A 54,674-nucleotide genomic window follows, 5' to 3' on the forward strand; every position below is an offset into this window, starting at 1 on the left:
TTACATGTTGGGATAATTCGGCCCGTCACCGCCCTGCGGCGTGGTCCAGGTGATGTTCTGGCTGGGATCCTTGATATCGCAGGTCTTACAGTGAACACAGTTCTGGAAGTTGATGACGAATCGCGGGCCGTTCTCGTCTTCGACCATTTCGTAGACACCCGCCGGGCAGTAGCGCTGTGCCGGTTCATCGAACTTGGGCAGGTTGACGCTGACTGGGATCGCCGGGTCTGCCAGCTTCAGGTGGCAGGGTTGGCTTTCTTCGTGGTTGGTGGCCGCGAAGGAGACGTTAGTCAGACGGTCGAAAGACAGCACACCATCGGGTTTGGGATAGTCGATGGGCTTGTGTTTGCTGGCGTCCTCAGTCGCCTCGGCGTCGTTCTTGCCATGGCCCACGGTACCGAACAGCGAAAAGCCCAGCGTATTGGTCCACATGTCCAGACCACCCAGCATCAGCGATGCGGTCAGGCCCCATTTCGACCAGATCGGTTTGACGTTGCGCACCTTCTTCAGGTCTGCACCGATAGCGCCGTCGCGTACGTCGGTCTCATAAGCGGTCAGTTCGTCACCCGAGCGGTCGGCTTTGATGGCGTCAAAGGCGGCCTCGGCTGCGGCCTTGCCCGACAGCATCGCGTTGTGGTTGCCCTTGATGCGCGGCACGTTGACCATGCCCGCCGAACAGCCCAGCAGCGCCACGCCCGGTGCCACCAGCATAGGCATCGACTGATAGCCGCCCTCGGTGATCGCACGGGCACCGTAGGCCACGCGCTTGCCGCCTTTCAGCAGTTCGGCCACCATCGGGTGATGCTTGAAGCGCTGGAACTCCATGTAGGGATACAGGTGCGGGTTTTTGTAGTTCAAGTGCACCACGAAACCGACATAGACCTGATTGTTTTCCAGGTGATAAATGAACGATCCGCCACCCGCATTGCTGCCCAAGGGCCAGCCCATGGTGTGGGTCACGGTGCCTTCCTTGTGCTTGGCCGGGTCGATCTCCCAGATCTCTTTCATGCCGACGCCGTATTTCTGCGGCTCTTTCCCAGCTTGCAGGTCGTATTTGGCGATCACTTCCTTGGACAGCGAGCCACGGACGCCTTCCGACAGGAAGACGTATTTGCCGTGCAGTTCCATCCCCGGTTCGGTGTTGGGGCCATAGGAACCATCCGCTTCCAGACCGAAGACACCGGCGACCACGCCTTTGACTTCGCCATTCTCACCATAGACCAGCTCCGAGCAGGCCATGCCAGGGAAGATTTCCACGCCTAGCTCTTCGGCCTGTTCGGCCATCCAGCGACAGACATTGCCCATCGAGACGATGTAGTTACCGTGGTTGTTCATCAGCGGCGGCATGGGGAAGTTTGGGATACGTATCTGACCGGCTTCACCCAGCATATAGAAATTGTCTTCATGCACCGGCACGTTCAGCGGCGCGCCCTTTTCTTTCCAGTCCGGGATCAAGGCATCCAGGCCGCACGGGTCCAGCACCGCGCCCGACAGGATGTGCGCGCCCACTTCCGAGCCTTTCTCAAGCACCACGACGTTCAGATCGGCATCCAGTTGTTTCAGACGGATGGCCGCCGACAGGCCCGCAGGACCTGCGCCCACGATCACCACATCATATTCCATCGCTTCGCGTTCAATATCGGCCATCGTGGGCTCCTTAGCTAACTTTCCGAATTGGCGCTGTTTCAGCTTGGCTGGCGCAATTTTGTTTCACGGCTGATTACATGCTGAGAAAGACATAGGTCAATCGAAACACGGCGTAACAATGCCGCTATTCGACACTTCAGCCCTCAGGAGTGTCCCCCATGAGGTATCTGGGGCCGCTTCCTTTGGATTTTGCCCGGTCATCGGGATTGTAGAGCGCGCATTTGGGCAAGCTCAGACAGCCACAGCCGATGCAGCCATCCAGATTGTCCCGCAGCCGGGTCAACGTGTCGATTCGCTGATCCAGATGCGCGCGCAGCCCGACGCTGATCTCTTTCCAATCCTGCGGCGTGGGAGTGCGGTTTCCGGGCAGGCCCGACAGCACCTGACGAATTTCCGGCAGGGACAGACCGAATTGCTGGGCGATCATAACAAAACTTAACCGCCGGATATCGGCACGCTGATAGCGCCTTTGCCCGCCCGCATTGCGCCACGGTGTGATCAGACCCTGCGCCTCATAGTAGCGAATGGCCGACACCGCTAATCCTGTGCGCCGGGCCAAAGCTCCAATTGCCAGTCCTTCGGATACCGCCATTTCAACCTCTATAAATATCTTGACCTAAAGTTAGGTTTAGAAATTACGGTGAGTCGGGACAAGCCTCAATTCGCAAAGGAGATCCCATGATGGCGACGCTTGAACACACCAACTTTACCGTCCGCGACCCGCAGGCTTCGGCCAAGTGGATGCACGACGTCTTTGGCTGGAAAACCCGGTGGGAGGGACCGGCCATTGCCGGAGGATACACCGTCCATGTTGGCAGCGCGCACACCTATCTGGCGCTTTATGCGCCCAGCGATCCGAAACCGTCGTCCGAAAGCAGCTATGACATCGTGGGCGGGCTGAACCATGTGGGTGTTCTGGTCGAAGATATCGACGAAACCGAGGCCAAAGTCGTCAAGGCCGGATTCACGCCAAAATCCCACGCGGATTACGAACCGGGCAAACGATTCTATTTCGACGATGACAATGGCATCGAATTCGAGGTGATCAGCTACGCCTAGGCTGTAATCCGCATCGGGGCGATTTAGCCCCCTTGCATTTTCCACGCCATTTGGGTCAGTTAATTGACGACCCATTCATTCGCCCCGGCGCCTATTTCGTGCGGCGGGGCTAATCACTTTACGCGTGGACGACAAGAATATGGAAAAAATTCCAATGACGCCTGCGGGCAATGCCGCGCTCGCAGCCGAGCTCAAAAACCTCAAATCTGTCGAGCGCCCTGCGATCATCGAGGCCATCGCCTCGGCCCGAGAGTTGGGCGATCTGAAGGAAAACGCCGAATACCACTCGGCCCGCGAAAAACAGGGCTTTATCGAAGGCCGGATCAAAGAGCTGGAGGGCATCCTGTCGCTGGCCGACGTGATCGACCCGGCAAAGCTGTCCGGTGCTGTGAAATTCGGCGCCAAGGTCACGTTGGTTGATGAAGATACCGACGAAGAAAAGACCTGGCAGATCGTGGGCGAGTATGAGGCCAATATCGAAGCGGGTCTGCTGAACATCAAATCCCCTATCGCCCGCGCGCTGATCGGCAAGGATGAAGGCGACAGCGTCGAAGTGCGCACCCCCGGCGGTGTGCGTTCGTATGAGATCCTGACCATCGAATACGCCTGACCCCGGAGCGCGCGCATGTCCGACCCCACGACAGAGCAGGAAGCCGAACAGCCAACCTCGCTGGGTATCTATGACAAGCCCGCCTTGCCCGCCCTGACCGAGATTGAGATCGCGGCCATCGCGCTCAGCGTGGTTTGGTTGATTGTTTCGGTCGTGTTTCTGGTGCTGCCCGACAAGGTCGAAGGCGGCGGTTTTGTGGTGACATTGCTGGCGGTGTTCATGCCCGTTGCGATGATCTGGGTTGCGGCGACCGCGATGCGGGCCAGCCGTATCATGCGCGAGGAAAGCACGCGGCTGCAAACCTCGATCAATGCGTTGCGCAATACGTTCATCGCCCAGCAACAGCGCAGCTCCAGCGGGTATGAGCCTGCGGTCACGCAAAAGCTGGACCAGATCGCCGAGACCGCGAAGAAGACCGAAACCGCGCTGGCCACATTCTCGACCCAACGTACTGAGCCGGTGCGAGGGAAATCGCCCAACGCAAACGGGGATCAGACCACGCTGGAACTGGGTACGCAGGCCGAAGATATCGCGCCCCCGCTCAGCAATGATGTGTTTATTCGCGCACTGAATTTCCCGGAAACCCAGGAAGATACCGAAGGGTTCAACGCCCTGCGGCTGGCGCTGAAGGATCGCAAGGCGGCGCAACTGGTACAAGCGTCTCAGGATGTTCTGACCTTGCTTAGCCAGGAAGGCATCTACATGGATGACCTGCGCCCCGACATGGCGCGCCCCGAGATTTGGCGGCAATTTGCGCAAGGCGCGCGGGGCCGATCCGTGGCGGCCTTGGGCGGCATCCGGGACCGCTCCTCTCTGGCGCTGACCTCGGCCCGGATGAAGCAAGACCCGATTTTCCGGGACGCAGCCCACCATTTCCTGCGCCGGTTCGACCATATGATTATCGAGTTTGAACCCGAAGCCAGCGATGCTGATCTGACCGCCTTGGGCGATACACGCACCGCGCGGGCGTTCATGCTGCTGGGACGGGTTGCCGGGACCTTCGATTAAAGACCGAAACTGCCATACGGGATGAACCGGACGAGGTCGCCCGGCTGAATATGGCGCGCGCCATCCTCAATCTCGACCAGACCCTCTGCCCAACTCAGCCCGCTGATCCGGCCTGATCCTTCGGATGCAAAGACCTCGACCCGTCCATCGCGCATACGGGCGCGCAGGTATTCGCGGCGGCCCGGTTTCTTACGTTTCTCGAAGGCGGCGGGCAGGTCGAATCCTTGCGGCTCCAGCCAACCCTCGCCCGCCATCAAGCCCAAGGCCGGGCGCGCAAAGATCAGCGTGCAAACCAACGCGGCCACCGGGTTTCCCGGCAGGCCGAACACAGGCGTTCCGTCCCACATCCCAAGCGCCAGAGGCCGACCCGGTTTCAGTGCAATCCGCCATTCCTGCATCGCCCCTGCCTGCCGCAACAGGGCCGAGACATGGTCCTCATCCCCGGCAGACGCGCCGCCACTGGTCAGGATCACATCCGTTCGTTCAGCGGCTTGGTTCAGACAAGTCCGCAACGCCTCGCGGTCGTCGGGCACCCGGTCCATATCGACCGCCTCAAACCCCATGCGTTCCAACAAGGACAACAGCATCGGACGGTTGGCATCGTAAATCTGGCCCGGACCGGCCGATTCACCGGGTTCGACCAGTTCATCCCCCGTGGACAGAACCGCCACGCGCAGCACTTTGCGCACCGGAACCTCGGCCAGACCGGTGGCCGACAACAGCGCCAGATCGGCCGGGGTCAGGCGACGTCCGGCGGGCAGAACCGCGTCGCCCTCAGCCACATCCTCGCCTGCCTTGCGGGTATTTGCGCCGCGTTTCAGGGGTCCGTGAAATGCAATGTGCCCGTCCTGAACGGTCACGTCCTCTTCCAAAATGACGGTATCAACGCCCGCAGGCAGCGCTGCCCCGGTCAGCACACGCAGCGCATGGCCTGCGGGCACCAAGCCGTCAAACGGTATCCCAGCCGCCGCGCGCCCCGGATGCAGCGGCATCACTTGCGGCCCGTCAGGCGCGGCCCCGGCAAAGCCATAGCCATCCACCGCCGTATTGGGCTGCGGCGGATTCGAACGTTGGGCGATAACCTCCTGCGCGAGAATACGCCCTGTGGCCTGCGCCAAGGGCACGGTTTCCACGCCCGCAACCACAGTCAGCCGGTCGCGCAGCAAGGACAGCGCGTCCTCGACCGGGGTCCAGTTCACCCCGGCGGGCAAAGCAAAACAATCGTTGCGCAAGGGCGGAGGTGCGATGTCGGGTTTGGTCATAGCCCCACCTCTTGCAGGATGAAATCGGCAATCGCCGCCGTGTCGTTCAGGTCAAAAACCGGTTGGTCGGCCTTTAGCGGCGTGTCGCTGGCCACGGCGCGGATCGTCGGGTTTCCAGGGGCCATCAGAGCGTTCCCGGCTTCGGCCCGGAAAGCCTCAATCTTGGGGTGATCCTCGCGTTTGAACCCTTCGATCAGCACCAGATCGATCGGAGACAGCCGGGCCAGCAGATCCGCCATCGAAGGCTCGGGCGCACCGCGCAGTTCTTGCATGATCGCGAGACGCTGACCCGAGGCCAGCAGCACCTCGGACGCGCCCGCCGTTCGGTGGCGATAGCTGTCGGTGCCGGGTTGATCCACATCGACGCTGTGGTGCGCGTGTTTGAGCGTCGACACCGAGAACCCCCGCCCGGTGATCTCGGCAACCAAACGCTCCATCAACCCGGTTTTGCCAGCATTTTTCCAGCCGGTGACGCCGTAAACCCTCATGCCTGCTCCAGCAGTTGTTCGGCCCGCGCCAGATCGTCGGGCGTGTTGACGTTAAAGAACGGATCAAACGGCTCAGCCGGGAACAGCGCCTCGCGCCCGTCATGCTGGTCGGTCCAGATCACCACCTTGCGCAAACCGTCCTGCAACGCCGCCCGCAGATCATCGCGCAGCGCCACCGGCCAGAGGCCAAAGGTCGGGTGCCGGTTGACCCGCTTACCGCCGCCGGATTTCAACGCCTCATCCCCGGTGCGCGGCGTGGTGGCCAGCACAAGCGGATGGGACTGCCCTTCGGCGGCGTCTACCAGTCTGGCCACCAGATCGCGCGGAAAAAATGGCGTGTCGGCAGCGGCGGTGACGATGCAATCGGCCCCTTCTTCGGCGGCCCAGTCCAGCCCAGCCAGAACACCGGCCAGAGGACCCGCGAACCCTTCGACCGTGTCCGCGACCACCGGCAGGTTCAGGTCGGAAAACCGCGCGGGATCGCCATTGGCGTTCAGCGCCAGACTGTCCACCTGCGGGGCTAAGCGGTCGATCACATGACCAAGCAGGCTTTGTCCGCCGATTTGCAACAGGCCCTTGTCACCGCCGCCCATCCGGGTGGCCAGACCGCCTGCGAGGATGATGCCGAGGGGGCGGGTCAAGCTGCCCTCTCCGCAGAACGCCAGTTTTCAACCGTTTCAAGGAAGTTCTGAGCGTCCCCTGTGCTCAGAAGTTTCTTGGGCGGCACATAGACGAAAGCACCAGCGTAAAAGAAGAACCCAGCCTTATCTTCGATAACTTTCCCAACAGCACGCCAAGAAACATTCCAAGTTACATAGGGCGACCGCATATCCAAACCGTCTGGTGTGAATGTAAAGTCAGTTCCGCCGTTGTAAATCGGCGATGCCATCATCTGCCTGACTTTCAGCCTTCTGGAAAAACGTTCCGCAAAAAAAAGCACGCCAGCTCCAATTATCCCTCCGGATACAGGTGCAAAAAGACCTTGTGTCAGAGGGAGAGCGCCAAGCGCACGAAACGCTATGAAAGCGACAACAATTCCGCCAACAACAGCCAAAATTCCTCTTATTGAATCCAATGCCACGTAGCCCCAGTAAGCGCCTTTTCCGGTGTTACTTTGCCTGTACTTACACATGGCTCTAACGAGGATCTTGTCGTCAATTTGTTCTGACAAGTGATATTTGTAAGTCAATGTCTACTCCGCACTCTTCCGCCTGTTTTTCTTATCCTCAACCGCCACGCTGGCCGGGTCGATGTCGCGCAGCAGGCGGTCCTCGCCGGAAAGGCACACGAACCGCTGGCCGCGCATTCGACCGATCAGGGTCAGGCCGACCTCGCGTGCGATCTCGACGCCCCACGCCGTAAACCCGGACCGGGACGCCAGCACCGGAATGCCCATCATCGCCGTTTTAATCACCATCTCGGACGTCAGGCGCCCGGTGGTATAGAGGATCTTGTCCCCAGCCTCTGCGCCTTCGGACAGCATCCAGCCCGCGATTTTGTCGACGGCGTTGTGGCGGCCGACGTCCTCCATATAGACCAGAGGGCGATTTTCGCAGCACAGCACCGTGCCGTGGATCGCCCCGGCCTCAAGATACAACGACGGTGTGCGGTTGATCTTGGCGGCCAGATCATACAGCCACGAGGTCCGCACCTGAACCTGCGGCAGGCGCACGTCCTCAAGCCCTTCCATCATGTCGCCAAAGACGGTGCCTACGGCGCAGCCACTGGTGCGGGTCTTTTTCTTGAGCTTGTCCTCATACGAGGTTTCACGCGCGGTCCGCACGACCACGGTTTCCAGATCGTCGTCATAGTCAACGCGGGTGATGTCATCATCGGCCAGCAGCATCCCCTGATTGCGCAGGAAGCCCAGTGCCAGATATTCGGGATAATCACCAATTGTCATCGCCGTCACGATTTCCTGCGAGTTGAGGAAAATGGTCAGCGGGCGCTCCTCGACCACCGAGATGTGGCTGACCTCACCATTCTGATCCACGCCCTCGACCGCGCGGGTCAGGCGGGCGGCGCCCGGATCAGGGGCAATGAGATAGTCTGACAGGTTCTGTTCGGTGGCCAATTGCAACCCTTTCCCAAGACCGCTACTGCTGCGGATAACACCATAGGATTTAGCCATGGCAGACACCACATCCAAGTCATACTTCTGGAAGGGTTTTCGCGACGGGACGCCGTTCATCTTTGTTGCGATCCCCTTTGGTACCCTGTTCGGCGTCTTTTCGACCGAAGCCGGGCTGAACGTCGTACAAACGCTGGCTTTTTCCGCCACCGTCTTTGCCGGGGCCGCCCAGTTCACCGCCTTGCAGCTTTTGCAGGACAATACACCCACTGCGATCGTGCTGGCCTCGGCTTTGGCGGTGAACTTGCGGGTTGCGATGTATTCCGCCTCGCTGACGCCGTATCTGGGGGCGGCACCGCTGTGGCAGCGGGCCTGTGCGGCTTATCTGACAGTGGACCAGACCTATGCCTGCTCGATCATGCGGTTCGAAAAAGAGCCGGACATGACCATCCCGCAACGCATGGTCTATTTCTTTGGCACCGCAACGCCGCTGACCCCGTTGTGGTTGTTGGCGACCTATCTGGGGGCGGTTCTGGGCACGCAAATTCCCGAAAGCTGGGCGCTGGACTTTGCGCTACCGATCACCTTTCTGGCCATGATCGGCCCGATGATGCGCACGCTAGCGCATGTAATCGCCGCTCTGGTTGCCATCGTGGTCGCGCTGTTGACCGTGGCTGTGCCCTTTAATCTGGGTCTGTTGATTGCTGGTACGGCGGGCATGATCGCAGGTGCGCAGGCCGAGCTGTTTCTGGAGCGTAGGAAATCATGACTCACATCGACACGACCACCATCTGGATCATCATCCTCGGGTTGGCCGTGGGCAGCTTTGCCCTGCGCTTTACTTTTATCGGCATCGTTGGCGACCGCCCGATGCCCGCATGGCTGCTGCGGCACCTGCGTTACACGGCGGTGGCTATAGTACCGGCCCTGATCGCGCCCTTGGTGGTCTGGCCCACCGCGACCGAAGGGCAGCCAGATGTCCCAAGAATGACCGCCGCTGCGGTCACGCTGGCCGTCGGGATTGTCACCAAGAACGTGATCGCAGCCATCTTCAGCGGGGCCGCAACGCTTTACGGACTGCTCTACCTATTGGGCTGAGCTAGCCTCCAACTGGTTCAAACGCGCATTGTTGAAGGCGAGACCGGTTTGCAGATCGGCGTCGTCGTTTTCCCGGTACTCGGCGGTTTGAACACCCGGTAGCTGGGCAAATTGGTCCGACAGCTTGACGGGATAAAAGGTGGTTTCGATCTGCTCGAACCCCGGCACCTGCTGCAGCAACTGAGCCGTCGAATTGGCGCAAAACGCACCTGCAACCGGCCCTGACTGCTTGGCAAGCTGCAGGGCAATCTCGGCCTGCTGGGGGGTCACTTCGACGGTTTGGATGCGCGCATAATGCGTTTCGCGCGCATGGCTGCTGCGATAAGCGCGTTCCACGTTGGGGGTGATTCCGTACAGGACGTCGTCCTTGATCGGCACCACATCCGCCCGGAATGATCCCGCAGGGTCAAAGATCACCCTTTCACTGCCACTGATCATTAGCGACGTGTGGGCACCCGAACCCGTCCGGGTGCTGATCATCGTGTAAAGGGTCAAGGTCGACGGTCCGGGATCACGATAAGATCGCGACACGATCTCGGCCTGCTCGGCTTGCGGGCGTTGCGATCCTGTGCAGCCGGCCACTGTCACTGCCAGCAGGCAGGCCATTAAAATCCTGATCACAACCGACCCCGATTCTTGAATTTAAGAGGCGAAAACCGCCAAGAAGAGGCACAGGAAGGCAATCGCAACCACGCACCAGGTGGTGGCCTTGATAAAGCCGTCAAAGGTTTTTTCCTGAACTTTGATGTCCATTTCGCCGTGCTTGTGTTCAGCCATCTGAAAGATTCCCAATTCGCGTATTTGAAATGTTGGATAATCGAAAATCCAAGGGCTGTCACCACGTCATTCGCGCGCAGGTGCAAGAGACGGAAACACCGAACATCCCGGATACCCAAACCCCCAACGCCAGGGCAGCCCCGAGCATGGCGCACCCCCAAACCGGACCGCTGCATACATCGCCTCGGCCGTGACCGAATGGGCGGTGCGAATCTGGTCGGGTGTCATATCGTAGAGAACAGCATATTCTTCCGCGTGATCCGCGCCATGCTGCTTGACGCAGGCGCGCAGCGTATCATCGGCGGACAAGCGCGCGGTATAGCTGTCCTCGGCAAAAAGCCCGGCCCCTGCATTGTGATATGCGCGGTCATGTGTCACGCAGCAATACTCCCACGGCGGGTGGGCTTGATAAAGCGCAGCAAACTTGGGAAAGGTATCAGCCACGAAACGCCAGCTTGCTGATAGACCGCCAGAACAACCGTCGGTTTCAAATGGCGTCAGCGGGGCATCAGTCGCGACTGAAATCAACGCGCGGTGGGCGGGCATTTCAAGATTGCGCAGGATGTCCTGTGCTGCCGCAGGTCCCGCCATCAATATCACAAGGATGGCTAACTTAAGGGCTTTCATCGCGCATCGTCTCGGTATCGACAGACATTCCGAAGGTGGTGGCGAACCACAACAGCAGGCGTTCAGCCGGGCCCATCTCGGCGCGAACGCGCAGGACCTCATTTGCCATCGCGGGGCGGTCGGTGATTAACCCGTCCACACCCATCGAGGCCATAGCCGACATTTGCAGTGGATCGTTTACAGTCCAGACATAGATATCCTTGCCTGCCGCCTGAACGCTGCGCACCAATCCCGGCGTTGCCATCGCTGCGTTGACGGCGACAAACTCACCCTCCAACCCGGACAGATCGCCGACAGCAGTCGCCGCCAGAACACCAGCGCGCCAATCTGGGCGCAGCTTTTTCATCTTTTGCACGGCGGGGTATTTCAGCGACATGGTGGCGATGTCGTCCTGCATCTCGAACTCTTCCACCAGCGCGGCGACGCGGTTTTCCAGATCAACGTCGTGGCCGTAATATTTCAACTCAATAATAACCTTGGATCTGCCTTTGGCTGCCTCCAGAACCTGTCGCAGGGTCGGGGTGCGTTCATCGGCGTATTCAGAATCGAACCAACTGCCGATGTCGATCTCGGCCACGTCTTCCATCGTGGCATCCCAAACCTTGGTGGGCACACCGGCCAGTTTCATGAAATCACTGTCATGGGCCACGATTACAACACCATCCGCCGATTCTTGCACGTCGATCTCGACCCAATCCGCGCCATCCTCGATCGCTTTTTCAACAGCAGCCATGGTGTTTTCGGGCCGCAACGCCGCCGCGCCCCGGTGTCCAATAACCTCGGCCCGGTCTGGGGCCTGAATGTTCTCAAGCAGGCCTTGCCCCAGCCATAGCCCGATCAGCACCGCTACAGCGGCCGCACCGACGGCGCCCAAAAGCGGCACACGCAGGTTGCCCGGCTCTGGGTGCGGCGGTTCCGAGGTCTTGATCTCGAAAAACCCATCCAGCAACACGGCCAGAGCGCCCAGTGCAGTTGCCGCCAGGATCAGCCCGGCCAGCGACCACAGACCCGCAACGATCAGGCTATAGATCAGTGCCAGCCGCAGATGCGCCGCTCCTTGCAACGGAACCAGATCGAACAGAAGCCCTGCAACAGTTGCGATCAAACCGGCAATGACAAGGCGCAGGACAAGCCAAATCGCCAGCTCAATTTTCAACCGCCCGCGTTTACCCTCCATCCGGTTGGCGCTGATGTTAAAGGCGCTAGCCGGAGCAACCCCTTCGAACAGGACCAGATGCAGACCCAGCGCCCAGGCCGACAGCCGGCGGATCAACACCCATGCCATCGCCAACATAACCGCCCCGATCAGCCCTACCGCAATCCAGAAGGACGGAGGCTGAAAGGTCAGGTAGTAGTTGATGTCATATTCCGTCAGCGTCCACCACGCGATCAGGGCCGAGACGGCCGCGAAAGGCAGAATCAACAGCAAAACCCGCAAAATAAACCGCGCGGCAAAACTAAAGAGCGCAGGCAAGCGCGACAGGATCAAACGGATCGCGGAACTGCCCGCCCGCCACGCGTCGCTTTCCCCCATCCGCAGCGATCCGGCCATGACGGAAAACACCAACACTTCAGCCAGCAGAAAGATGCTGAGCACTGCGATCGCGACCACGAAGCCGACGGGAGACAGGATGAAAGCCGCGATATCCTGATCGGTCAGGGCGGTCTGATCGGACAGCGAGACCGCCAAGTTCACCGCAATTGCCACGCCGGGCGCAATCAGGGCCACCAGCAGCAGTCGTACGGCGATGTATACCGGCACAAAAACGTGCCATCGCGCCCATGCCCCCCTGTAGGCATTTGTAACGTCAACGAAAGTCGTCATGCCGCGCCCCTCCTGAATGGTGCACTCATTCAAGGCTGCGCAAACGTGAATTGCAAGTCAGGTAATCAGCTATCTTCCAGATCAGCCGCCAGCCTGAACCCGATCCGGTTGGCCGGTTTATCCTCGACCGATTTGGGTAGGGCGCGCAGTATCACGTTCAACTGACTGACGTGTTGCACCAGTTGCGTCCGCGCGCCCGTCGCATCCGATCCATAAAACGTGATCATATCCGGGTCGAAATAGCCCATCCCTTCGATCCGCATCACGCCAGCGTCGCCACCGGTAAAGCCCATGGCAACTTCGTGATCGGCATCCAGCGTCTTTTCGAAATTCTGGATATAGAGGATCAACCGCTCGTAAGCCCATTGCGCGGGGCTTTTGGTCTCGACCGGTTTCTGCAGCGTGTTGGGCAACTCCTGTGCCCCGGATTGAGCGTCAGGATTGGCATGGACCTCGTAGCATCGGGGAAGGGCTGCGGATTCTGCCGCCTCGGCCGAGGTATCGATCTTGTCCATGGTTTTACCCTTTGCGCTGAAACTCCCACGCCCCGTCTGCGCGCCGCGTCCGGGTCACCGCTCCAATGTGATAGAGATGGTTCAGATGTGCAACTGACTCGACCAGCGCTAGCCCATATTCGCCGTCGCCGATCTCGCGTTTGAACAGGGGCGGAAAACACTCGGCGGCGGTTTTAGGCGTGTTCAGAAAATCGGTCAGACGTTCCAGCGCGCTGTGATGGTTGTTGATCAGTTGCTTCATCCGCAACGGCAGCCCGGTAAAGGGCAGTTTGTGCCCGCCCAGCGCCAGATGATCGGGCTGCGCGAGGCCCTGCAAACGCTCGCACGCGTCCAGCCATTCGGCCACCGGGTCGGCCAGCGGCTCGGTGACGTAGACCCCCAGATTGGGGCTGATCGAGCTGAGGATCTGATCGCCGGTGATCACCAGATTGTCGTCGCGGCTCCAGAAGGTGGCATGTTCGGGCGCGTGGCCATTGCCGATATGCACGTCCCAGTCGCGCCCACCCATGCGGATCACGCTGCCCTGCTTGATCCGGGTAAAGCCCAGTGGCATCGGATAGACCGTGTCGCAGAAGTTAAAGGGTCGTTCGGTCATTCGTTTGGCCAGGAAATCCGAATCCATGCCGGCGCTGCGGTAATAATCCAGCGTCTCGTTCGGCCAAGTTTCCTGGACGTCCAGTTGCAGCATTCGGGAAAACAGCCAGGCGGTGCGGGTCGTGACCAGTTCGGCCCCGTGTTCGGACTGAAACCACCCGGCGTTGCCTACGTGATCAGGATGGTGATGTGTGACGACCACCCGTTTGACTGGCTTGCCAGCCAACGGACCGGCCATCAGGCCGGTCCAGATGCGCCGGGTCTTGTTCGAGGACAGCCCCGTGTCAATCAGCGTCCACCCATCGCCGTCATCCAGCGCATAGACATTGACGTGATCCAGCGCCATAGGCAGCGGCAGGCGCATCCACAACACGCCTTCGGCAATCTCGATCGCTTCACCTGGTGCCGGAGGCTCGGGCCAAGGATAGCGGATCGTCAGCGCGGTATCTCCGTCCATCAGGCCACCAGTTCATCTACGTCCATTGCGTAGATGTCGTCAGCGCCATTCTGCGCCTGCGCCAACAAACCGGCACATTCAGGCAGCAGCGCGTTGATATAATAACGCGCCAGCTTGAACCGAGGTCCATCGGCCGCAGCCAGCGCCGCCTTGAGGTGAAAATGTCCGCCCAACACGCGCGCAAACGCATGAAGATAGGGCACCGCACCGGCAAAACGGGTGTTCATATCGCTCTGCGAAACCAGCCATTCGGTGGTTTCACGCAAGCTTTCGGTCGCTTCCCAAACCGGGCCCGCAAGTTCGGGCATGGTAGAGCGGGCCTTTTCGGCGTGATCTTCGATCTCGTCCAGCAGGCGACCCGCCGACTCGCCGCCATCCATCATCTTGCGCGCGACAAGGTCCATCGCTTGAATGCCGTTCGTGCCTTCGTAAATCGCGGTCACGCGCACATCGCGATAGAACTGCGCCGCGCCGGTTTCCTCGATAAAGCCCATGCCGCCATGCACCTGAACCCCTGTTTCCGAAACCCGCATTCCGGTTTCAGTGCCAAAGACCTTGCTGATTGGCGTCAGCAGCGCTGCGCGCGCCACCCAATCAGCATCCCCGGTGGCTGTGGCCATGTCGATGGCCGCAGCGTTGGCCAGCATGATTGCACGCGCCGCAAAAACATCGGCACGCATACCCATCAGCATCCGGCGCACATCCGCATGGTCGATGATGGTGCCCGAGGGGGTCTTGCCCTGCTTACGTTCCTGCGCATAGGCCAGTGCGTGCTGATAGGCCCCTTCGGCCGCACCCACGCCCTGCCCACCGACACCCAGACGAGCGTTGTTCATCATGGTGAACATCGCGGCCATACCGCCATGTTCCTTGCCCACCAGCCAACCGGTGGCCCCGTCATACTGCATTACACAGGTCGGCGAGCCGTGCAGACCCATTTTATGCTCCAAAGAAACCACTTTCAGGTCATTGGCCACGCCGGGGTTCCCATTCTCATCCGGCAGGTACTTGGGCACCAGGAACAGCGAAATCCCTTTGGTTCCGGGCACACCGTCGGGCAGACGCGCCAGCACCAGATGGCAAATGTTTTCGGCAAAATCGTTATCGCCCCACGAGATATAAATCTTTTGGCCCGAAACCGCATAGGTGCCATCACCGTTGGGCTCGGCTTTGGAGGTCAGAGCACCCACATCTGAACCGGCCTGCGGTTCGGTCAGGTTCATTGTGCCCGACCATTCACCTGCGATCATCTTGGGCAGATACAGTTCTTTCAAGCTGTCGCTGGCGTGATGTTCCAACGCCTCGATTTGGCCCTGGGTCATCAAAGGGGCAAGTTGCAGCGACAGACAGGCGGCCGACATCATCTCGTTAACAGCCGTGGTCAGGGTCATCGGCAGGCCCATACCACCATATTCCGGGTCAGCGCTCATCCCGATCCAGCCGCCTTCGGCAATTGCTTTCCAACCGTCGCCATAGCCCGGCGAGGTGCGCAGAACGCCGTTTTCCAGGCGCGCGGGCTCCAGATCGCCGGGGCGTTGTAGCGGGGCCATAACCTCTTCGCACATCTTGCCCGCTTCGGTCAGAATTGCGCTCACCACATCTTCGCTGGCTTCCGAAAACCGGTCCGTCGCCGCGATCTGATCGAACGCGACGCCGTGGCGGAACAGGAACTCATAGTCGGAAACGGGAGCGCGATAGGGCATGGCTTCACCTCGGGGCTTTCAATGGGTCTCAAACGGCAGGGTTGGAAAACCCGGCACCCGCCGTTATTCATCTGGATTTAGACGATTAGGTACCTGTCCCCATGATACAAGCAATCGAAACGCGGCGTCACCCCTCATGATCCCCAACGGAACCCTCGAACTGTCCGCCGACCCGACCGGAATTGCGCAGGCGGCGGACCTGCTGCGGCAGGGTCTGCTGGTCGCCTTCCCGACCGAGACTGTCTATGGGTTGGGTGGCGATGCTTGCAACGGTGAGGCGGTCGCAAACATCTACGCGGCCAAGGGACGGCCCAGTTTCAATCCTCTGATCGCGCATGTCGCCTCGGTTGAGGCGGCACAGCGCTTCGTGCGGTGGTCGGATCAGGCCGAAGCACTTGCGCATGCCTTCTGGCCCGGCCCGCTTACGCTGGTGCTGCACCTGCGCGCAGATCATGGCGTGTCGTCGCTGGTCACGGCCGGGTTGGATACGTTGGCGGTGCGGGTTCCGGCCCATCCTACAGCGCGCGCCATTTTGACGGCGTTTGACGGCCCCGTGGCCGCCCCATCTGCCAACCCTTCGGGCCAGATCAGCCCAACCACCGCCGACCACGTACGCGCCGGTCTCGACGGGCGCATCGCGGCCATTTTGAATGATGGTCCCTGTGGCGTAGGCCTGGAGTCCACAATTGTCGGGCTTGCAGGTGAGCCAACCCTGCTGCGCCCTGGCGGCGTGGCCCTGGACCAGATAGAACATGTCTTGGGCACTGAGCTTCACCACCATCAACCCGTTGGCATCTTGACGGCGCCGGGTCAGCTGCAATCGCATTACGCGCCGGATTCCCCGGTTCGCCTTGAGGCTGATCAGGCGCAGGGGGATGAGGTTTTGCTGGGTTTCGGCGCGGTGGATAGCGATCTGAATCTGTCGCCCACTGGCAATCTGACCGAGGCCGCCGCCAACCTGTTTGCCGCCCTGCACAAGCTGAACGATACCGGACGCCCGATTGCGGTGTCGCCGATCCCCTCTGTCGGGCTGGGTGTAGCCATCAATGACCGCCTGCGCCGCGCCGCCGCGCCGCGAGATAGCTGATCAGGCGCGCCCGGCGCTGGCCGACAGAGTCAGCGGATCAACACCAAGGGTCGCCAGCGCGGCCTCCCATTTGTCATCATCGGGCACGTCGAACACCAGTTTCGAGGTCGCATCCGTGGTCAGCCAGCCATTCATAGCGATCTCATCCTCAAGCTGACCCGGACCCCAGCCGGAATAACCCAACGCCAGGGTCGAATTCAGCGGCCCACGCCCCGAGGCCAGATCTTCGAGCACATCCAGCGTCGCCGTCATACTGAAATCATCCGAGATCTTCATCGAATGCAGATTGGCGTCATAATCCGCGCTGTGCAGGACAAAGCCACGCGACATCTCAACCGGACCCCCGAAATGCACCAGACGTTCGCCGACAATCGGAATACGGCAGGGGATATTTAGCTGGCTCAGCAGGGTCTTGATCCGCAGGTCTGCCGGTTTGTTGATAATCAGGCCCATCGCCCCGTCATCGCCATGGCTGCACATAAACACCACCGAATGATCGAAACGCGGATCGCCCATGCCAGGCATCGCAATCAACAGTTTTCCGGTTAGGTCCATAAAACGACATCTCTTGCTGAGTCACCTTCAACAATGGCCCCTGCGGACGGGCATTGGCAAGGGATCACAGCAGTTTTCCGCAGATTTCATTCAGGTGACCGGAACGTGACTTGGAATCTGCGCTGCAACCGCGCATTTATATATTATGAACGCGCATATGACATTTTCAGCGGTCGCTTTGACCCTCATCCTCGGCGCGGCCGGTGCGGCCACGGCCGAGGTCAATGGCCCTGTGGCTGAACTGGACATTCTGGATGGTGGACGCACCGCCAAGGGCACCTATCTGGGCGCCGTGCGGGTGACGTTGCAGGACGGATGGAAAACCTATTGGCGCGCGCCAGGTGATGCGGGTATCCCGCCTCAGTTCGACTGGACCAGTTCGGAAAATGTTGGGGATGTGTCGATCACGTGGCCCGCACCGGATATCTTTGACCAGAACGGCCTGCAATCTATCGGCTACGAAGACCAACTTGTCCTGCCTGTCGAGATCACGCCTGCAAATCCGGCAAAGCCCGTGCAGCTGAAAGGCACAATGGACTTGGGCATATGCAAGGATGTCTGCATTCCCGAACGGCTGGGCTTTGACCATACGCTGAACGCTGATGCCGGGCGCAACCCCACTATCGCCGCAGCGCTGGCTCAGCGCCCTTATTCGGCGAAAGAGGCACGGGTGTCCGGTGCGCATTGCAGCCTGACCCCCACCTCGGACGGGATCAAGATAGAAGCACGCGTGACCATGCCCTCGGCCGGAGGGCAGGAGATCGCGGTTATCGAGCCCGGCGACCCAACGCTCTGGGCTTCGCAGCCCGACACTTCGCGTCAGGGCGATACGCTGGTTGCGACCTCTGAAGTCGTCAGCGCCTATGGGGCCGCTTTTGCTCTGAACCGGTCTGCAATTCGGATCACCGTTCTGGGCGAAAACCATGCCGTCGACATTCAGGGGTGCAGCGCAGGCTGACCCCGCATGACCCAAACCCCCAAAATCGGTGCGCTGGCTGTTGTCGTGCATGCCGGGCAGGTTCTGTTGGTCCAGCGTGGCAAACAGCCTGATGCCGGGCTGTGGGGGTTTCCCGGGGGTCATGTCGAATGGGGAGAAACCGTTCTGGAAGCCGCCCAGCGGGAATTGCGAGAAGAAACCTCAGTCAACGCCCGCCCATTGCACTATCTGGACAATCTGGACTTGTTGCGCAGGGATGCCCGAGGCTTTGTTCTGAACCATTATCTGCTGGTCGGTGTGGCCTGTGAGTATATCTCCGGTCAGCCTGCCGCAGGTGATGATGCGCGGGATGCGCGGTGGTTTCCGCTGGATCAAATCCAACGCGGCGACCTGCCGATGAGCAACCGGGTCCCAGACCTTCTGGCAACCGCCCTGCGCCGAGGCTAGGCCATGCGCCCCTTGAGCCGCGCATAGAGCAGGCCGGACAGCGCGATACTTATCACTAAAATCATAGCAGCCCCTGCGACAAAGGCCCCTAGCCCCATATTCAACGCCGCGATTCCATCTTCGGCCCCGTAAAGACCAGTCAACATCGATATCGGTGCCCCAGTGGCGACGGGCCAGACCATGGTCAGCCCGAACCAGACCAGCAACACAAACCCCGTTGCCGTCAGCATCGCCTGTACGACCCGATCCGGGGCACGCAGGGCGCGGCGCATGGCGGTCATCGGGCGCGACAGGTCGTTCAGAATCGCCAGCAGCGCCGGAACCAACAGCAGCACCAACAGCATCCCGAAGGCCAGCCCATAGACCAGCGTGATGACAGTCGGCTTCAGGAACTGCGCCTGTTGCGAGCCCTCATACAGCAAGGGTGTCAAACCCAGAACCGTGGTCAGCGTCGTCAGCATGACCGGTCGCAACCGGTCGGCGGTGCCTTCGATGATCGAGGGCACAAGCCCCCTGTCCTGCTGATAGGCATCAATGGTCGTAACCAGAACAATCGAGTCGTTGATGATGATCCCGGTCATTCCCAACAGACCGACAACCGTAAACATGCTCAGCGGGACATCCCAGATGTAATGCCCCCAAATGGTGCCAACCAGGCCGAACGGAATGATCGCCATGACCACCAGTGGGCGCGTCCAACTGGCAAAGACCCAGGCCAGAACCAGATAGATGCCGGTCAGGCACAGGATCAGACCGGTGCGCGCCTCGGTCAGGAATTCATTTTCTTGTTCGCTGAGGCCAGCCATGGTCCATTCCACCTGCCGTTCAGCGGCGATATTGGGCAGGATCTCTTCTTGCATGGCGCGCGCGATCTCGGCTGCTTGGGCCGGATCGTCTTCCGATATATCTCCGTTGACCGAGATCACCCGCAATCCATTCTCACGCCGCAGGGTGGAAAAGCCAGACTTGCGCTGGACCGAGACGATATCGGCCAGCGGCACGTAAACCCCATCCGGGGTACGCATCAGCGTGCGCTCCAGAAAATCGGCGGTTAGCTCGCCTTCAGGCAGTTCAACTCTGATCTCAGCGCTGCGAGGGCCATCGGGGAAGGTCGCGGCCTCGATCCCGTTTAGCCGGTCGCGCAGAACACGGCCAAGCGTTTCGATGCGGAAACCCAACGCCTGCCCCTGTGCCGTCAGATCGAGGATGTATTCTTCCTTGTCATAGGCCAGATTGTCTTCCAGCGCGGACACTTCGGGGTATTTCGACAATTCAAGCTGAAGGTCCTCGGACGCGGCCTTGAGCGTGTTCACATCCGCACCAGAAAACTGCACGTCGATTGCATCGCCGCCCGGTCCTGACCGCCACCCCCTAAAGCTGAGCAATTCGACCTTCGGATGGCGCGGGACGTAGTCCTGAAGTTCTCCGATGAACTCAAAGCCGGAATAGGGGCGCAGGTCGGCATCGATCAGTTCGATCGAAATCCCGCCCAACAGATCTGAATCCTTGCCGTCCGCCGCAGCCAGTCCGAACCCGGCGGTGCCGCCGACCTCGGCCAAAACGTATTCGATGGGGTTGCGGCCGTGGCGCTCTTTGTAGATCTGCCCCATCTCTTCGACCGCGATCTGCAACTGCCGCATCATCGCCAGCGTGTCCGTGCGGGTCGCACCCTCGACCATGATGAAATTACCGGTGACCGAGCCACGTTCGGGCGCGTTAAAGAACCGCCAGTTCACGTCGCCCTTGATGAACAGAGCCACCTGGCTGGCCAACACCATCACCATGGCAGCCACCACCACATACCGTCCGGCGACGGCCCAGGCGATCACCTTGCGGAAGACATGATCCCGCACCCAGCGGAACCCGCGATTGACCACGCGGTTGGGCAGATCGTACCAATGCTCCTTGGCCGAATGCGCGATAGCATGGGCCATGTGGTTCGGCAGGATTAAGAAGCATTCGATCAACGAGGCGATCAGCACCGCAATCACCGTGAAGGGGATATCGCGGATCAACTCGCCAAACCGACCTCCAATCGCGGTCAGGCCGAAAAAGGCAATCACCGTCGTCAACGTCGCGGCAAAGACCGGCATGGCCATCCGGCGTGCGGCGCGTTCGGCGGCGACCATGGGCGGCTCGCCTAGTCGTCGGGCGCGGAAATCGGCGTGTTCGCCCACCACGATGGCGTCATCCACGACAATACCGAGCGTGATGATCAGACCAAACAGCGAGACCATGTTGATCGACAACCCGCCGATATACATGAAGGCAATCGCCGCAGACATCGCCACCGGAATCCCCGCCGCCACCCAAAAGGCGATCCGCGCGTTGAGGAACAGAAACAGAAGACACACGACCAGTCCCAACCCGACCAGTCCGTTGTCGATCAAAATATCCAGACGGTCGGTGATGGCCTGCGCGCGGGTTCGGATCAGCTCGACCGTGACACCTTCGGGCAGACTGGCCTGCATTTCGGCGACCACGTCCTCGACCGTGTGTTGAATTTCAATCGCATCCCCCAGGTTCGAGCGGTCAACCCGCACCGACATGGCCGGGTTTTCGCCGACGAAATAGCTACGATCGCGGTTCACGCCCTCGACCCGGATCTGCGCCACATCGCCGATCAACAGCTTCGAGCCATCGTCGAAATTACGCAGAGGGATGCCCTCAATCTGCTCGGGGCTCCGTTTTTCGGTACCTGTGCGGATGCGCGCATTGGCCCCGGTCACATCGCCTGCGGGGTTTGCTGTGACCTCGGCAGCGACAGCTTGTGCAATCTCGGACAGGGTGATGTCATTGGCGATCAGTTGCGCGGTGGGCACCTCGACCACGATACGCGGCGCGGCAAGGCCCCGGATCGTGGTCCGTGTGACGCCCACGGCAAACAGGCGGTTGATCAATTCATCGGTGAACTTTGCCAACTGATCCGGCGCGACCGGCCCTGTCACCACCAGATCCGTCACCCGATCTCGCCAAGCCCCGCGCCGGATTGTCGGCTCATCCGCATCTTCGGGCAGGTTGGTCACGCCATCAACGGCAGTTCTGACTTCTTCGACCGCGCGCGACATATCCCAGTTAGGCTCGAACTCCAGCCGAATGCGGGCATTGCCCTCGCGCGACGTCGCATCTGTGCTGGCCACGCCCTCAACCGCCAACAGTGCCGGCTCCAGCACCTGAACAATCCCGTTATCCACGTCTTCGGGGCCCGCGCCTTCCCACGCGACATTCACGTCGACCCGTTCCAGGATCACATCTGGAAAGAACTGCGCCCGCATGTTTGGGGCAGCCGCAATGCCCAGAACCACCATGACCAGCAACAGTAGGTTGGCGACGGTCCTATGGCGGGTGAAATAGCTAAGTATTCCGCTGGCCGCACCGGGGATTTCGCGCATCATCGCGCCTATCCTCCGGCCCGGTTTTCAATTCGCTGCACCAGCGAGGCGGGGACTTTAGGCTCACCCAGTTGAGTCAGCATGCGCTCTTTCATGTCCTTGGGCATCCGGTCGCTGGCTTCGACCTGCGCCACAAGCTGCGCCCGCTGTTCGTCAGACAGTTCGACCAAGCCCGCATCCGCCCCGGCACTGGCCTCAACCCGCAACGGGCGCACACGTACCCCCGCGCCCAGCAACGGCGTGCGGCCAATGACAACCTCTCGCCCTTCCAAACCTTCGCCGCGCAGCAGAACCTCGTCCCCCTGACGGCGAACTAGTTGCACAGGCAGCGCCTCAAGCCGGTCATCGGGGCCCAGAACCAGAACCGTCCCCACCGCATCCAAAGCAGACGAAGGCAGGCGCACCACATTTTCCAGCGGCTGTTCCTGCACACTGACGGTCACAAAATCCCCCGGCTTGAAGCCCGAGGCCCCGTCAAGCCGCGCATAGATCAGACGCCCGGTCTGACCTTCCCCGGCAGAACCACTGTCGCGGTCGATCTGTCCCTGTGCGGTCAGATCAGTCCCCGTGACCTCAAGCGAGACCGTGACCGGGGCCGAGATCAGATCGCCATTTGCATCCAACAGACGCACGAACTGCGCAGTCGAGACGCGAAAGGCGACCTCTAGCGCGTTGGGGTCCACCAGTTCGGCCAGCTTTTCGTTGGCCGCAACCAACCGCCCTTCGACCAGCGTGACATCCGTCAGCGTTCCACCAAACCGGGCGTGGATGGTCATGTCGCCCAGATCACGTTCGGCGGCTTCAAGCGCGATACGGGCACGTGACAGCAGTGTCGTCGCCTGATCCACCCGCGATTCCGCCTGCGCCAATGCAATACGGCTGGCCAGAACCGCTTGCTCAGCCGCGGCTGCTGCAAGTTCGGCATCGTCCGCCGCCGCGACTGAGCCAACACCCCGAGCCAGAAGGTCCTGCTGCCGTTTCATCGCGCGGTTTCGCAGTTCAACCTGCGTTTCCGACGATTTCACTTCATCCTGCGCCAGCAGAAGTGAGCGCTCGGCGTCACGTTCTTCGAACTGGGCATCCAGCAAATCCGATTTGGCGCGATCAAGGGCCGATTGCGCATTTGCCGGGTCCAACTCGACCAGCACTTCGCCTGCGGTTACCGCACCGCCATCCTCGAAATCCTCAGACAGGGCAACGACCCGCCCACCCAGCGCCGCGCGCAGTTCCAACCGGCGACGGCTTTGAACCTCACCGAACGCTTCCAGATTAGGGGTGACGGTTACAAACTCGGCCGGGCGTACGGATACGGCAAAGATGCGTTCACGAGCCTGCGGCGGGCGATCTTCGCGGGTCAGCACTTCTTGCACGGCCCCCGCGATCATCTGGGCCGCAACAAACAGCAGCGCCAGCGTCACGGACGCCAGAAACACACCGACAAGGCTCTGCCTCAGAAATCGCATGTTGCACTTACCCCGGTTGCATCAAGCCGCCACCTACAAAAGGTAGCCGGGCGGTCAAAAATGCCAAGCCACAAAGCGGTTATAAAGTGTTGAACGTGCGAGCAGTCTACTTCCGTCGCAGATGTTCGTCCAATCTGGGCATTATTTCTACAAAATTGCAGGGACGGTGGCGATAATCGAACTGCTTTTCCAGAATCGCATCCCAGGCGTCCTTGCAAGCACCGGGGCTGCCGGGCAGCGCGAACAGATAGGTGCCACCTGCCACGCCGCCCGTTGCGCGGGACTGAACGGCCGAGGTGCCGATCTTCTCCATCGAGACAATCGTGAAGACGGTGCCAAAGGCCTCAATCTCTTTTTCGTAGACGTCCCGATGCGCCTCGACCGTCACGTCACGCCCCGTCAGCCCGGTGCCGCCGGTCGAAATCACAACGTCGATCTCGGGGTCGGCAATCCAAGTGCGCAGCTGATCTGCGATCTGGGCGCGCTCATCGCGGATGATTTTGCGATCCGCCACCGAATGGCCCGCCTTTTCGATCCGGTCCACCAAGGTTTGGCCCGAACGGTCCTCATCCAGTGAACGGGTGTCCGAGACGGTCAGGACCGCAATCCGAACGGGAATGAAATCCATGGTTTCATCAATGCGTGACATCTTGCGTCAGGCCCTTTCCAGAATAGCAAGGCGGATCGCCAGAGCAGTGAAAATCCCGCCCGTCACCCAACCAATGATACGTGAGGCGCGCGGGTTCGAAATCAGCACTCGCCCAGCGCCTCCAGCAAAAATCCCCACCAGTCCGTTCACCACGAACCCACCCAGCGCGATGATCACGCCCAGGATGAGGAATTGCGGCAGGATCGGTCCGATGGCCGGGTTCACAAATTGCGGGATAAAGGCCAGCACGAACAGGATCACTTTGGGATTGGTCAGGTTCACCACCATACCGTCCCGAAACGCATAGCGCGCCGGTTTAGCAGGCGCATCCGCAGACACAGCCCCATGTCGGATCGCACCCCAGGCCAGATACAGCAGATAGGCCACACCCATCCAGCGGATCACGTCGAACAACCATGGCAGAGCAGAAACCGCAGCCCCAAGCCCCAGCCCGGCCAACAACACATGCACCATCAGCCCCGTCGAAACTCCGGCACTAGCGACCAGCGCGGGTTTTGCGCCGGATTTCAAACCCTGCCCGAAACAAAACATCATGTCCGCGCCGGGCGTAAAGTTCAGCGCCATTGCCGCCGGGATGAACGCCAATAGAGTTACCGTTTCAATCATACCTCAACCTCGAACCAATTCACGCGCGGCCCAAGATTGGCAACCTGAGTGCGCCCCAGCGCGCCGCGATAGCCCCAGCTGTCGTGGATGTGCCCATGTAGCGACATCTGCGGTTGCAACCGTTCGATCGCATCTCGCACCGCGGTCGACCCAACCGCATCACCGGTCGAGGTCACATCGCCATAGCCTTTGGGAGGCGAATGCGTGATCAGAACTTCCGCCCCTTCGCACCGGTCCAGCAACTCAGCGGCCTCGCCCTCGGACAGGTCACAGGACCAGTCTCCGAACGGCGTCGGCGGCACGCCATAGCCCAGACCGAACAGGCGCAACCCGTCCACAGTCATACTTGTCCCGTGCAGGACATGAACGCCATGCGGCGCGGCAGCGGTCAGTTCCTCGGCGCTTTCGGCGTTGCCGGGCACAAAAACCAGCGGAGCGGTGATGCCGGACAACATGTCCATCGCCTCACCCAGACCCTGCCGCATGTTGCAATAGTCCCCGGCGCCGATCACCAGATCGGCCTCGGCACTCGCTGCAACCAGTTCGGAGGCGCGGTGACGTGCCATATGCAAGTCAGAAAAAGCCAGAATGCGCATCACTTACCCTCCAGCCGAGCTTTCAGTTCCAGCAGATCGGCCCAGGCCTGTCGTTTGGCCTGCGGCTGGCGCAGCAGATAGGCAGGGTGGAACATGGGGATCACCGGCAGATCCAGCGCCTGAGCCCATTGCCCGCGCAGCCGGGTGATACCTCGTTTGCCCAGCACTGCCTGACAACTTATATTGCCCATGACCACCATCACGTCGGGCTTGGCCAGTGCCACGTGACGTTCCAGAAACGGCTTCATCATCCCGATCTCTTCGGGCTTGGGGTCGCGGTTCTGCGGCGGCCGCCATGGCAGCACGTTGGTGATGTAGACGTTTTCCAGCCGATCCAGATCAATCGCCGCCAGCATACGGTCCAACAACTGACCCGCGCGGCCTACGAAAGGTTTGCCCTCACGATCTTCGTCCCGGCCCGGAGCCTCACCGATGATCATCACCCGCGCACCCGGCGTGCCATCGGCAAAAACCAACTGTCGCGCGCCGCGCTTCAACTCGCAATGGTCAAAGCCGTCCATCGCCGCGCGCAACTGATCCAGCGACCCCGCCGCTGTGGCCGCGGCCTTGGCAACCGCGACAGGATCAACCTGTTTGGGCTTTTCAGGTGCGGCCTGCGCCACCGGCTTTTTGGCTTTGGGTGCAATATCGGGCAGCGCATAGCGGTCAACCGGCGCGTCGCCAATTGCATCCGTTGCGCCCAGTTCGATCTGCCAATCCAGCAGCGCCCGCGCGGTGTAATAGTCCAAAGCCGATTCCATGCCCCTCAATCTAACCAGCTTTTGACCGAGGGAAAGCGAATAGCACTTGATCGCCCGCCCTGCCGCGCCGACCATTGTCGCATTCATGTTGACCCTTTTGCGATTCTTTCTGGTTGCCGTTTTGCTGATCCCCTTCAGCAGCCCAAGCTTTGCGCAGATAAATGACCGCCTTGGCATTCAAACCCCAGGCATCCATAACCGCAACGGCCTGTCGCAACGCAACCGGGTTCAGGACCGCGTCAACCAATGCCGCGCGGGGCAATTGCGGTGCGGACGCAACTGCTGTCCGGTCGGGCAACGCTGCGGTTTTGACGGACATTGCATCCCACCCGGCGGCACCTATTGCGGCGGCGGGTTTTCCTGCGGTCCGTTCGAGCGTTGCATCGGCAGTCGCCGCTGCGCCCCAAAAGGCGAGAACAAGTGCCGAACTAGCCTGGATTGTCCCAGTGGCACCTCTTGCAACGGACGCGGTGAATGCGAAGCGATCCAGCTGGAGTTTAACCTGCCCCGCCCACAAGCCAAATGTGACGACGGCAGCACCTGCGCCAGCGGTACAAGTTGCTTGCCGGGCGGCGGCTGCACCCGTCCGGGTTGGTTCCTATGCGAAGAAACCGGCTCGCAATGTCGGCAGGGATTCAAATGCTCAGCCAATCAAGGTTGCGTCCCGGTCAAAGCGGTCGATTGCGGCAATGCCAAATGGTGCAGACCCGGCGAGCGATGCCTGCCCGAAGGCGGGTGCGAGAAACTGCCCGAGGGGTCGGAACCATAGGTTGCCTTAGCCCCCGCAGGTTTCTATAAGCGGCTCGATTGTCAGACAGGAGCCCGCCCATGCGTTTCGCCCATCGTCACCTTCTTGGCATCGAGCATCTGTCACAATCCGATATCACCGCCATCCTTGATCTGGCCGAGACCTATGTCGACATGAACCGACAGTCGACCAAGCATTCCGACGTGCTGTCAGGGCTGACGCAGATCAACATGTTCTTTGAAAACTCGACCCGAACGCAGGCCAGTTTCGAACTGGCGGGCAAGCGGCTGGGCGCGGATGTGATGAACATGGCGATGCAGGCCAGTTCGATCAAAAAGGGCGAGACTCTGATCGACACGGCGATGACACTGAACGCGATGCATCCCGATCTTTTGGTGGTGCGGCACCCGCATTCCGGTGCGGTGGACCTGCTGGCGCAAAAGGTGAACTGCGCTGTGCTGAATGCAGGTGACGGCAAGCACGAACACCCGACGCAGGCGCTGCTGGACGCATTGACCATCCGCCGCGCCAAGGGTCGTTTGCACCGTCTGAACATCGCGATTTGCGGGGACGTCGCGCATTCGCGTGTGGCACGGTCGAACCTGATCCTGCTGGGCAAGATGGAAAACCGTATCCGCCTGATCGGCCCGCCGACGTTGGTGCCTTCGACCTTTGCCGAGTTCGGGGCCGAGATTTACGACGACATGAACGAAGGTCTGAGGGACGTCGACGTCGTGATGATGCTGCGCCTTCAGAAAGAGCGGATGGATGGCGGCTTTATCCCCTCGGAGCGCGAATATTACCACCGCTACGGGCTGGATTCGGCAAAACTGGCGCTGGCCAAACCCGACGCCATCGTCATGCATCCCGGCCCGATGAATCGCGGCGTGGAAATCGACGGCACGCTGGCCGATGATATCAACCGCTCGGTCATTCAGGAACAGGTCGAAATGGGCGTCGCCGTCCGCATGGCCGCGATGGAGTTGCTGGCCCGCAACCTGCGCGAGGCGGCATGAACAACCTGACCGTCGCCCCCCATGAACGCGGCGTGATCCGCCTATTCACGCTGGATATGCGCGCTGAGGAGGCCAAGTTCCTGCGCGAACCCGGTGCCGCCGATCAAGTTCTTGGGGTCGATGGTCTGGATACAGGGCAGATCGATATCTTTCCCGTTTCAGACCTCGAAGACCTCGGGCTTTATGGATACCTGCACGAAGGTTGCGGTGTGTCCGAGGATCAGCTGAACCGCGCCACGCTGGACGCCATCGAAGGCTGGGTGATGGTGGTGCGCAGTGCCGCGTTTCACGATCGCGCGGCCAACTTGACGCCTGACGCCCGCCTTCACCTGCAAGGACTTTATACCGAAGAGGCCACCAACTGGACCGGCGGCCCGATCGACACTGAAAGCGCGCGGCCTTTCTCGGCCCCGCAATCCCCGATCGAGACCGGCGCACCCAACCGCATCGGCTCGGCCCTGTTGGCGGTGATCATCTTGTTTGTTGTCGGAGGTGCCCTGTGGCTGATCCTGTAGTCTTCACCCCGAACAAGCGCGCCTATATCCAAACCAACCTGACCCTGGCCGCCATCGCCATGGCGGGCGCGATGATCGTGCTTTGGCTGATCGGAAACCCCTATGTCTGGACCGGAGCGCCCGCCGGGCTTGCAGCCATCGGCATCCGCGCGTGGTATCTGGCGTCCGAGGAACTGAGCAATGCGTGGGAAATGTCTGACAGCACCCTCACCGGTCCCGGCCCGCGCAAGGTTGCGCTGAACCAGATCGAAGCCGTCAACACGATGGGCAGTTTCGTGCAGGTCGTCACCAAAAGCGGCGACAAGCACCTGATCAAGTACCAAGCCGACCCCGCCGCCACCAAAGCCGCCATAGAAAGGGCCATGGGATGAGCGACGACTGGTGGCGCAAGAAAATACCCGACACTGAACAGGTGCTGTGGCATGGGCGGCCTGACCAGGGATATTTTCCTCCACGCCTGAGATGGGCATATGGCATTCTAATTGCCTGCCTTGCGCTCAGTTGGATTGCCAGCCCATGGTTTGCGGAGACTGCGCGCGATTATTGGAAGCTTATCGGTTGCACGTTGTTGTTGGCGTTTTTCATGTGGTGGGAGCGGTTGATCCGCACGCGGCGCGTCTATGTCGTGACCAACCGCAACGTCTGGTGGATCAGCGAGATATTCAAAGCAAAATCCTTATCCGTTCATCCCGACCTGAAATTCTATCGCAACGGACACAACATCGTGTTTTCGCAGCTGCGGTTTCTGGTATTCGAATACCTGCCCGACCCGGACGCCGCCATGGCAGCCCTGATCAAAGCCCGAGAGGCCCAGACATGACCGACCAGATTTTCACCAATGCCCGCCTGATCGACCCCGAGGCCGGAACGGACACAGTTGGTTGGCTGCACGTCTCGGAAGGCCGCATTGCTGGCCTCGGCGAAGGTGTTGCTCCGGCCACAGACGCACATGTGATCGACTGCGGCGGGCAATGTCTGGCCCCCGGCATCGTCGATATCGGAGTCAAGGTTTGCGAGCCGGGCGAACGGCACAAGGAAAGCTATAAATCCGCCGGCTTGGCTGCCGCAGCGGGCGGCGTAACCACCATCGTTACCCGTCCCGATACGCTGCCCGCCATCGACACACCCGAAACGCTGGAATTCGCCACGCGCCGCGCGCAGGCGGATGCGCCGGTCAATGTGCTGCCCATGGCCGCGCTGACCAAGGGCCGCGAAGGGCGCGAGATGACCGAGATCGGCTTTCTGCAAGATGCAGGCGCTGTGGCCTTTACCGATTGCGACCACGTAGTCGCCAATACCAAGGTTTTTTCCCGCGCGCTGACCTATGCCAAATCCTGCGGCGTGCTGGTGATAGCGCATCCGCAGGAACCGGGACTCAGCACCGGGGCCGCCGCTACCAGCGGCAAGTTCGCCGCGCTTTATGGGTTGCCTGCCGTTTCGCCCATGGCAGAACGCATGGGGCTGGACCGCGATATTGCTCTGCTTGAGATGACCGGAGCCGCCTACCACGCCGATCAGATCACCACCGCCCGCGCCCTGCCCGCGCTGGAGCGCGCCAAGCGGAACGGGCTGAATATCACCGCAGGCACCTCGATCCACCACCTGACGCTGAACGAATTGGACGTGGCCGACTATCGCACCTTCTTCAAGGTCAAGCCGCCGCTGCGGTCCGAGGATGACCGGCAAGCCGTAATTGAGGCGGTGCGCACTGGGCTGATCGACATCATCAGTTCGATGCACACGCCACAGGACGAGGAAAGCAAACGCCTGCCGTTTGAAGAGGCAGCATCGGGCGCAGTGGCGCTTGAGACGTTATTGCCTGCCGCACTGCGCCTCTATCACGCCGAGCAACTGGACCTGCCGACCCTGTTCCGCGCCATGGCCTTGAACCCGGCCAAACGGCTGGGGCTGGAGAGCGGACGACTGGCCGAAGGCGCACCAGCTGATCTGGTGCTGTTTGACCCGGACGTGCCGTTTGTGCTGGATCGCTTCAGCCTGAAATCGAAATCGCAGAACACTCCGTTTGACGGCCAGCGGATGCAGGGTAAGGTCACGGCAACCTATGTCGCAGGCCAAGAAGTATACCGGAGACCCTGATGCCCCCAATTGACAGTTCCACGGCCCAACTGATCCTTTGGGCCGCATTTGGCTATCTGATAGGGTCGATCCCTTTTGGTCTGATCCTTGCCAACGTGATGGGGCTGGGAAATCTGCGCAATATCGGCTCGGGCAATATCGGCGCGACCAATGTCCTGCGTACCGGGAACAAACGCGCTGCTGCGCTGACCCTGATCTTTGACGCCGCCAAAGGCGGGGTCGCTGTCCTGCTGGCGCGCGCACTGGCCGGAGAAGACGCCGCTCAAATCGCCGCCCTGGCCGCGTTTTTGGGCCATTGCTTTCCGGTCTGGCTGGGGTTCAAGGGCGGCAAGGGTGTCGCGACCTTCCTCGGCCTGTGGCTGGCATTGGATTGGCGCGTCGGCGTAGCCTGTTGCCTGACATGGCTGGTGACGGCGCTGATCTGGCGCATCTCGTCTCTCGCGGCTCTGATGGCTGCGGCGATGTCGACAATCTGGATCATGGTGCTGACTGAGTCCCCGACATTTGGGCTGGGTGTTATCCTGACCTTGCTGGTCTACTGGCGCCATAGCGCCAATATCGCGCGCATCAAAGCTGGAACCGAGCCAAAAATCGGTCAGTCTTGACCGCCTCGGACACGTTTCTGACCGCATTCTTCGCAATCCCTCTTGGCACGTCTAATGGGCAGAGCGGCGCCAAATCCTATGTCGTCAGTCGATCCGAGTTGGCGGGTGGGAAATCCCACAAACTAGTGACCCGTGAACGCGGTGGGCCGGACTATATCAGCCTGAACCTTTATCTGACCAAAAACAGCGGCGCCCTGCTGCGCCCCTGTGAGATGTCGGCACAAAAAGTCACTGAATTCGTGATTTCTTTTCAGCCCGAAAAGTAAGCATCGCCCTTTATTCATGGGCGAAACGCGTTTGTTACCTCATGATCACATTTGATTGTTTTGAACGTGATCAGACCGGCCCCCACTTCGGGGTCGTGACGGCCAATTACCGACCGCACAGAACAAAATCGACAGGGTTGCCCAGATACAATTACTGTGTCGTCCGGTGGCTCAATTCACGAAAGGTGAACACTATGAACAAGATCAAATCCCTCATCGGCGGCGTTGCGCTGTCCGTCGCAGTTGCAAGCACGGCTCTGGCCGCTGGCGTTGAACTGAACGCAAGCTCGACCGGCCTGGCGCTGCAGGGTTATGACCCGGTTGCCTACTTCACCGTTGGCGAAGCCACCAAGGGCGACTATCGCATCACCACACTGCACAACGATGCGCTGTACCGCTTTGCTTCGGAAGAAAACAAAGTTGCATTTGAAGAAAACCCCGAAGCGTACCTGCCCGCATATGGCGGCTACTGCGCATTCGGCACCGCGATGGGCTTCAAGTTTGACGGCGACCCGAACTACTGGAAAATCGTTGACAACAAGCTGTACCTGAACCTGTCGGCCGACATTCAGGAACGCTGGGAAGGCGACATCCCGGGCTTTAACGAGCGCGCAGACGCCAACTGGAAAGACATTGCCGGCAAAACTCCGGCAGAGCTGCAAGCTCAATAATCCACTCACGGATTCCCTCAGGGCGGCGGCAGAGAAATCTGCCGCCGTTTTTCGTTGGACAGCTATCTGTAGATAGTTTCCCTTCCGCAAGCAAACTTTCAACCGCACGACGCCCCTCTGCCACGTCGGTTCGGTGAAAACCCCCTCCTTCGCTAAATCACCGAGTGATCCAACCCTTCGCTCAAACGCATTCAAATATGCAAGTGCGCGATCCAAGCCGGGAAAGGCGCAATAAACCGAGCTGAGGGAAAGAAGCACGACATGAGAAAAAAGATTTTGGCGGCCACTGGCCTTGCGTTTCTGGCGGCGGGATCAGCCGCTGCGCAATCTTCAGGCGACTGGACGGGGTTCTATGGCGGTCTGCAAGTCGGATATGCCGATATCGACACAAACATCTCGGGCATCGACGGCGACGGTGCGATTGGCGGCATCATTCTGGGCTATGACTACGATCTTGGCGATTGGGTTGTTGGCGGCGGCTTCGACTACGATTGGACAGACGTTGATCTGAGTGGCGCAGCCACGGTCGAGGATGTTTGGCGCATCAAAGCGCACGCGGGTTACAAAGTCACATCGCAAGGGCTGCTTTATGGCATCGGCGGCTTTGCCGAAGCCGGAACCGATAATCTGGGTAGTGACGATGGTTGGTTCATCGGTGCCGGGTACGAACAGATCGTTGCCCCGAATGTAAGCATCAGTGGCGAAATCCTGTATCACGAGTTCAACGACTTCAATTCATCCGGCGTCGACGTCGATGCGACCACCTTTCAGGCCCGCGCCGCATACCGGTTCTGACCCATTCCTTGCGCACAAGCTTGGTCCCGACCAGAAGTCGGGGCCATGTCAGATCATAGTTCCAGGATGGTGCTGCCCGTTGTCTTGCGTGCCTCAAGCGTGCGATGCGCCTCAGCCACCTGATCCAGCGGGAAACGCTGGTCGATGTGGATTTTGACCTCGCCCCCATCAACTTTGTTGAACAGACGGCGCGCCATCGCCTGACAAACGCTGTGATCGGCAATATGCGTGAACAAGGTGGGCCGTGTGATCTTGATCGAGCCTTTCTTGGCCAGAATGCCGATGTCGATAAGCGGTACCGAGCCCGATGCATTGCCAAACGAGATCATCATCCCCAGTGGCTTGAGACTGTCGAGCGAGCCGTTGAACGTATCCGCTCCGATCGAGTCCATTACCACGTCCACGCCTTTACCACCCGTGATCTCGGCCGCGCGCTCGGCGAAGTCTTCGGTGCGATAGTTGATGCAATGCGCCGCCCCGTTGAACTTGGCGAGGCTACATTTTTCGTCCGTTCCTGCGGTACCGATCAGTTTAATCCCCTCGGATTTGGCCCATTGGCAGGCGATCAAGCCTACACCTCCGGCAGCGGCGTGGAACAGAACCGTATCCCCGCGTTTCAACGGCGTCGTGCGATGAAATAGATATTCGACCGTCATCCCCTTGAGCATCATTGCCGCAGCCGTGTCAAATGAGATGCTTTCAGGCAGCGGGCACACTTGCGCCGCAGGCATCACCCGCGCCTCGCAATAGGCCCCGGCTGGCATTGCGGCATAGGCCGCGCGCTGACCGGGTTCCAGATGGGTCACGCCTTCGCCCACTGCCTCGATCACGCCCGAGGCTTCCATTCCCAGCGCGTGTGGCAGCTCAAGCGGGTAAAGACCCGCGCGCTGGTACACGTCGATAAAATTCAGTCCGCAGGCACGATGACGAATGCACACCTCGCCCGGTCCCGGCTCGCCCACCGGGCGATCTTCGAGGGTCAGAACCTCGGGGCCACCATGTTTGTGAATGACGACTGTACGTGCCGTTTGCTGCATACTCACCTCCTGTACCCTGACGACAAGCTAACACGCTTGTGACGCAGCGCAATCGGCACAAAAGCGCAACCCGGCGCAAATCGGGAAAAACTGTGCTATACTCGGGGGTAAGCGTTGCCGGCGGGTCCGGCCCAGGGCAACCGATGCCGGATTCTCTCTGCTGCGCCAAGCCGCAAAAGAGGAGGGGATGACGATGGCGAAAACGATTGGAAACCCGGTGAGCTGGGCTGCGCGAAATCTTGGCGCAACCAGCGATCACATCGCGGAAAGCGTCAACAGCCTTGGCAGTGCCGACACACGAAAACTGCCAGTTGTTCGAGATCTGACCATGCAGGACCTGCGGGAATGTTTGAAGGCCGGGGGTCGCGACTTTCTGGAAACCCGCGCGGATGCGGTGTTTGTCGTGCTTATCTATCCGATTGCGGGCTTGCTGATGTTTGGGTTGGGGCTGGACCGCAACATGATCCCTCTGCTGGCCCCTCTGGTCGCAGGGTTCGCGCTGATCGGCCCTGTGGCCGCCGTTGGCCTCTATGAGATCAGCCGCACCCGTGAAAAGGGCGGCGAAGCGCATTGGCTGGACGCGCTGTCTGTATTCCGCTCACCTTCCTTCGGCGCCATTCTCGCGCTGGGGTTCTATCTGGTTATGTTGTTTCTGATCTGGCTGATGGTGGCGCAGAGCATCTATGTGCGAACCCTTGGTCCTGATCTGCCAGAGTCGTTGGGTGCATTTCTGACCCAGACCTTCACGACCGGCGCGGGTTGGACCATGATCCTGTTCGGCAACGCGGTCGGCTTTTTGTTCGCCCTGATCGCGCTTGCGGTCAGCGTTGTCAGCTTTCCGCTGTTGCTGGACCGCAAGGTCGGGCTGCCGGTCGCCGTGGTGACGTCGGTCCGAGTGCTGAGACAGAACCCCGCCGTCATCCTGGGCTGGGGATTCATCGTTGTCGGGATGCTGATCCTGGGCGCGATCCCGCTGCTGCTGGGGCTGATTGTGGTGATCCCGGTTCTTGGCCACGCCACGTGGCATCTCTACCGCCGCGCCGTGGCCTGAAGAGGCTAGTGGCGTCTAGCCGCCGACTTTCAGAACGATCTTGCCGATATGGCCCGAGCTTTCCATCCGCGTATGGGCCGCTGCGGCCTCGGCCATATCAAACTCGCTGTCCATTACCGGTGCAATCTTGCCTGCATCCAACAGCGGCCAGACTGCCTCGCGCAGGTCCTGGGCGATTTTGGCCTTAGCCAGATCGGATTGCGGGCGCAGGGTGCTGCCGGTCAAGGTCAGGCGTTTCACCATCATCATGGCAAAGTTCAGCTCGACCTTGGGGCCTTGCAGGAAGGCGATTTGAACCAGCCGCCCATCCTCGGCCAGAGCCTTGACGTTGCGCGGGATATAGTCCCCGCCCACCATATCAAGGATTAGGTTCGCCCCGCCCTCGGCGCGCATGGTGGATACGAAATCCTCATCCCGGTAATTAATCGCCTTTTCGGCCCCCAGTTTCTCGCAGGCGGCACATTTCTCGGCCGATCCGGCGGTGGCAAAGACCCGTGCGCCGAACGCATTTGCAAGCTGGATCGCCGTTGTTCCGATCCCGCTGGACCCACCGTGAACCAAAAACCGCTCGCCCGCTTTCAGACCGCCGCGTGTGAACACATTGGACCAGACGGTAAAGAAGGTCTCGGGCAGACACGCAGCCTCCTTAAGGCCCATCCCCTCTGGCAGCGGCAGGCAATGGGCAGCGGGCGTGGCAACGTATTCGGCATAGCCACCGCCGGGCAACAAGGCGCAAACCTGATCGCCGATGGCGACACCTTCGACCCCTGCGCCGAGGGCAACGACTTCGCCCGACGCCTCAAGCCCCGGCAGATCACTCGCGCCCGGAGGCGGATCATACGCGCCCGCACGCTGCAAAGCATCCGGGCGGTTAACACCCGCATAGGCCACTTTCAACACCACCTGACCAGCGGCGGGCTTGGGCACCGGGCGTTCGGTCAGTTGCAACACATCCGGGCCGCCGGGCTTGGTGATTTCAACGGCGCGCATCATTTGGGTCATAGGCAAGTCCTCCTTGGCGCAATGCCTAGCAGGCGAAATCGGAAAGGCCCAGACACTTACGTGCTACTTGCGTGGGTTCAACATTCCCGGCAGATCAGCCCGCACCTTCATCGGAGCCTTCACCTGACCGGCCAACCAATTCGGAACCGCAAGGAAAGGTTTGAACAGAGGGTTGCCGTTCACCTGCGCCTTGAGCTTTTCAAACTGCATGACGTTATCGATGCGACGATCCAGAAACTCCCACGTCTTCTGATGATCCGGCGAATCATCCCCCAGCCAAAACAGCACGGTCGAGGAATAGACCCCCGACAGCGTCGCCCGCTTGGTGTACCAGTTCACATCATCCGAAGTATCCCCCAGCGTGTCCCAGATCAGGTCGCAGGTCTGCCACATCGCCTTCGCCCCATCCGCCGCATGCATCGGCAGCGAAAACAGCGTCATGCCGCGGCGCACCAATTCCTTATCATCGACGGCCTGTAGGCGAAACCGGACCGCAGCGGCGATACGGTCGCGGAACTTCAGATCGCTCAAATCCTCGGTTTTCATGCGTTCCACCATCGCGGCATCCCCCCGAGCATGAAATGCCAGCGCCATATCGACCGCGCCGCGGGGGCAGATTGAGCGGGCCAGCGCCTCATCAATATCGCAATCACTGATGGCCATGCGAAAGCTGGTTTCCGACCATCCGTCAAACGGGACATGGTCCAGCATCGCATTCAATAGCTGCTCTTTTGCGTCTTCATAAGTGGTGGTCATGACGGTTCTCCGGGTTCTGGCACCAGTACTAGACAAGTTAGAACGGCTTTGCTATACGGCCACTTCCTGCAATTTCCTTGCAACTCTATCTAGAAAGGTGGTGACAACCACATGCAGGTTAGTGTTCGCGACAATAACGTCGATCAGGCGCTTCGTGCCCTGAAGAAAAAGCTGCAGCGCGAAGGCGTGTTCCGTGAAATGAAGCTGAAGCAACATTTCGAGAAACCGTCCGAGAAAAAAGCGCGCGAGAAAGCTGAAGCGATCCGCCGTGCCCGTAAACTGGCACGTAAGAAAGCACAGCGCGAAGGTTTGCTCTAAAACCCCGCTCGTCCAGCTTTGGATGACACTATTTGACGACCCCCGACGCATCGCTCGGGGGTTTGTCGTTTCTGGCCCAAAGAAAAACGCCCCGGAACATCAGGGGCGTCAGGATCAGTAGATTTTGGGCACGTGCAGCTCATCCGGCAGAACACGACGTTCATATTCGGGGTTGTACTTGCGATCCGGCAGATTGACCTTTTCCTGCGGTACATCGGTGTAGGGGATCTTGGTCAACAAGTGTTCGATACAGTTCAGACGTTCGCGCTTTTTGTCATTGCCTTCGACGATGTACCACGGCGCTTCCGAGATATTGGTGCGGAACAGCATATCCTCTTTGGCCTTGGTGTAAGCCTCCCACCGGATGCGGGATTCCAGATCCATCGGCGACAGCTTCCACTGTTTCATCGGATCGTGAATTCGCATCAAGAATCGCAACTGCTGTTCTTCATCGGTGATCGAGAACCAGTATTTCAGCAAAATGATGCCCGAGCGCACCAGCATCCGTTCAAATTCGGGAACATCCTGAAAGAACTGTTCAACCTGATCTTCGGTGGCAAAACCCATGACCCGCTCGACGCCCGCGCGGTTGTACCATGACCGGTCAAACAGCACGATCTCGCCCGCCGCCGGCAGGTGCGGAACGTAGCGCTGGAAATACCACTGGCTTTGTTCCCGGCGACTGGGCGCGGGCAAAGCCACAACCCGCGCGACCCGAGGGTTCAGACGCTGGGTGATCCGCTTGATCACGCCCCCCTTGCCCGCGCTGTCGCGCCCTTCGAACAGGATACAAACCTTGGCCCCGGTATGCTGCACCCAATCCTGCACCCTGATCAGTTCAGCCTGAAGGCGCAGCAGGTTGCGGAAATAGACCTTGCGATCCAGCATCTCGGGGTGCTGATCCTTGTAGATCTTGCGGATCTCCATCGAGAGCATGGGCTCGCTAAACTCGATCTCGAAATCTTCGTCCAACGTGTCTTCCAGCTCGGCCTCAAGCCAGTCTTTGGGGGCGTCGTTGTATTCGTCAGCCAAGGTCTGCTCCTTACTAGTAACCGGGTTCGGACCCTATCGGGCGCATGTAACCGCCTGATGTCATCAGATGAATTGATGAAAGCCCTTTCCTATGCTCATCGGACCGTTACGGCAAGGTCGCGGGTCGGACACGGAAACGGCACCCTTTCCAAATATGTGGACCTGAAAACGCCCAAATGCAAGCAACGGAATTGCCGCATTGCCAATGGGTTGCACTCCGCCGGCTTGCATCAACGTACCCTGTTGCTCCATCAAGGCCGGGTCAAAACCGCGAGAGGCCTGTGGCGTATTTCCTTTCCCTTCTGCCCCTTATTTGGCCCTGGTTCATCCTGATCGCCGCTCAGATCAGCGCGATATCCGGTCGATGGCGTCTTGGCGCATCGTTGCTGAGCCTGTTCGGAACAGTCGCCTTCGCGCAGGGGCTGGTTTCAGCCAGCGCCTTAATGGTCTCGATTGCCGGGCTTGCGGGGGCCGCAGCGCTGCGCCGCACATCCGGGCTTTGGTCTTTGCCCGGCCATTTCGCGATGATCTTATGGTGTGTGGCCTTGGGTGCGCATATCGTTCCCGGGTTCAACAATCTTCTGGTGCTTGATCAGGTGCAGGCCGGACCCGGAAGTACCGATTTCTCCATGTATATGAATCTGGACAAACCTTTGGTTCTGTTCGCCGCACTTCTGGTCTGGCCCGGACAGAATGCAGGCTTGCCCGCTATTCGCAAAACGCCATTGATCCTGGGGATTTTGACCTTGCCCGCTTTATTTGCGCTAAGCCTGTCCCAGCAAGCGGTGCGCCCCGAGGTTGGTCTGCCACATTGGTGGCTGATCTTTGCGCTGTCCAACCTGTTCCTAACCTGTTTGGCGGAAGAGGCCTTTTTTCGCGGCTATCTGCAATCGGCCCTGTCCTCAAAGCTCGGCGCGGCCTTTGGTATCGCAGCGGCCAGCTTGTTGTTTGGGCTGGTGCATTTTGCCGGTGGCCCGGCGCTTGTCGTGTTCGCAGCTATTTTGGGCGCGGGATGCGGATTGGGATATTACGCGACCAACAGGCTATGGGTGCCGGTTCTGATGCATTTCGCCTTCAACGCCGCGCATCTGGCGCTGTTCACCTATCCCGGCCCCGCCTGACGTCAGACCGGCAGCGCCGTAGTCTTGAACACAGTTCTCAGCGCGAATGAGCTTTGCATCTGCGCCACACCCGGCAAGCGCGAAAGGTATTGGCGATGAATGCGGGCAAAATCCTCGGTATTTTCGGCCACGACTTTCAGAATGTAATCCGCCGTCCCGGCCATTAGATGGCATTCCAGCACATCGGGGATACGGGCAACGGCTTTTTCGAACGCGTCCAGAACTTCTTCGGCCTGCCCCTGCAAGGTGATCTCGACAAACACCGTGGTCGGTACGTTCATCTTACGTGCGTCCAGCAGGGCCACATAGTTGCGGATATAGCCCTCAGCCTCAAGCCGTTGGACCCGACGATGGCAGGCCGAGGGCGATAGATTCACCTGCTCGGACAGCTCTGCATTAGACATCCGGCCATTTTTCTGTAACGAGGCCAGAATCTTTCGATCCGTCGCATCTAGGCTCATGGGCGCAATTCCTTTGCGTGATTGGAGCATTATACAGGAAATTCTCCCGAATAGAACCGCCAGGACAGGCAGAGTTTCACAGAAATTGCAGCGCAGTTTGCCCATTCTTTAGGCAGTTTATGAACGGAGAGACCAAATGAAAATCGGTTGCCCAAAAGAGATCAAACCGCAGGAGTTCCGCGTCGGCATGACCCCGAATGCTGCGCAGGAAGCGGTTGCGCGGGGTCATGAGGTGATCATCGAAACCGGCGCGGGCCTGGGCTCGGGCTTTGACAATGCCGACTATGTCGCTGCTGGTGCACAGATCGTAGACACCGCCGCCGAGGTATTCGCCACCGCTGACATGATCGTCAAGGTCAAGGAACCTCAGGCAGGTGAGCGCAAGATGCTGCGCGAAGGCCAGTTGCTGTTTACCTATCTGCACCTCGCCCCCGATCCGGATCAGACCCATGACCTGCTGTCCTCGGGCTGTACTGCCATCGCCTATGAGACAGTGACCGATGCAAACGGCGGCCTGCCGCTGCTGGCTCCTATGTCAGAGGTTGCCGGGCGTCTGGCCCCGCAGGTCGGGTCTTGGACGCTGCAAAAAGCCAATGGCGGACGCGGTGTGCTGATGGGCGGCGTGCCAGGTGTCGGGCCCGCAAAAGTTGTTGTGATTGGCGGCGGTGTGGTCGGCACGCATGCGGCCAAGATCGCTGCGGGCATGGGCGCGGATGTGACGGTTCTGGACCGCTCGCTGCCCCGCCTGCGCTATCTGGATGACGTGTTCGGCGGGCAGTTCAAGAACCAGTATTCTACCGCTGGTGCCACCGCCGAGCTGATCCAGACGGCAGATATGGTGATCGGCGCGGTTCTGATCCCCGGCGCAGCAGCACCCAAACTGATCACCCGCGCGCAACTGTCCACCATGAAACCCGGCGCGGTTCTGGTCGACGTTGCCATCGACCAGGGCGGCTGTTTCGAGACGTCGAAGGCCACCACGCATGCCGATCCGATCTACGAGGTCGATGGCGTCATGCATTACTGCGTTGCCAACATGCCCGGTGCCGTGGCGCGCACATCGACCATCGCGCTGGGCAATGCGACAATGCCATTCATGCTGGCTCTGGCTGACAAGGGCTGGAAACAGGCCTGCCAGGACGATCCACATTTGATGGCAGGTCTGAACGTCCATGCAGGTCAGCTAACCTACTACGCGGTTGGCAAAGCCTTGGGGATCGACGTCGTTTCCCCCAACGTGGTCATCAAAGCCTGAACGGCTCCCGCCCCTGAGAGCGCCCTCTCCCGAGGGCGCCTACAGCGTTGGGCATAGCGCCGCGTCTGCGACGCGGCGCGGAGGGCACAAGACGAACGCTCCCGCAAAACGCAACAGCGCCGCGCGATTAGCGCGGCGCTGGGCCCAACCGGAAAAGGGCATTTCAATGCCCGTATGACGGGCGGGAGATTTACGCCTGCTTGTGAATCTCGACCGAATGCGGGTAAGGGATCGAAACGCCCTTGGCGTCGAATGCCTCTTTCACAGCTTTGGTCAGCTCGAATTTCACGTCCCAGTAATCTCCTGCGTCACACCATAGGCGCGCTGTCAGGTCGACCGAGCTATCGCCAAGATTTGTCACGCGTACCCAGGGCTCCGGGTCGCTGTGAATACGCTTGTCGGTTTTGGCCTCGTCCAGAATGATCTGCATCGCGGCATCCGCACTGTCGCCATAGTCGATCCCGAACACCAGATCGACGCGGCGAGTGTCATGGGCCGAGTAATTGGTGATCACACTGCCCCAGGCCTGCCCATTGGGCACGATGATCTGGACGTTGTCAGGGGTGACCATTTCCGTTGTGAACAGGTTCAGATCCTTCACCGTCCCGGCAGTACCGCCAATATCGACATACTGACCCAGCTTGTACGGCCGGAATACGACCAGCATCACCCCGGCCGCCAAATCGCTGAGCGTCCCCTGCAAGGCCAGACCAATGGCCAGCGAGGCGGCACCCAGAATAGCGACGATACTTGTGGCCTCGATCCCGAAAATGCCCAGAACAGCGACCAGCACCATCGCCAGGATCGCCCACTTCACCAGGCTGGCAACAAAATTCCCTAGCGTCGGATCGATTTGTGGGGTTGCGTTGATGCGACGCCGCACCACGCCCGCGATCATCCCAGCTACGGTCCAGCCCAATACCAGAACAACCAGTGCCTTCACGGCATTCATCACCAGCGGCGCAAAAGCACCGACCTGTGTAGCAACTTCATCCACGCGTTTCTCCTTCTACAAGCCATAAGAAAACCCGCGACGCGCGCGGAGATCACCAAACTGTGAGCGATAAATGCGCGTCAGTCTAGGTGCGGATTTCTCTGCTTTTCCCCGCCTGTTCCCGAATGCACAATATCTGACCAGTAACGCACAGCGCGCGCCACTGGTAGATCGGCACCGCAACACCTAACTGTGTTCGGAACCTTCATACAGGAGCCCCTATGCTGGACGCCGCAAACCACCCGATCACTGCCCGCTGGCCCGCACAGTCACCGGAAAAACTGCAACTCTATTCCTACCCCACGCCCAACGGCGTCAAAGTCTCGATCATGCTCGAAGAGATCGGCCTGCCCTATGAGGCGCACCTGGTCACGCTGGCGGACTCAGACGTAAAAAGCCTCGAATTCCTTTCGCTGAACCCCAACAACAAGATCCCGGCCATCATCGACCCGAACGGACCGGATGGCGAGCCGGTCTCATTGTTCGAAAGCGGTGCGATCCTGCTGTATCTGGCTGAGAAAAGCGGTCAGCTGATCGGAAAAACCGCGGCGGACAAAGCACGTGTGACCCAATGGTTGATGTTCCAGATGGGCGGGCTGGGTCCGATGTTCGGGCAGCTTGGCTATTTCCACAAATTCGCTGGCAGCGAGATCGAAGACCCTCGCCCGCGCAAGCGCTACATCAACGAGGCCAAGCGTCTGTTGAACGTCGTTAACACGCAGCTGGACGGGCAGGACTGGATCGCCGGGGACTACTCGATCGCTGATATCGCCATAGTCCCATGGCTGCGCGGGTTGGACTACTACGGCGTCAAAGACCTGCTCGGATGGTCGGATTTCGCCAATCTTCAGCCTTATGTGGACCGTTTCCTGGAACGTCCAGCAGTCCAGCGCGGATTAACTATACCTGCGACAAGCTAAGGCAGATCGGGGGCGAGGCATTGCCCCGCCCCAACGCCCGCTATCCGGGCAGTTGTCCGGTCAGAACATAGCGCAGCACCTCGACCACCTGAGCGGGGTGCTCGGCGACGGCCAGCGCTGCTGCGTCGACCTCTTTCAACGCGTGCTGATGATCGGAGCCGTGCAGCACGATCAGCGATTTGCCCAACGCGGCGGCGTAACCCGCATCAAACGCGGCGTTCCACTGTTTATACTTGTCGCCAAACCGCACAACGACCACGTCGGCATCCGCAATGCCCTTTCGGGTGCGAATGGCGTTGACCATCGCACCTTTGTGGTCGTGCCAGTATTTGTTCGACTCTGCCCCCAGAATGGCCACGCCGCAATCGTCGCTGGCGGCGTGATCGGTGACGGGGCTGTTGAAAGTGACATCCAGCCCCTTCGCGCCATCGATGATCTGTTCCCGCCAATCGGTATGGATTTCACCCGAGAGGTATACGTTCAGGCCCATAGGTAACTCCTTGTTATTTGTCTGCGACCCTAGTCAGAAATCGGCGGCAACCCAAGGGGCCTTCAAAAGTGCAACCGCCAGAAAATCGACTGATCCTCTTTCACCGCCCGCCGGGCTGTACTGCGATGCTTGCTGCCCAGCATTGGGGGCATCTCGCGCGTTTGTTGGAACCCGAATGCACGCGGGAGACGGGTATAGATCGAACGCGGCGGCAGCCTGCCCCATGTGATCCCCTTCAGTTTGGCACCGGGCTCTGGCTGATGCATCCAGACATCACGCACGGCAAACTCATCCCGCAGCAGCATCAGGACCGACAGCATCATCACATCGGCCCAGATTTTGGCGTATCTCTGCTGCAGGCTTTGCTCATAGTCGCTGGTCAGCCGCAATGCCCGCGACCGGGGCGCACGATGTTGCAACCGCCGCCGGGCGCGACCCACGAACCGCAGCCAATCGGACTGGATCTCTTCGATCAGGCAATGGCCGCTTTGCAGGTCCAGATCCAGACGACACCAAGCCAGTGTCGGGCGCCCGTGCCTGCGAACCGGGTGCAGGCTGCTTTGATAAGCGCCAACCTCAGCACGCTGTTCGAATTGCCACAGTAACGCCGCGTGTTCGCTTGGGAACCCAAGCTGAACCACCAGATTGTGGGCTTTACGTGTTGTCTGCTCGCCGGACCAGATGTCGAAGCTCAGGCAGAAATCCAGCCAATCGGATTGATACGCAACCTCCAACCCCCTTGTCGCCGCCGGGCCCAAAGCCCCAAGCCGCATCGCGCGGTCCGCATGGGCCACGGCCATTACATCGTGCCGCCGCAAGACCCCGCCACAAGACGCAACGATCGGCTGCACCAAAGGGCGCATCAGAAAGCGGGACAGTTCAGACTGTTTAAGGTCCGAGATCGGCATCTCGGCCTGCATCGACTGGCACAGCAACCACGGGCTTTGCCGGTCCGGAAAATAGGGAAAGGGCATCTCTTGCGGCAAAATTTGCCGGATCATCGAGATGTCTTGAAGTTTCATGACAGCTCTCCAACGGGAAACAAGGCCCGCCGGAATGCTGGCGGGCAATCAGAAAATGAAAGGCGCTTGGGCGCGTTTGGGATCTGGCATCTGGCAGACTCCGGGGTTTGATTACGTTAGGAAGTCGTCAATAGGGTGGCTTGCCGATTCTGCTCAACCCCCTGAAAGGGCCCACAGCTTTCTGTTGCGACACGGCAACACCATCCCCAGAAACGAGAAAAGCGCGCCCGCAGGCGCGCTTTGCATTTGGATCAAGGCCGGTTTAACCGCGTAACACGCCGCCAGTGGCCTTGCCGACCTTGGCGATGATCTTCTGGCCCACCGCCTCGATATCTTCTTCTTTCAGCGTCTTGTCCGTCGGTTGCAAGCGCACGGTAATGGCCAGAGATTTCTTACCCTCACCCAGGCTGCCACCGATGAATTCGTCAAAGACACGCACATCCTCGATCAGCGCCTTATCCGCGCCCGCCGCTGCATTGACCAGCGTCAGCGCCTCGACATCAGCATCTACGACAAAGGCAAAGTCACGCTCGACAGCTTGCAGATCGCGCAGTTCCAATGCTGCGCGGGTCGCGCCGGATTTGCGGGGCAGAGGTACCTCGTCCGGCCAGATGGTAAAGGCCATCGCCGGGCCTTTGATGTCCATCGCCTGCAAAATGCGCGGGTGCAGTTCACCGAACACACCCAGCACCTTTTTCGGTCCCAGGCAGATCTTGCCGTGCCGCCCAGGATGCCACCACACATCACCATCGCGCAGGACCTGCACCTTGGCGGGCGCCCCGATGGCCGCCAGCACAGCCTCGACATCCGCCTTGACGTCGAACACATCCACTGCGCGCGTGGCCCCATGCACATCCTTTGGGCCATCGCGGCCCACCAAGAGACCGGCGATCTGGGTTTTCTGATCGCCCGGCTCGCCATCATGGAAGACCGGACCAACCTCGAACAGAGCGACATCCGCAAAGCCGCGCGCCTGATTACGCGCGGCCGCCTGCAGCAGGCCGGGCAGCAGATCGGGGCGCATATGGCTCATTTCCGAGGAAATCGGGTTTTCCAGCTGCGTCGCGGCATCGCCGCCCCCGAACAGGGCAGCGGACGCCTGATCAATGAACGTATAAGACACACATTCATTGTACCCCAGCGCCGCGCAGGTCCGGCGCGCCATCGACTGACGGCGCTGCGTCGGTGTCATCACCGCCTTGGGGATGCCATCAGTCACACGCGGCAGCGGTTTGCCCTGCAGCTTGGTCAGGGAGGCGATCCGCGCGACCTCTTCCACCAGATCGGCCTCACCCATGATATCGGGACGCCAACTGGGCACATGGGCCATCTCACCCTCAAGACGGAAGCCCAGACGGGTCAGGGTCTGGCGCTGTTCGCTTTCGGGTATCTCCATCCCGACCAGAGACTGCACCCGCGCCGCATCCAACTTATAGGCACGCGCGTGGTTCGGAGCCTTCCCGGCCTCAACAACCGAAGACACTTCACCGCCGCAGATATCCAAAATCATCTGCGTCGCCTGCTCCAGCCCTTCACGGGTGAATTGCGGGTCAACGCCGCGTTCAAAGCGGTAACGCGCGTCCGAGTTAATCTTCAGCGCGCGGCCCGTCAGGGCGATCTGCACATGATCCCAGAAGGCGCTTTCGAGGAAGACATTGACCGTCTCATCGGTACAGCCGGTTTCCTCGCCGCCCATGATACCCGCGATGGATTCCGCGCCCTTGTCGTCCGAGATCACCATCATACCGCGCTGCAGAGTGTATTCCTTCTCATCCAGCGCCACAAGCGTTTCACCACCCTTGGCGCGGTGAACCCGCAGGTTGCCCTGCACCTTGTCAGCATCAAACACGTGCAGCGGTCGGTTCTGGTCAAAGGTCATATAGTTGGTGATATCCACCAGCGCCGAAATCGGACGCAGACCAATCGCCTTCAACTGATCCTGCAGCCACTGCGGGCTGGGGCCGTTCTTGACGCCCCGGATTACACGGCCGGTGAAATGCGGCGCGTCGTCCAGTGTGTCGTCATCAATCGTCACCTTGATCGGGCATTCGAAATCCCCCGGCACTGACGCGTGGATATGCTCTTTCAGCGTGCCAACCCCACGCGCTGCCAGATCACGAGCGATGCCAGCCACACCCAACGCATCGGGGCGGTTCGGCGTGATCGCAATCTCGATCATCGGATCGACCTTGGACGGGTCATTCTCTGCCAGCCAGTCAACGAACCGGTCACCGACTTCGCCCGAGGGCAGTTCGATAATGCCATCATGCTCGTCCGATAGCTCCAGCTCACGCTCGGAGGCCATCATGCCAAAGCTTTCGACGCCCCGGATCTTGCCGACGCTGATGGTGATATCCAGACCGGGGATATACATGCCCGGTTTGCAAACCACGACAGTGATGCCTTCACGCGCGTTCGGCGCGCCGCAAATGATCTGCAGATCGCCCTCGTCGGTTTCCACTGTGCAGACCCGCAGTTTGTCGGCGTCGGGATGCTTTTCCGCGTGTTTCACATGGCCCAGCGTAAAGCCTGCCAGCCGGTCCGCCGGGTTCACGATCTCTTCGACCTCTAGCCCGAGGTCGGTCAGCGCCTCGGCGATCTCATCAACCGACGCGTCCGTGTCGAGGTGGTCTTTCAGCCAGGACAGAGTGAATTTCATTGCTCGGGGCCTTTTTTGGCAAACATCCAGTCGGCACAGGCAATGACAAAGAATGCGCCAAGGTGCAAGCGCTGCGCGTCACGGATAGGTGGGGGTGCGGCCCAAAAGCTCGTCCAATTGCCGTCCGATCCAGCCATGGGGGATAAAATGCCCGCCCGGATGCGTGTCCAGCGTCACCTGCCCGCGTGCGCAATCGGTCCACTCGACCCGGCTGAGGGTCAGGATCGGCACCACACTCCAATCGCCGCGCGGGGTGGCATCGTGGCACTCATACGCCGCGCGCCAAAGGGCCACCGGATAGGTCGTGTCCCCGTTGGTGCCATAGGGGAAGTCCATCACTGTATCGCTGAGGCCATGCACATGGCGCGCCTCACGCGGGGCTTCGGGGCAGTCCTCGGTCTGGCGGATGCTGCCCGCAACGGCCAGCAAGGCAGCAATGTCATTGCCCGACTGGCACACATAGCGCCACGCCATCGCGCCACCAAAGGAATACCCCGAGACGTAGATACGTTCAGGATCAACCGGATAGCGCTTGGCCACATCCTCAAGCACCGCATCAGCAAAGGGCACGTCGCGCGTGTCCGATGTCCAGAAATCCCAGCTTTTGCCCAACCCGTTCGGGGCCACCAACAACACGCCGCGCAGTTTTGTGGCCCCAGCGATGCGCTGATGGTTCACCACCACGGTGCCCTGCCGCGCCCAGCCGTGGAAGTGCAACAGAACGGGCAGAGGGGTCTCCCCGTCCCATTTCTCGGGCTCTAACACATGGTACGAGCGATCACCCAGATCACAGGCGGTGTCGCCATGGCAATCGGATTTCCAAGGCCCCATGGCGAGTGTCGGGGTTGCGGTTAGCAGCAGAAAAAGCAGTCGGTAAAACATAGGCCGGAGCCTAGCTAACTGACGCGGACTGTCACGTCACAACCCTGTGGGAACCTGTAACACGCGCAGGTGCCGGGCGGTCTGGCGATAGCGCGGCGGCCTATCGGCCTTTGCTCCGCGCGAAATTAAACTCATCGACTTACATATCGAATCTCTTCAGGCAACGCGTCTTCTCGCATCTGTTGAAGAACGTCGTCGAAGAGCTTCTGAACATTGGGATCAAAATAGTCTTCAACTATTCCTTCAATGTCTCCAAGTTCTTTATCGCGGAGCAAAGCAAGCAGCTCGCGATGTTTCTTCAAAATCTCAGCGGTTGCGACCACCGCAAGTTTTGAACTGATCACATTGAGTGCGTCGCGTCTCTCCAAGTGCTGAGAAGAATTGACGTCGATCACACTGAACATATGACGGGCCATCACCTCGGCATATTCGAGATACAGACTTCGTCTTTCGGCCAGTATCTGGTGAGCCCGATCAGTTTCTTTTTGCTTGAAGTAAACAAGCAGGCCCAAAACGGCGGCTGCAAGCGCACCGAATGTGCCCAACCAGTTCATCTACTCAAACCACCATGCAGGTTCGGCATATCCAGCGCTGCGAACCCGTAGTGCCGCAGCCAGCGCAGGTCAGAATCAAAGAACGCCCGCAAGTCAGGAATGCCGTATTTCAGCATCGCCAGGCGGTCGATGCCGATGCCAAAGGCAAAGCCCTGATAGACCTCGGGGTCAATCCCACCGGCGGCGATCACCTTCGGGTGGACCATGCCCGAGCCCAGAATCTCCATCCAGTCGTCGCCCTCGCCGATCTTCAACTGACCGTTATCCCACGAACAGCGGATGTCGACCTCGGCCGACGGTTCGGTGAAGGGGAAATGCGAGGCGCGGAAGCGAAGTTCGACATCGTCAACCTCGAAGAACGCTTTCACGAACTCTTCCAGAACCCATTTCAGGTTCGCCATCGAGATGTCCTTGTCGATGGCCAGCCCCTCGACCTGATGGAACATCGGTGTGTGGGTCTGGTCATAGTCGGCGCGATACACACCGCCCGGACAGATGACGCGGATCGGCGCGCCCTGTTTCTCCATCGAGCGGATCTGCACCGGCGACGTATGCGTCCGCAGCACATGCGGCGGGCGGTCGTCGCCTTCGGCGCGGTGCATGTAAAACGTGTCCATCTCGGCTCGCGCGGGGTGGTGTCCGGGGATGTTCAGGGCGTCAAAATTATACCAGTCGTCTTCGATCCGAGGCCCTTCGGCCACGGAAAAGCCCAGTTCGGCAAAGATCGCGGTCAGTTCCTCGGTCGCCTGGCTGATCGGGTGGATCGAGCCCTGACGGCGCGCGCGGGTCGGCAGGGTCACGTCCAACCATTCGGTGCGCAGACGCTCATCCAGCGCGGCATCGGCCAGCGCGGCCTTCTTGGCGGCCAGCGCCGAGTTGATCTCATCCTTCAGGGCGTTCAGCGCGGGGCCTGCGATCTGGCGTTCCTCGGGCGTCATTTTGCCCAGCTCGCGCATCTTCAGCGCGACCTCGCCTTTTTTGCCCACGGCGGCGACGCGGATCGCCTCAAGCGCGTTCTCGTCGCCCGCTTCGGCGATTTGGCCCAGATATTTTGCCTTAAGATCGTCCATGACGCCCTCTGAATTTGGTCGCCAACCTGCTATCGGCCCCGCTCCGCGAATGCAAGCGGGACGGTGCTGATCAATAGCTGTATTCGGGATAAATCCGGGTTAGATCGCCGTTCCAGTCGCCATTGTAGTGATCCAGCAACTCATCGGCGGGGACTTTCCCTGTGTCGATGCTTTCTTTCAGCGCGTTCAGGAAATGCGTCTCGTCCGGCACCAGACCTCCCGCACCGGGGAATGCGCGAGATTTCAGACCAGCCTCGGAAATCGCGACAACCTCGCGTGCCAGATCGTGCATGTTGATAACGCCAACCTGCGCCTGAAGACCCTGAACGGCAGCCTGAACGCGCAGTTCTTCGCGGGTTTCCGCATCCCAGCCTTTGACCAGATCCCATGCCGCATCCAGCGCGCCTTGGTCATATGTCAGACCAACCCAGAAGGCAGGCAGTGCGCACAAACGCCGCCACGGGCCGCCATCCGCGCCGCGCATCTCCATGTATTTCTTGATGCGCGCCTCGGGGAAAGCGGTGGTAAGGTGGTCGGCCCAATCGGAAAGCGTCGGCGTTTCGCCGGGTAGCGCGGGCAGTTTGCCTTGCAGGAAATCGCGGAAGGACATGCCCAGCGCGTTGATATACTGGCCGTCGCGGTAGACGAAATACATCGGCACATCGAGCGCGTACTGCACATAACGCTCGAACCCAAAGCCCTCTTCGAACACAAACGGCAGCATGCCCGTCCGCGCATCATCCAGATGCCGCCAGATATGGCTGCGCCAGCTTTTCTGGCCGTTGGGCTTGCCCTCAAAGAAAGGCGAATTGGCGAATAGCGCCGTCGCGACCGGCTGCAGCGCCAGCGCCACGCGCAGCTTCTGGACCATGTCGGCCTCGGACCCAAAGTCGATATTGACCTGAACCGTGCAGGTGCGCCGCATCATGGCGCGGCCCATGGTGCCGACCTTTTCCATATAGTCGTTCATCAGACGATAGCGGCCCTTGGGCATCAACGGCATCTCGTCATGGGTCCAGATCGGAGCCGCGCCCAGTCCGATAAAGCCCACGCCGATCTCATCCGCGATATCCTTCACCTCGCGCAGGTGGGTGTTCACCTCATCGCAGGTCTCGTGGATCGTCTCCAGCGGAGCACCCGACAGTTCCAGCGCGCCACCGGGTTCCAGGCTGACATTCGCGCCGTCCTTTTCCAGACCGATCAGGTTGTCACCCTCGCGCACCTCAGCCCAGCCATGGCGGTCGCGCAGACCTTCCAGCACAGCGACGATCGAGCGTTTACCCTCGAACGGCAGCGGTTTCAGCGTGTCCTTGCAATAACCGAACTTCTCATGCTCGGTCCCGATGCGCCAATCGGCTTTGGGCTTGCAGCCCGATTCCAGGTATTCCGCTAGCTGTTCGTGGCGTTCGATCGGCCCGCCGCCGGACTGGGGGATGGACATGAACCGCTCTCCGATCCTGATGTGTCTGTCTTTGGGTGAGTCGTGGGGTGAAATGCCGCCAGTGTCAATGCAGCCGCAGATGCGCCGGTCGCATCGGGCGCTTTTCCCAGATCACCACGGGATGCACCGCACCGCCGTTCAATTCGGCCAGCATCTGTTCGGTTTTCAGCCCCGGCAGGTTCGAGAACACATCAAAAAGCGCCTCGGCCCCTTCGGCATTCACGGGAATGTGAAGCGTTGGCTGACCCGGCTGAGACAGTACCCAATGCGCCGGATTCGAAGTCGGGTCCAGTGCCAGCCGTTCGATCTCGCGCGTGGCGACCATGCCGCCGTCCAGCGGGCCCAGATAGGTGATCTGACCTTCGTCGATGGTGACAACGCCGGGGCCGCCTGCCCCAGTGCGAAATCGCGCGCGCTGAAAACCTATGACGGCCAGCGCCACGGCCACGGCAACCAGAACCCAGCCCATCCAGCCCAGCAGGCCACCGGGACCGCCAATCCAGCTCAGGCCAACCAGCAGGACGGCCACGGCAACCAGCACTTCGCGCCAGCGCCACAGGGTCAGTTTGGCTTCGGGTCGGATGAAACTCATGCCGGGTCCTTCGGGTTCTTGAACAGGATCAGCGAGAACTGCCCTGCCGGTTTGAATCCGATTGCCATATAGGCACGCGCCGCCGAATTGGAAGCCGCAAACAGCACCGCGCGCGACACGCCGCTGGCATTTGCCTCGAGCAGATGCAAGGAAACAGCCAACCGCGCATAGCCGCGCCCGCGCAGCTTGGGCGGGGTATAGACCCCGCCGATCTGAACCACATCGGGCAGGCGCGCATTGAATCCTGTCATCGCCACGGGCTGACCATCGACCACAAGTACCCGGTGCGAATTTAGGTCCAGATAGGTCACATAGTCCTTACGCGCTTGCTTCCGCGCGCGGTCAGGAGCGAAATCCATCGCCTCTATCAAATAGTCGCGTCGCCATTCTTCGGTGATGTCTCCGTTGAACCCACCCAAAGGCTCAAGCATCGCACCGGTGGTATCGGGCACCACAAGTTGGGTCAGGTCCAGAGTGAACCCCGGCTCGTCACTATTGAGTGTCGCGGGACGGCCCGCCCAGCCCGCAAGCTGCATGATCCGCCGCGCTTGGGTCGCCTCGGCTGCAATCCCGAACAGCGGCCTGCCGCGGATCAGGTCGATCGCGGCCAGCAGATCGGCGTCGGAACAATCGGGGCATTGTGGCAGAACCATACCTTCGTTGGTGATGGCAAAAACGGCCCACGGATCGTCACCCAACACCCAGGCACTCAGCGCGCGCGGGCTGGTTCCGCCCAAGCCGTATTCGCGCAGATTGGCCAGCGGAAACATCGAGGTCTGGACATGCCGCGACAGAAACCGGCGGATCGCAGGCACGTCCGTCGTATCAGCCGGTCGCCAGTTCATGACCAATCCCCCAAGGCCTGCTGCCACATGGTCAAGGCCGCCACCGCCGCCGTATCGGCCCGCAGGATGCGCGGCCCAAGACTGACGACATGGGAAAAGGACAACCCGGCCAGACGCGCGCGCTCTCGATCCGAAAACCCACCCTCGGGCCCGATCAAAATAGCCCAGGGCTGGCCCGACTCATGGGCAGCCAGACGCAAGGCCGAGCCGACCTCGGCCTCATCACAGAACATCAGCTGACGGTCCTCGGGCCATGCGTCCAACAGTCGGTCCAAACGTTGCAGATCGGCAACCTCTGGCACGTAGGTGCCGCCGCATTGCTCGGCTGCTTCGACCGCGTGGGCCTGAAGACGGTCTTGCCGGATACGCTCGGAATTGGTGAATTCGGTTTGTACCGGCAGAATGCGCGCAGCCCCCATCTCGGCCGCTTTTTCAACGATGAAATCAGTACGGGCCTTTTTGATCGGCGCGAATAGGAACCACAGATCGGGCGGCAGTTGCAGCGGCTTGGTCTGGCGGGCGCAAGTCAGCACACCGCCACGCTTGCCCGCCTCGGCAACGTCGGCCAGCCACTCGCCATCTTGGCCGTTGAACAAGGACACTTGTCCGCCGAAGGCCAGCCGCATGACGCCGAACAGGTAGTGGGCCTGATCACGCGTCAAAGGAACCGATTGCCCCGCACCCAAAGGGTGCTCTACATACAGTCTGATCTTTGCACTCATGAGACCTTAATATGCAAGGCAATGCCCCAACACCAGATGGTCAGGTCGCTGATGCCGTCAGCGGCAACTGGGTCGACACTCACGCGCCCGCCTTTACCCGCCCCTATCTGCGCCTCAGCCGCGCGGATCGACCCATCGGCACATGGCTGCTGCTGATCCCTTGCTGGTGGGGTCTGGTGCTGGCCATCCTCAGCGACGGCTCGCCCCGGTGGGAGGATCTGTGGATCGCCGCCGGATGCGCCATCGGCGCCTTCCTGATGCGCGGCGCGGGCTGCACATGGAATGACATCACCGACCGCGAATTCGATGCGCAGGTCGAGCGTACCCGCTCGCGGCCCATCCCCTCGGGTCAGGTCACGGTGCGGCAGGCGGTGGTCTGGATGGGGCTGCAATGCTTGTTGGCTTTGGGCATTCTGCTCAGCTTCAATCAGACGGCCATAGCAATGGGCGTCCTGTCGCTGCTGCCGGTCACGATCTATCCCTTCGCCAAACGGTTCACGTGGTGGCCGCAGGTGTTTCTGGGGCTGGCCTTCAATTGGGGTGTTCTGTTGGCCTGGGCCGCACATACCGGATCCATCGGTGTGCCTGCGATTTTGCTCTATCTGGCCGGAATTGCGTGGACGCTGTTCTATGACACGATCTATGCCCATCAGGACACCGAAGATGACGAACTGATCGGCATCAAATCCACCGCGCGTCTGTTCGGAAAGGACACGGCCAAGTGGCTGAAATACTTCCTTGTGGCCACCGTTTCCCTGATGGGTCTGGCGATTATTGACGCAATAACCACGCAGGCCTCGATCATGGCGCTGTTTGTTGCGTTGGCCGGGCCGTGGGCAATGGGCTGGCACATGGCGTGGCAATTGCGCGGGCTGGACACCGAGGACAACGCCAAGCTGCTGCAGCTGTTCCGCGCCAACCGCGACACCGGCCTTATTCCGCTGATCTTCCTGTGCGTGGCACTGTTGGTTTGATTGCACCTCGGCGCGGGGCTCTGTAAGAGTCCCCCCAACCACCCGAGGAGTCGTCTGCCCGCACATGCGCCTGCCCTATTTCTTAGCTGCTGCCCTGATTTTCCTCGTTTCGGCCGGGTTGTCCCTGCTGGCCGCTAGCTATGCGGTGACCGCGGTCGAGGAAGCATCGGAATTTGCCGTCCGCCGCGCGCTGGACCTGAAAGGCCATGACTGGGCCGAGGTCGAATCGGACGGGTTGCGCGTGGTGCTGACCGGTACCGCGCAGGACGAGGCCACCCGGTTCAGCGCCCTGACCGCCGCCGGGACCGAGGTTGATACCTCGCGCGTCATTGATGACATGGAGGTGGCGCCGACAACGCAGCTGGCCCCACCGAAATTCTCGGCCGAGATTTTGCGCAATGACAGTGGCATCTCGGTTATCGGCCTAATCCCCGCCACCCAAGATCGCGATGCGCTGATCGAGCGGTTGCGCCGCCTGGATGCCGACAACGTATCGGACCTGATGGAA

General features: G+C 60.3%; 62 protein-coding genes (1 of these 62 cut by a window edge). 24 read left to right on the forward strand and 38 right to left on the reverse strand.

Features of this window, described 5'->3' with window-relative positions; translation table 11 throughout:
* Positions 1-1,647, reverse strand: a complete 1,647-nt coding sequence (locus GOV80_RS11920) for an electron transfer flavoprotein-ubiquinone oxidoreductase (RefSeq protein WP_170784958.1) — start codon at positions 1,645-1,647, stop codon at positions 1-3.
* 136 nt (positions 1,648-1,783) lie between these two features.
* Complete coding sequence (gene soxR / locus GOV80_RS11925) at positions 1,784-2,239, reverse strand: redox-sensitive transcriptional activator SoxR (RefSeq protein ID WP_170772607.1); 456 nt, start codon at positions 2,237-2,239, stop codon at positions 1,784-1,786.
* Positions 2,240-2,325: 86 nt separating this feature from the next.
* Here soxR and GOV80_RS11930 point away from each other — a divergent pair, with 86 nt between their 5' ends.
* From GOV80_RS11930 to GOV80_RS11940, 3 genes are all read left to right on the forward strand, one after another.
* Positions 2,326-2,706: a VOC family protein gene (locus GOV80_RS11930; RefSeq protein WP_170772609.1), complete on the forward strand. Its 381-nt coding sequence runs from the start codon at positions 2,326-2,328 to the stop codon at positions 2,704-2,706.
* Between the two features lie 139 nt (positions 2,707-2,845).
* Positions 2,846-3,316 (forward strand): transcription elongation factor GreA, encoded by a 471-nt coding sequence (greA, locus tag GOV80_RS11935; protein ID WP_170772611.1) that lies wholly within the window; start codon positions 2,846-2,848, stop codon positions 3,314-3,316.
* A gap of 15 nt (positions 3,317-3,331) precedes the next feature.
* A complete protein-coding gene (locus GOV80_RS11940; protein WP_170784960.1) occupies positions 3,332-4,324 on the forward strand; it encodes a hypothetical protein in 993 nt (330 codons plus the stop codon).
* Here GOV80_RS11940 and GOV80_RS11945 read toward each other — a convergent pair.
* The 5 genes from GOV80_RS11945 to GOV80_RS11965 are packed head-to-tail and all read right to left on the reverse strand — an operon-like array spanning position 4,321 to position 8,205.
* A complete protein-coding gene (locus GOV80_RS11945) occupies positions 4,321-5,586 on the reverse strand; it encodes a molybdopterin-binding protein (protein ID WP_170784961.1) in 1,266 nt (421 codons plus the stop codon). The two genes, GOV80_RS11940 and GOV80_RS11945, sit on opposite strands and share 4 nt — an antisense overlap.
* Positions 5,583-6,074 carry a molybdopterin-guanine dinucleotide biosynthesis protein B gene (gene mobB, locus GOV80_RS11950; protein WP_170784963.1) on the reverse strand — a complete coding sequence of 164 codons (492 nt, stop codon included), beginning with the start codon at positions 6,072-6,074 and terminating at the stop codon, positions 5,583-5,585. Before mobB ends, GOV80_RS11945 begins: the two co-directional genes overlap by 4 nt.
* Entirely contained in the window at positions 6,071-6,715 is a 645-nt protein-coding gene (gene mobA, locus GOV80_RS11955; protein WP_170784965.1) for a molybdenum cofactor guanylyltransferase MobA, read from the reverse strand. The genes mobB and mobA overlap by 4 nt, the downstream gene beginning before the upstream one ends.
* Positions 6,712-7,263, reverse strand: coding sequence for a YcxB family protein (locus tag GOV80_RS11960; protein WP_170784967.1), 552 nt, complete (start codon positions 7,261-7,263; stop codon positions 6,712-6,714). Before GOV80_RS11960 ends, mobA begins: the two co-directional genes overlap by 4 nt.
* Before the next feature lie 3 nt (positions 7,264-7,266).
* Entirely contained in the window at positions 7,267-8,205 is a 939-nt protein-coding gene (locus GOV80_RS11965) for a formate dehydrogenase accessory sulfurtransferase FdhD (RefSeq protein WP_237215809.1), read from the reverse strand.
* Here GOV80_RS11965 and GOV80_RS11970 point away from each other — a divergent pair.
* A complete protein-coding gene (locus tag GOV80_RS11970; protein ID WP_170772624.1) occupies positions 8,204-8,914 on the forward strand; it encodes an AzlC family ABC transporter permease in 711 nt (236 codons plus the stop codon). The two genes, GOV80_RS11965 and GOV80_RS11970, sit on opposite strands and share 2 nt — an antisense overlap.
* Complete coding sequence (locus GOV80_RS11975; protein WP_170772626.1) at positions 8,911-9,243, forward strand: AzlD domain-containing protein; 333 nt, start codon at positions 8,911-8,913, stop codon at positions 9,241-9,243. The genes GOV80_RS11970 and GOV80_RS11975 overlap by 4 nt, the downstream gene beginning before the upstream one ends.
* Here the strand turns inward: GOV80_RS11975 and GOV80_RS11980 are convergent.
* From GOV80_RS11980 to GOV80_RS12010, 7 genes are all read right to left on the reverse strand, one after another.
* Positions 9,232-9,864, reverse strand: coding sequence for a hypothetical protein (locus tag GOV80_RS11980; protein WP_170772628.1), 633 nt, complete (start codon positions 9,862-9,864; stop codon positions 9,232-9,234). The two genes, GOV80_RS11975 and GOV80_RS11980, sit on opposite strands and share 12 nt — an antisense overlap.
* Before the next feature lie 21 nt (positions 9,865-9,885).
* Positions 9,886-10,020: an aa3-type cytochrome c oxidase subunit IV gene (locus GOV80_RS11985; RefSeq protein ID WP_170772630.1), complete on the reverse strand. Its 135-nt coding sequence runs from the start codon at positions 10,018-10,020 to the stop codon at positions 9,886-9,888.
* Between the two features lie 66 nt (positions 10,021-10,086).
* Entirely contained in the window at positions 10,087-10,647 is a 561-nt protein-coding gene (locus GOV80_RS11990; protein ID WP_170784969.1) for a hypothetical protein, read from the reverse strand.
* On the reverse strand, positions 10,634-12,472 hold the full coding sequence (locus GOV80_RS11995) for a glycerophosphodiester phosphodiesterase (protein WP_170784971.1): 1,839 nt from the start codon (positions 12,470-12,472) through the stop codon (positions 10,634-10,636). The genes GOV80_RS11990 and GOV80_RS11995 overlap by 14 nt, the downstream gene beginning before the upstream one ends.
* Positions 12,473-12,537: 65 nt before the next feature.
* A complete protein-coding gene (locus GOV80_RS12000) occupies positions 12,538-12,987 on the reverse strand; it encodes a DUF6173 family protein (RefSeq protein WP_170784973.1) in 450 nt (149 codons plus the stop codon).
* 4 nt (positions 12,988-12,991) lie between these two features.
* On the reverse strand, positions 12,992-14,038 hold the full coding sequence (locus GOV80_RS12005) for an MBL fold metallo-hydrolase (protein ID WP_170784974.1): 1,047 nt from the start codon (positions 14,036-14,038) through the stop codon (positions 12,992-12,994).
* Positions 14,038-15,741: an acyl-CoA dehydrogenase family protein gene (locus tag GOV80_RS12010; RefSeq protein ID WP_170784976.1), complete on the reverse strand. Its 1,704-nt coding sequence runs from the start codon at positions 15,739-15,741 to the stop codon at positions 14,038-14,040. Before GOV80_RS12010 ends, GOV80_RS12005 begins: the two co-directional genes overlap by 1 nt.
* Before the next feature lie 136 nt (positions 15,742-15,877).
* On the opposite strand from GOV80_RS12010, the gene GOV80_RS12015 reads away from it, so the two are divergent.
* Positions 15,878-16,828 (forward strand): L-threonylcarbamoyladenylate synthase, encoded by a 951-nt coding sequence (locus GOV80_RS12015; RefSeq protein ID WP_170784978.1) that lies wholly within the window; start codon positions 15,878-15,880, stop codon positions 16,826-16,828.
* Here the strand turns inward: GOV80_RS12015 and GOV80_RS12020 are convergent, their stop codons facing one another.
* Positions 16,829-17,383 (reverse strand): YqgE/AlgH family protein, encoded by a 555-nt coding sequence (locus GOV80_RS12020; RefSeq protein WP_170772643.1) that lies wholly within the window; start codon positions 17,381-17,383, stop codon positions 16,829-16,831. It abuts the gene before it with no gap.
* Positions 17,384-17,540: 157 nt separating this feature from the next.
* On the opposite strand from GOV80_RS12020, the gene GOV80_RS12025 reads away from it, so the two are divergent.
* Both GOV80_RS12025 and GOV80_RS12030 read left to right on the forward strand, forming a co-directional pair.
* The gene (locus GOV80_RS12025) at positions 17,541-18,341 is read left to right on the forward strand and encodes a protein-disulfide reductase DsbD domain-containing protein (RefSeq protein WP_170784980.1); all 801 of its coding nucleotides are present in this window, start codon (positions 17,541-17,543) and stop codon (positions 18,339-18,341) included.
* Between the two features lie 6 nt (positions 18,342-18,347).
* Positions 18,348-18,767 (forward strand): NUDIX hydrolase, encoded by a 420-nt coding sequence (locus GOV80_RS12030; RefSeq protein ID WP_170784982.1) that lies wholly within the window; start codon positions 18,348-18,350, stop codon positions 18,765-18,767.
* On the opposite strand, the gene GOV80_RS12035 is transcribed toward GOV80_RS12030, so the two are convergent.
* The 7 genes from GOV80_RS12035 to GOV80_RS12065 form a co-directional block, all read right to left on the reverse strand.
* Positions 18,764-22,162, reverse strand: coding sequence for an efflux RND transporter permease subunit (locus GOV80_RS12035; protein ID WP_170784984.1), 3,399 nt, complete (start codon positions 22,160-22,162; stop codon positions 18,764-18,766). The genes GOV80_RS12030 and GOV80_RS12035 overlap by 4 nt on opposite strands.
* A gap of 5 nt (positions 22,163-22,167) precedes the next feature.
* Positions 22,168-23,622, reverse strand: coding sequence for an efflux RND transporter periplasmic adaptor subunit (locus tag GOV80_RS12040; RefSeq protein ID WP_170784986.1), 1,455 nt, complete (start codon positions 23,620-23,622; stop codon positions 22,168-22,170).
* Between the two features lie 106 nt (positions 23,623-23,728).
* Positions 23,729-24,271, reverse strand: coding sequence for a molybdenum cofactor biosynthesis protein B (moaB, locus tag GOV80_RS12045; protein ID WP_170772654.1), 543 nt, complete (start codon positions 24,269-24,271; stop codon positions 23,729-23,731).
* A gap of 6 nt (positions 24,272-24,277) precedes the next feature.
* Positions 24,278-24,898, reverse strand: coding sequence for a LysE family translocator (locus GOV80_RS12050; protein ID WP_170772656.1), 621 nt, complete (start codon positions 24,896-24,898; stop codon positions 24,278-24,280).
* A complete protein-coding gene (locus tag GOV80_RS12055; protein WP_170784988.1) occupies positions 24,895-25,494 on the reverse strand; it encodes a metallophosphoesterase family protein in 600 nt (199 codons plus the stop codon). The genes GOV80_RS12050 and GOV80_RS12055 overlap by 4 nt, the downstream gene beginning before the upstream one ends.
* Positions 25,494-26,255 (reverse strand): uracil-DNA glycosylase, encoded by a 762-nt coding sequence (locus tag GOV80_RS12060; protein WP_170784990.1) that lies wholly within the window; start codon positions 26,253-26,255, stop codon positions 25,494-25,496. The genes GOV80_RS12055 and GOV80_RS12060 overlap by 1 nt, the downstream gene beginning before the upstream one ends.
* A gap of 10 nt (positions 26,256-26,265) precedes the next feature.
* Positions 26,266-26,574: a hypothetical protein gene (locus GOV80_RS12065; RefSeq protein ID WP_170784992.1), complete on the reverse strand. Its 309-nt coding sequence runs from the start codon at positions 26,572-26,574 to the stop codon at positions 26,266-26,268.
* A 509-nt stretch (positions 26,575-27,083) separates the two neighbouring features.
* On the opposite strand from GOV80_RS12065, the gene GOV80_RS12070 reads away from it, so the two are divergent.
* From GOV80_RS12070 to GOV80_RS12110, 9 genes are all read left to right on the forward strand, one after another.
* Positions 27,084-28,019, forward strand: a complete 936-nt coding sequence (locus GOV80_RS12070; RefSeq protein ID WP_170772661.1) for an aspartate carbamoyltransferase catalytic subunit — start codon at positions 27,084-27,086, stop codon at positions 28,017-28,019.
* Positions 28,016-28,534, forward strand: coding sequence for a hypothetical protein (locus GOV80_RS12075; protein ID WP_170784994.1), 519 nt, complete (start codon positions 28,016-28,018; stop codon positions 28,532-28,534). The genes GOV80_RS12070 and GOV80_RS12075 overlap by 4 nt, the downstream gene beginning before the upstream one ends.
* On the forward strand, positions 28,519-28,905 hold the full coding sequence (locus GOV80_RS12080) for a hypothetical protein (protein WP_170772665.1): 387 nt from the start codon (positions 28,519-28,521) through the stop codon (positions 28,903-28,905). Before GOV80_RS12075 ends, GOV80_RS12080 begins: the two co-directional genes overlap by 16 nt.
* Complete coding sequence (locus GOV80_RS12085; protein ID WP_170784996.1) at positions 28,902-29,354, forward strand: hypothetical protein; 453 nt, start codon at positions 28,902-28,904, stop codon at positions 29,352-29,354. The genes GOV80_RS12080 and GOV80_RS12085 overlap by 4 nt, the downstream gene beginning before the upstream one ends.
* The gene (gene pyrC, locus GOV80_RS12090; RefSeq protein WP_170784998.1) at positions 29,351-30,631 is read left to right on the forward strand and encodes a dihydroorotase; all 1,281 of its coding nucleotides are present in this window, start codon (positions 29,351-29,353) and stop codon (positions 30,629-30,631) included. Before GOV80_RS12085 ends, pyrC begins: the two co-directional genes overlap by 4 nt.
* On the forward strand, positions 30,631-31,236 hold the full coding sequence (gene plsY / locus GOV80_RS12095) for a glycerol-3-phosphate 1-O-acyltransferase PlsY (RefSeq protein ID WP_170785000.1): 606 nt from the start codon (positions 30,631-30,633) through the stop codon (positions 31,234-31,236). Before pyrC ends, plsY begins: the two co-directional genes overlap by 1 nt.
* On the forward strand, positions 31,233-31,502 hold the full coding sequence (locus tag GOV80_RS12100) for a hypothetical protein (RefSeq protein WP_170785002.1): 270 nt from the start codon (positions 31,233-31,235) through the stop codon (positions 31,500-31,502). Before plsY ends, GOV80_RS12100 begins: the two co-directional genes overlap by 4 nt.
* 194 nt (positions 31,503-31,696) lie before the next feature.
* Positions 31,697-32,173, forward strand: a complete 477-nt coding sequence (locus tag GOV80_RS12105; RefSeq protein ID WP_170772674.1) for a YHS domain-containing (seleno)protein — start codon at positions 31,697-31,699, stop codon at positions 32,171-32,173.
* Between the two features lie 261 nt (positions 32,174-32,434).
* Positions 32,435-32,968, forward strand: a complete 534-nt coding sequence (locus GOV80_RS12110) for an outer membrane protein (RefSeq protein ID WP_170785004.1) — start codon at positions 32,435-32,437, stop codon at positions 32,966-32,968.
* Between the two features lie 53 nt (positions 32,969-33,021).
* Here the strand turns inward: GOV80_RS12110 and GOV80_RS12115 are convergent, their stop codons facing one another.
* Positions 33,022-34,005, reverse strand: coding sequence for a quinone oxidoreductase family protein (locus GOV80_RS12115; protein ID WP_170785006.1), 984 nt, complete (start codon positions 34,003-34,005; stop codon positions 33,022-33,024).
* 193 nt (positions 34,006-34,198) lie between these two features.
* Here GOV80_RS12115 and GOV80_RS12120 point away from each other — a divergent pair, with 193 nt between their 5' ends.
* The gene (locus GOV80_RS12120) at positions 34,199-35,056 is read left to right on the forward strand and encodes a DUF2189 domain-containing protein (protein ID WP_170785008.1); all 858 of its coding nucleotides are present in this window, start codon (positions 34,199-34,201) and stop codon (positions 35,054-35,056) included.
* Between the two features lie 15 nt (positions 35,057-35,071).
* Here the strand turns inward: GOV80_RS12120 and GOV80_RS12125 are convergent, their stop codons facing one another.
* Together GOV80_RS12125 and GOV80_RS12130 are read right to left on the reverse strand one after the other, a co-directional pair.
* Positions 35,072-36,058: an NAD(P)H-quinone oxidoreductase gene (locus GOV80_RS12125; protein WP_170785010.1), complete on the reverse strand. Its 987-nt coding sequence runs from the start codon at positions 36,056-36,058 to the stop codon at positions 35,072-35,074.
* Between the two features lie 63 nt (positions 36,059-36,121).
* Positions 36,122-36,814: a COQ9 family protein gene (locus GOV80_RS12130; protein ID WP_170785012.1), complete on the reverse strand. Its 693-nt coding sequence runs from the start codon at positions 36,812-36,814 to the stop codon at positions 36,122-36,124.
* 111 nt (positions 36,815-36,925) lie between these two features.
* Between GOV80_RS12130 and rpsU the strand changes: the two genes are divergently transcribed.
* Positions 36,926-37,132, forward strand: coding sequence for a 30S ribosomal protein S21 (gene rpsU / locus GOV80_RS12135; RefSeq protein ID WP_005614280.1), 207 nt, complete (start codon positions 36,926-36,928; stop codon positions 37,130-37,132).
* A 114-nt stretch (positions 37,133-37,246) separates the two neighbouring features.
* On the opposite strand, the gene ppk2 is transcribed toward rpsU, so the two are convergent.
* Complete coding sequence (gene ppk2, locus GOV80_RS12140; RefSeq protein ID WP_170785014.1) at positions 37,247-38,164, reverse strand: polyphosphate kinase 2; 918 nt, start codon at positions 38,162-38,164, stop codon at positions 37,247-37,249.
* 281 nt (positions 38,165-38,445) lie between these two features.
* On the opposite strand from ppk2, the gene GOV80_RS22665 reads away from it, so the two are divergent.
* Entirely contained in the window at positions 38,446-39,285 is an 840-nt protein-coding gene (locus GOV80_RS22665; RefSeq protein ID WP_170785017.1) for a CPBP family glutamic-type intramembrane protease, read from the forward strand.
* 2 nt (positions 39,286-39,287) lie between these two features.
* Here the strand turns inward: GOV80_RS22665 and GOV80_RS12150 are convergent, their stop codons facing one another.
* Entirely contained in the window at positions 39,288-39,746 is a 459-nt protein-coding gene (locus GOV80_RS12150) for an Lrp/AsnC family transcriptional regulator (protein ID WP_170785019.1), read from the reverse strand.
* Positions 39,747-39,882: 136 nt separating this feature from the next.
* Between GOV80_RS12150 and ald the strand changes: the two genes are divergently transcribed.
* Positions 39,883-41,001, forward strand: coding sequence for an alanine dehydrogenase (gene ald, locus GOV80_RS12155; RefSeq protein WP_170772691.1), 1,119 nt, complete (start codon positions 39,883-39,885; stop codon positions 40,999-41,001).
* Positions 41,002-41,191: 190 nt separating this feature from the next.
* On the opposite strand, the gene GOV80_RS12160 is transcribed toward ald, so the two are convergent.
* The gene (locus GOV80_RS12160) at positions 41,192-41,998 is read right to left on the reverse strand and encodes a mechanosensitive ion channel domain-containing protein (protein ID WP_170785021.1); all 807 of its coding nucleotides are present in this window, start codon (positions 41,996-41,998) and stop codon (positions 41,192-41,194) included.
* A gap of 218 nt (positions 41,999-42,216) precedes the next feature.
* Here GOV80_RS12160 and GOV80_RS12165 point away from each other — a divergent pair, with 218 nt between their 5' ends.
* Positions 42,217-42,915, forward strand: a complete 699-nt coding sequence (locus GOV80_RS12165) for a glutathione S-transferase family protein (RefSeq protein WP_170785022.1) — start codon at positions 42,217-42,219, stop codon at positions 42,913-42,915.
* A gap of 40 nt (positions 42,916-42,955) precedes the next feature.
* Here GOV80_RS12165 and GOV80_RS12170 read toward each other — a convergent pair whose 3' ends face one another.
* From GOV80_RS12170 to GOV80_RS12215, 10 genes are all read right to left on the reverse strand, one after another.
* Positions 42,956-43,405, reverse strand: coding sequence for a YtoQ family protein (locus GOV80_RS12170; protein ID WP_170785024.1), 450 nt, complete (start codon positions 43,403-43,405; stop codon positions 42,956-42,958).
* Positions 43,406-43,467: 62 nt separating this feature from the next.
* Positions 43,468-44,427 carry a hypothetical protein gene (locus GOV80_RS12175; RefSeq protein WP_170785026.1) on the reverse strand — a complete coding sequence of 320 codons (960 nt, stop codon included), beginning with the start codon at positions 44,425-44,427 and terminating at the stop codon, positions 43,468-43,470.
* Between the two features lie 262 nt (positions 44,428-44,689).
* Positions 44,690-47,086, reverse strand: a complete 2,397-nt coding sequence (gene pheT, locus GOV80_RS12180; RefSeq protein WP_170785028.1) for a phenylalanine--tRNA ligase subunit beta — start codon at positions 47,084-47,086, stop codon at positions 44,690-44,692.
* A 78-nt stretch (positions 47,087-47,164) separates the two neighbouring features.
* Positions 47,165-47,968: a CE1 family esterase gene (locus tag GOV80_RS12185; protein WP_170785030.1), complete on the reverse strand. Its 804-nt coding sequence runs from the start codon at positions 47,966-47,968 to the stop codon at positions 47,165-47,167.
* 131 nt (positions 47,969-48,099) lie between these two features.
* Positions 48,100-48,522 carry a hypothetical protein gene (locus GOV80_RS12190; RefSeq protein WP_170785032.1) on the reverse strand — a complete coding sequence of 141 codons (423 nt, stop codon included), beginning with the start codon at positions 48,520-48,522 and terminating at the stop codon, positions 48,100-48,102.
* Positions 48,519-49,592: a phenylalanine--tRNA ligase subunit alpha gene (gene pheS / locus GOV80_RS12195; RefSeq protein WP_170785034.1), complete on the reverse strand. Its 1,074-nt coding sequence runs from the start codon at positions 49,590-49,592 to the stop codon at positions 48,519-48,521. Before pheS ends, GOV80_RS12190 begins: the two co-directional genes overlap by 4 nt.
* Positions 49,593-49,662: 70 nt before the next feature.
* Positions 49,663-51,033, reverse strand: coding sequence for a glutamate--cysteine ligase (locus GOV80_RS12200; RefSeq protein ID WP_170772705.1), 1,371 nt, complete (start codon positions 51,031-51,033; stop codon positions 49,663-49,665).
* Positions 51,034-51,097: 64 nt separating this feature from the next.
* Complete coding sequence (locus GOV80_RS12205) at positions 51,098-51,625, reverse strand: hypothetical protein (RefSeq protein WP_170772706.1); 528 nt, start codon at positions 51,623-51,625, stop codon at positions 51,098-51,100.
* Complete coding sequence (locus tag GOV80_RS12210; RefSeq protein WP_170785036.1) at positions 51,622-52,470, reverse strand: GNAT family N-acetyltransferase; 849 nt, start codon at positions 52,468-52,470, stop codon at positions 51,622-51,624. The genes GOV80_RS12205 and GOV80_RS12210 overlap by 4 nt, the downstream gene beginning before the upstream one ends.
* Positions 52,467-53,192 (reverse strand): 16S rRNA (uracil(1498)-N(3))-methyltransferase, encoded by a 726-nt coding sequence (locus GOV80_RS12215; protein WP_170785038.1) that lies wholly within the window; start codon positions 53,190-53,192, stop codon positions 52,467-52,469. Before GOV80_RS12215 ends, GOV80_RS12210 begins: the two co-directional genes overlap by 4 nt.
* A gap of 11 nt (positions 53,193-53,203) precedes the next feature.
* Between GOV80_RS12215 and ubiA the strand changes: the two genes are divergently transcribed.
* Together ubiA and GOV80_RS12225 are read left to right on the forward strand one after the other, a co-directional pair.
* Positions 53,204-54,166 carry a 4-hydroxybenzoate octaprenyltransferase gene (ubiA, locus tag GOV80_RS12220; protein ID WP_170785040.1) on the forward strand — a complete coding sequence of 321 codons (963 nt, stop codon included), beginning with the start codon at positions 53,204-53,206 and terminating at the stop codon, positions 54,164-54,166.
* 64 nt (positions 54,167-54,230) lie between these two features.
* Positions 54,231-54,674, forward strand: the beginning of a protein-coding gene (locus GOV80_RS12225) for an OmpA family protein (RefSeq protein WP_170785042.1). It continues 1,455 nt past the right edge of the window; only the first 444 of its 1,899 coding nucleotides appear in the window; it begins with the start codon at positions 54,231-54,233; its stop codon lies beyond the right edge, outside the window.

It is taken from the genome of Ruegeria lacuscaerulensis, assembly GCF_013034685.1.
Lineage (GTDB): Bacteria > Pseudomonadota > Alphaproteobacteria > Rhodobacterales > Rhodobacteraceae > Ruegeria > Ruegeria lacuscaerulensis_B.

Coding starts and splice junctions, on each gene's coding strand:
- soxR (WP_170772607.1), bottom strand. CDS start 2,239: ATGGCGGTATCCGAAGGACTGGCAATTGGAGCTTTGGCCCGGCGCACA.
- moaB (WP_170772654.1), bottom strand. CDS start 24,271: ATGTCACGCATTGATGAAACCATGGATTTCATTCCCGTTCGGATTGCG.
- pheS (WP_170785034.1), bottom strand. CDS start 49,592: ATGGACGATCTTAAGGCAAAATATCTGGGCCAAATCGCCGAAGCGGGC.
- GOV80_RS12010 (WP_170784976.1), bottom strand. CDS start 15,741: ATGCCCTATCGCGCTCCCGTTTCCGACTATGAGTTCCTGTTCCGCCAC.
- GOV80_RS11920 (WP_170784958.1), bottom strand. CDS start 1,647: ATGGCCGATATTGAACGCGAAGCGATGGAATATGATGTGGTGATCGTG.
- pheT (WP_170785028.1), bottom strand. CDS start 47,086: ATGAAATTCACTCTGTCCTGGCTGAAAGACCACCTCGACACGGACGCG.
- GOV80_RS12185 (WP_170785030.1), bottom strand. CDS start 47,968: ATGTTTTACCGACTGCTTTTTCTGCTGCTAACCGCAACCCCGACACTC.
- GOV80_RS12050 (WP_170772656.1), bottom strand. CDS start 24,898: ATGATTGAAACGGTAACTCTATTGGCGTTCATCCCGGCGGCAATGGCG.
- GOV80_RS12125 (WP_170785010.1), bottom strand. CDS start 36,058: ATGACCCAAATGATGCGCGCCGTTGAAATCACCAAGCCCGGCGGCCCG.
- GOV80_RS12055 (WP_170784988.1), bottom strand. CDS start 25,494: ATGCGCATTCTGGCTTTTTCTGACTTGCATATGGCACGTCACCGCGCC.
- GOV80_RS12210 (WP_170785036.1), bottom strand. CDS start 52,470: ATGAACTGGCGACCGGCTGATACGACGGACGTGCCTGCGATCCGCCGG.
- GOV80_RS11930 (WP_170772609.1), top strand. CDS start 2,326: ATGATGGCGACGCTTGAACACACCAACTTTACCGTCCGCGACCCGCAG.
- GOV80_RS12025 (WP_170784980.1), top strand. CDS start 17,541: ATGACATTTTCAGCGGTCGCTTTGACCCTCATCCTCGGCGCGGCCGGT.
- ald (WP_170772691.1), top strand. CDS start 39,883: ATGAAAATCGGTTGCCCAAAAGAGATCAAACCGCAGGAGTTCCGCGTC.
- GOV80_RS11985 (WP_170772630.1), bottom strand. CDS start 10,020: ATGGCTGAACACAAGCACGGCGAAATGGACATCAAAGTTCAGGAAAAA.
- pyrC (WP_170784998.1), top strand. CDS start 29,351: ATGACCGACCAGATTTTCACCAATGCCCGCCTGATCGACCCCGAGGCC.
- GOV80_RS12200 (WP_170772705.1), bottom strand. CDS start 51,033: ATGTCCATCCCCCAGTCCGGCGGCGGGCCGATCGAACGCCACGAACAG.
- GOV80_RS11990 (WP_170784969.1), bottom strand. CDS start 10,647: ATGAAAGCCCTTAAGTTAGCCATCCTTGTGATATTGATGGCGGGACCT.
- GOV80_RS12085 (WP_170784996.1), top strand. CDS start 28,902: ATGAGCGACGACTGGTGGCGCAAGAAAATACCCGACACTGAACAGGTG.
- GOV80_RS12165 (WP_170785022.1), top strand. CDS start 42,217: ATGCTGGACGCCGCAAACCACCCGATCACTGCCCGCTGGCCCGCACAG.
- GOV80_RS12060 (WP_170784990.1), bottom strand. CDS start 26,255: ATGGAATCGGCTTTGGACTATTACACCGCGCGGGCGCTGCTGGATTGG.
- GOV80_RS12075 (WP_170784994.1), top strand. CDS start 28,016: ATGAACAACCTGACCGTCGCCCCCCATGAACGCGGCGTGATCCGCCTA.
- rpsU (WP_005614280.1), top strand. CDS start 36,926: ATGCAGGTTAGTGTTCGCGACAATAACGTCGATCAGGCGCTTCGTGCC.
- GOV80_RS12205 (WP_170772706.1), bottom strand. CDS start 51,625: ATGAGTTTCATCCGACCCGAAGCCAAACTGACCCTGTGGCGCTGGCGC.
- GOV80_RS12020 (WP_170772643.1), bottom strand. CDS start 17,383: ATGGACCTAACCGGAAAACTGTTGATTGCGATGCCTGGCATGGGCGAT.
- GOV80_RS11970 (WP_170772624.1), top strand. CDS start 8,204: ATGGCAGACACCACATCCAAGTCATACTTCTGGAAGGGTTTTCGCGAC.
- mobB (WP_170784963.1), bottom strand. CDS start 6,074: ATGAGGGTTTACGGCGTCACCGGCTGGAAAAATGCTGGCAAAACCGGG.
- GOV80_RS12000 (WP_170784973.1), bottom strand. CDS start 12,987: ATGGACAAGATCGATACCTCGGCCGAGGCGGCAGAATCCGCAGCCCTT.
- GOV80_RS11940 (WP_170784960.1), top strand. CDS start 3,332: ATGTCCGACCCCACGACAGAGCAGGAAGCCGAACAGCCAACCTCGCTG.
- GOV80_RS12030 (WP_170784982.1), top strand. CDS start 18,348: ATGACCCAAACCCCCAAAATCGGTGCGCTGGCTGTTGTCGTGCATGCC.
- GOV80_RS11965 (WP_237215809.1), bottom strand. CDS start 8,205: ATGGCTAAATCCTATGGTGTTATCCGCAGCAGTAGCGGTCTTGGGAAA.
- GOV80_RS12035 (WP_170784984.1), bottom strand. CDS start 22,162: ATGATGCGCGAAATCCCCGGTGCGGCCAGCGGAATACTTAGCTATTTC.
- GOV80_RS12040 (WP_170784986.1), bottom strand. CDS start 23,622: ATGCGATTTCTGAGGCAGAGCCTTGTCGGTGTGTTTCTGGCGTCCGTG.
- GOV80_RS12005 (WP_170784974.1), bottom strand. CDS start 14,038: ATGGACGGAGATACCGCGCTGACGATCCGCTATCCTTGGCCCGAGCCT.
- greA (WP_170772611.1), top strand. CDS start 2,846: ATGGAAAAAATTCCAATGACGCCTGCGGGCAATGCCGCGCTCGCAGCC.
- GOV80_RS12115 (WP_170785006.1), bottom strand. CDS start 34,005: ATGCAGCAAACGGCACGTACAGTCGTCATTCACAAACATGGTGGCCCC.
- GOV80_RS11945 (WP_170784961.1), bottom strand. CDS start 5,586: ATGACCAAACCCGACATCGCACCTCCGCCCTTGCGCAACGATTGTTTT.
- GOV80_RS12130 (WP_170785012.1), bottom strand. CDS start 36,814: ATGACCACCACTTATGAAGACGCAAAAGAGCAGCTATTGAATGCGATG.
- plsY (WP_170785000.1), top strand. CDS start 30,631: ATGCCCCCAATTGACAGTTCCACGGCCCAACTGATCCTTTGGGCCGCA.
- GOV80_RS12110 (WP_170785004.1), top strand. CDS start 32,435: ATGAGAAAAAAGATTTTGGCGGCCACTGGCCTTGCGTTTCTGGCGGCG.
- GOV80_RS12065 (WP_170784992.1), bottom strand. CDS start 26,574: ATGTCCGTCAAAACCGCAGCGTTGCCCGACCGGACAGCAGTTGCGTCC.
- GOV80_RS11975 (WP_170772626.1), top strand. CDS start 8,911: ATGACTCACATCGACACGACCACCATCTGGATCATCATCCTCGGGTTG.
- GOV80_RS12175 (WP_170785026.1), bottom strand. CDS start 44,427: ATGAAACTTCAAGACATCTCGATGATCCGGCAAATTTTGCCGCAAGAG.
- ubiA (WP_170785040.1), top strand. CDS start 53,204: ATGCAAGGCAATGCCCCAACACCAGATGGTCAGGTCGCTGATGCCGTC.
- GOV80_RS12150 (WP_170785019.1), bottom strand. CDS start 39,746: ATGAGCCTAGATGCGACGGATCGAAAGATTCTGGCCTCGTTACAGAAA.
- GOV80_RS12105 (WP_170772674.1), top strand. CDS start 31,697: ATGAACAAGATCAAATCCCTCATCGGCGGCGTTGCGCTGTCCGTCGCA.
- GOV80_RS12120 (WP_170785008.1), top strand. CDS start 34,199: ATGGCGAAAACGATTGGAAACCCGGTGAGCTGGGCTGCGCGAAATCTT.
- GOV80_RS11995 (WP_170784971.1), bottom strand. CDS start 12,472: ATGACGACTTTCGTTGACGTTACAAATGCCTACAGGGGGGCATGGGCG.
- GOV80_RS12190 (WP_170785032.1), bottom strand. CDS start 48,522: ATGAACTGGTTGGGCACATTCGGTGCGCTTGCAGCCGCCGTTTTGGGC.
- GOV80_RS12015 (WP_170784978.1), top strand. CDS start 15,878: ATGATCCCCAACGGAACCCTCGAACTGTCCGCCGACCCGACCGGAATT.
- GOV80_RS12170 (WP_170785024.1), bottom strand. CDS start 43,405: ATGGGCCTGAACGTATACCTCTCGGGTGAAATCCATACCGATTGGCGG.
- GOV80_RS12215 (WP_170785038.1), bottom strand. CDS start 53,192: ATGAGTGCAAAGATCAGACTGTATGTAGAGCACCCTTTGGGTGCGGGG.
- GOV80_RS12070 (WP_170772661.1), top strand. CDS start 27,084: ATGCGTTTCGCCCATCGTCACCTTCTTGGCATCGAGCATCTGTCACAA.